Source organism: Mesorhizobium sp. WSM4816 (assembly GCF_055811535.1).
Window position 1 is genome coordinate 118,231 of record NZ_JBVVQR010000009.1, and the last position, 57,671, is coordinate 175,901.

40 protein-coding genes and 1 pseudogene (1 of these 41 running past the window's edge) are annotated in these 57,671 nt (G+C 63.9%); 13 read left to right on the top strand and 28 right to left on the bottom strand.

Annotated features, from left to right (window positions below):
- Positions 1-107 precede the first annotated feature (107 nt).
- From hydA to aptA, 3 genes are all read right to left on the bottom strand, one after another.
- The gene (gene hydA / locus AC0L3H_RS13255) at positions 108-1,559 is read right to left on the bottom strand and encodes a dihydropyrimidinase (RefSeq protein ID WP_473585748.1); all 1,452 of its coding nucleotides are present in this window, start codon (positions 1,557-1,559) and stop codon (positions 108-110) included.
- Between the two features lie 66 nt (positions 1,560-1,625).
- Positions 1,626-2,876, bottom strand: coding sequence for a Zn-dependent hydrolase (locus AC0L3H_RS13260; protein ID WP_473585749.1), 1,251 nt, complete (start codon positions 2,874-2,876; stop codon positions 1,626-1,628).
- A 56-nt stretch (positions 2,877-2,932) separates the two neighbouring features.
- Complete coding sequence (gene aptA / locus AC0L3H_RS13265) at positions 2,933-4,261, bottom strand: omega-aminotransferase AptA (protein ID WP_473585750.1); 1,329 nt, start codon at positions 4,259-4,261, stop codon at positions 2,933-2,935.
- A gap of 254 nt (positions 4,262-4,515) precedes the next feature.
- On the opposite strand from aptA, the gene AC0L3H_RS13270 reads away from it, so the two are divergent.
- Positions 4,516-5,145, top strand: coding sequence for a TetR family transcriptional regulator C-terminal domain-containing protein (locus AC0L3H_RS13270; RefSeq protein ID WP_473585778.1), 630 nt, complete (start codon positions 4,516-4,518; stop codon positions 5,143-5,145).
- 82 nt (positions 5,146-5,227) lie between these two features.
- On the opposite strand, the gene AC0L3H_RS13275 is transcribed toward AC0L3H_RS13270, so the two are convergent.
- From AC0L3H_RS13275 to AC0L3H_RS13300, 6 genes are all read right to left on the bottom strand, one after another.
- On the bottom strand, positions 5,228-5,605 hold the full coding sequence (locus AC0L3H_RS13275; RefSeq protein ID WP_473585751.1) for a DoxX family protein: 378 nt from the start codon (positions 5,603-5,605) through the stop codon (positions 5,228-5,230).
- A gap of 64 nt (positions 5,606-5,669) precedes the next feature.
- Positions 5,670-6,128: a carboxymuconolactone decarboxylase family protein gene (locus tag AC0L3H_RS13280; RefSeq protein ID WP_473585752.1), complete on the bottom strand. Its 459-nt coding sequence runs from the start codon at positions 6,126-6,128 to the stop codon at positions 5,670-5,672.
- A gap of 11 nt (positions 6,129-6,139) precedes the next feature.
- A complete protein-coding gene (locus tag AC0L3H_RS13285) occupies positions 6,140-6,658 on the bottom strand; it encodes an RrF2 family transcriptional regulator (protein ID WP_473585753.1) in 519 nt (172 codons plus the stop codon).
- 311 nt (positions 6,659-6,969) lie between these two features.
- On the bottom strand, positions 6,970-8,283 hold the full coding sequence (gene preA / locus AC0L3H_RS13290; RefSeq protein ID WP_473585754.1) for an NAD-dependent dihydropyrimidine dehydrogenase subunit PreA: 1,314 nt from the start codon (positions 8,281-8,283) through the stop codon (positions 6,970-6,972).
- A gap of 2 nt (positions 8,284-8,285) precedes the next feature.
- Positions 8,286-9,650 (bottom strand): NAD(P)-dependent oxidoreductase, encoded by a 1,365-nt coding sequence (locus AC0L3H_RS13295; RefSeq protein ID WP_473585755.1) that lies wholly within the window; start codon positions 9,648-9,650, stop codon positions 8,286-8,288.
- 55 nt (positions 9,651-9,705) lie between these two features.
- Entirely contained in the window at positions 9,706-10,050 is a 345-nt protein-coding gene (locus tag AC0L3H_RS13300) for a hypothetical protein (RefSeq protein WP_473585756.1), read from the bottom strand.
- A 130-nt stretch (positions 10,051-10,180) separates the two neighbouring features.
- Here AC0L3H_RS13300 and AC0L3H_RS13305 point away from each other — a divergent pair, with 130 nt between their 5' ends.
- The 3 genes from AC0L3H_RS13305 (at position 10,181) to AC0L3H_RS13315 (ending at position 12,688) form a co-directional block, all read left to right on the top strand.
- A complete protein-coding gene (locus AC0L3H_RS13305) occupies positions 10,181-10,642 on the top strand; it encodes a hypothetical protein (RefSeq protein WP_473585757.1) in 462 nt (153 codons plus the stop codon).
- A gap of 346 nt (positions 10,643-10,988) precedes the next feature.
- Positions 10,989-11,564: a helix-turn-helix domain-containing protein gene (locus AC0L3H_RS13310; RefSeq protein WP_473585758.1), complete on the top strand. Its 576-nt coding sequence runs from the start codon at positions 10,989-10,991 to the stop codon at positions 11,562-11,564.
- A 347-nt stretch (positions 11,565-11,911) separates the two neighbouring features.
- The gene (locus AC0L3H_RS13315; RefSeq protein ID WP_473585759.1) at positions 11,912-12,688 is read left to right on the top strand and encodes a VOC family protein; all 777 of its coding nucleotides are present in this window, start codon (positions 11,912-11,914) and stop codon (positions 12,686-12,688) included.
- 280 nt (positions 12,689-12,968) lie between these two features.
- On the opposite strand, the gene AC0L3H_RS13320 is transcribed toward AC0L3H_RS13315, so the two are convergent.
- Together AC0L3H_RS13320 and AC0L3H_RS13325 are read right to left on the bottom strand one after the other, a co-directional pair.
- A complete protein-coding gene (locus AC0L3H_RS13320; protein ID WP_473585760.1) occupies positions 12,969-15,410 on the bottom strand; it encodes a GcvT family protein in 2,442 nt (813 codons plus the stop codon).
- 88 nt (positions 15,411-15,498) lie between these two features.
- Complete coding sequence (locus tag AC0L3H_RS13325; protein ID WP_473585761.1) at positions 15,499-17,037, bottom strand: trimethylamine methyltransferase family protein; 1,539 nt, start codon at positions 17,035-17,037, stop codon at positions 15,499-15,501.
- A gap of 218 nt (positions 17,038-17,255) precedes the next feature.
- Between AC0L3H_RS13325 and AC0L3H_RS13330 the strand changes: the two genes are divergently transcribed.
- Positions 17,256-17,846 carry a transglycosylase SLT domain-containing protein gene (locus AC0L3H_RS13330; RefSeq protein ID WP_473585762.1) on the top strand — a complete coding sequence of 197 codons (591 nt, stop codon included), beginning with the start codon at positions 17,256-17,258 and terminating at the stop codon, positions 17,844-17,846.
- 13 nt (positions 17,847-17,859) lie between these two features.
- On the opposite strand, the gene AC0L3H_RS13335 is transcribed toward AC0L3H_RS13330, so the two are convergent.
- The 6 genes from AC0L3H_RS13335 to AC0L3H_RS13360 form a co-directional block, all read right to left on the bottom strand.
- The gene (locus tag AC0L3H_RS13335) at positions 17,860-20,088 is read right to left on the bottom strand and encodes a dipeptide ABC transporter ATP-binding protein (protein WP_419693815.1); all 2,229 of its coding nucleotides are present in this window, start codon (positions 20,086-20,088) and stop codon (positions 17,860-17,862) included.
- Between the two features lie 50 nt (positions 20,089-20,138).
- A complete protein-coding gene (locus AC0L3H_RS13340; protein WP_091600286.1) occupies positions 20,139-21,296 on the bottom strand; it encodes an ABC transporter permease in 1,158 nt (385 codons plus the stop codon).
- A gap of 12 nt (positions 21,297-21,308) precedes the next feature.
- On the bottom strand, positions 21,309-22,343 hold the full coding sequence (locus AC0L3H_RS13345) for an ABC transporter permease (RefSeq protein ID WP_027153847.1): 1,035 nt from the start codon (positions 22,341-22,343) through the stop codon (positions 21,309-21,311).
- Between the two features lie 224 nt (positions 22,344-22,567).
- Positions 22,568-24,223 carry an ABC transporter substrate-binding protein gene (locus AC0L3H_RS13350; RefSeq protein ID WP_091600287.1) on the bottom strand — a complete coding sequence of 552 codons (1,656 nt, stop codon included), beginning with the start codon at positions 24,221-24,223 and terminating at the stop codon, positions 22,568-22,570.
- A 389-nt stretch (positions 24,224-24,612) separates the two neighbouring features.
- Complete coding sequence (locus AC0L3H_RS13355) at positions 24,613-32,529, bottom strand: translocation/assembly module TamB domain-containing protein (RefSeq protein WP_473585763.1); 7,917 nt, start codon at positions 32,527-32,529, stop codon at positions 24,613-24,615.
- Positions 32,529-34,457 (bottom strand): autotransporter assembly complex protein TamA, encoded by a 1,929-nt coding sequence (locus AC0L3H_RS13360; protein WP_473585764.1) that lies wholly within the window; start codon positions 34,455-34,457, stop codon positions 32,529-32,531. The genes AC0L3H_RS13355 and AC0L3H_RS13360 overlap by 1 nt, the downstream gene beginning before the upstream one ends.
- Positions 34,458-34,761: 304 nt before the next feature.
- Here AC0L3H_RS13360 and AC0L3H_RS13365 point away from each other — a divergent pair, with 304 nt between their 5' ends.
- From AC0L3H_RS13365 to AC0L3H_RS13390, 6 genes are all read left to right on the top strand, one after another.
- Positions 34,762-40,242 (top strand): alpha-2-macroglobulin family protein, encoded by a 5,481-nt coding sequence (locus AC0L3H_RS13365; RefSeq protein ID WP_473585765.1) that lies wholly within the window; start codon positions 34,762-34,764, stop codon positions 40,240-40,242.
- Between the two features lie 192 nt (positions 40,243-40,434).
- The gene (gene pbpC, locus AC0L3H_RS13370; RefSeq protein WP_473585766.1) at positions 40,435-42,540 is read left to right on the top strand and encodes a penicillin-binding protein 1C; all 2,106 of its coding nucleotides are present in this window, start codon (positions 40,435-40,437) and stop codon (positions 42,538-42,540) included.
- Positions 42,541-42,812: 272 nt separating this feature from the next.
- On the top strand, positions 42,813-43,841 hold the full coding sequence (locus tag AC0L3H_RS13375; protein WP_473585767.1) for a sulfate ABC transporter substrate-binding protein: 1,029 nt from the start codon (positions 42,813-42,815) through the stop codon (positions 43,839-43,841).
- 32 nt (positions 43,842-43,873) lie between these two features.
- On the top strand, positions 43,874-44,725 hold the full coding sequence (gene cysT / locus AC0L3H_RS13380) for a sulfate ABC transporter permease subunit CysT (protein ID WP_027154317.1): 852 nt from the start codon (positions 43,874-43,876) through the stop codon (positions 44,723-44,725).
- Entirely contained in the window at positions 44,718-45,602 is an 885-nt protein-coding gene (gene cysW, locus AC0L3H_RS13385; RefSeq protein WP_023798668.1) for a sulfate ABC transporter permease subunit CysW, read from the top strand. Before cysT ends, cysW begins: the two co-directional genes overlap by 8 nt.
- A 70-nt stretch (positions 45,603-45,672) precedes the next feature.
- Positions 45,673-46,713, top strand: coding sequence for a sulfate/molybdate ABC transporter ATP-binding protein (locus AC0L3H_RS13390; protein ID WP_128175126.1), 1,041 nt, complete (start codon positions 45,673-45,675; stop codon positions 46,711-46,713).
- A gap of 17 nt (positions 46,714-46,730) precedes the next feature.
- Here AC0L3H_RS13390 and AC0L3H_RS13395 read toward each other — a convergent pair.
- Positions 46,731-46,850 (bottom strand): annotated as a pseudogene (locus AC0L3H_RS13395) (type II toxin-antitoxin system VapC family toxin); the annotation flags it as partial.
- A 290-nt stretch (positions 46,851-47,140) separates the two neighbouring features.
- On the opposite strand from AC0L3H_RS13395, the gene AC0L3H_RS13400 reads away from it, so the two are divergent.
- Together AC0L3H_RS13400 and AC0L3H_RS13405 are read left to right on the top strand one after the other, a co-directional pair.
- Positions 47,141-48,127: a sulfate ABC transporter substrate-binding protein gene (locus tag AC0L3H_RS13400; protein WP_473585768.1), complete on the top strand. Its 987-nt coding sequence runs from the start codon at positions 47,141-47,143 to the stop codon at positions 48,125-48,127.
- A 252-nt stretch (positions 48,128-48,379) separates the two neighbouring features.
- Positions 48,380-48,829 carry an RrF2 family transcriptional regulator gene (locus AC0L3H_RS13405; protein ID WP_027154320.1) on the top strand — a complete coding sequence of 150 codons (450 nt, stop codon included), beginning with the start codon at positions 48,380-48,382 and terminating at the stop codon, positions 48,827-48,829.
- Between the two features lie 37 nt (positions 48,830-48,866).
- Here AC0L3H_RS13405 and AC0L3H_RS13410 read toward each other — a convergent pair whose 3' ends face one another.
- From AC0L3H_RS13410 to AC0L3H_RS13455, 10 genes are all read right to left on the bottom strand, one after another.
- Complete coding sequence (locus tag AC0L3H_RS13410; protein ID WP_473585769.1) at positions 48,867-49,394, bottom strand: gluconokinase; 528 nt, start codon at positions 49,392-49,394, stop codon at positions 48,867-48,869.
- Positions 49,395-49,423: 29 nt separating this feature from the next.
- Positions 49,424-50,410 carry an ABC transporter permease gene (locus AC0L3H_RS13415; RefSeq protein ID WP_023798663.1) on the bottom strand — a complete coding sequence of 329 codons (987 nt, stop codon included), beginning with the start codon at positions 50,408-50,410 and terminating at the stop codon, positions 49,424-49,426.
- The gene (locus tag AC0L3H_RS13420; RefSeq protein WP_023798662.1) at positions 50,407-51,387 is read right to left on the bottom strand and encodes an ABC transporter permease; all 981 of its coding nucleotides are present in this window, start codon (positions 51,385-51,387) and stop codon (positions 50,407-50,409) included. The genes AC0L3H_RS13415 and AC0L3H_RS13420 overlap by 4 nt, the downstream gene beginning before the upstream one ends.
- Positions 51,384-52,952: a sugar ABC transporter ATP-binding protein gene (locus tag AC0L3H_RS13425; RefSeq protein ID WP_473585770.1), complete on the bottom strand. Its 1,569-nt coding sequence runs from the start codon at positions 52,950-52,952 to the stop codon at positions 51,384-51,386. Before AC0L3H_RS13425 ends, AC0L3H_RS13420 begins: the two co-directional genes overlap by 4 nt.
- Positions 52,953-53,021: 69 nt before the next feature.
- A complete protein-coding gene (locus AC0L3H_RS13430) occupies positions 53,022-54,146 on the bottom strand; it encodes a sugar ABC transporter substrate-binding protein (protein ID WP_473585771.1) in 1,125 nt (374 codons plus the stop codon).
- Between the two features lie 326 nt (positions 54,147-54,472).
- The gene (gene gntR, locus AC0L3H_RS13435; protein WP_473585772.1) at positions 54,473-55,501 is read right to left on the bottom strand and encodes an HTH-type transcriptional regulator GntR; all 1,029 of its coding nucleotides are present in this window, start codon (positions 55,499-55,501) and stop codon (positions 54,473-54,475) included.
- 239 nt (positions 55,502-55,740) lie between these two features.
- Positions 55,741-55,962 (bottom strand): hypothetical protein, encoded by a 222-nt coding sequence (locus tag AC0L3H_RS13440; protein WP_023798658.1) that lies wholly within the window; start codon positions 55,960-55,962, stop codon positions 55,741-55,743.
- 124 nt (positions 55,963-56,086) lie between these two features.
- Entirely contained in the window at positions 56,087-56,497 is a 411-nt protein-coding gene (locus AC0L3H_RS13445; RefSeq protein WP_473585773.1) for an SRPBCC family protein, read from the bottom strand.
- A complete protein-coding gene (locus AC0L3H_RS13450; protein WP_128247742.1) occupies positions 56,494-56,817 on the bottom strand; it encodes an ArsR/SmtB family transcription factor in 324 nt (107 codons plus the stop codon). Before AC0L3H_RS13450 ends, AC0L3H_RS13445 begins: the two co-directional genes overlap by 4 nt.
- Positions 56,818-56,956: 139 nt before the next feature.
- Positions 56,957-57,671, bottom strand: the 3' portion of a protein-coding gene (locus tag AC0L3H_RS13455) for an MFS transporter (RefSeq protein WP_473585779.1). Its footprint extends 440 nt past the window's final position; only the last 715 of its 1,155 coding nucleotides appear in the window; the start codon falls outside the window, past its right edge — the gene reads right to left on this strand; it ends in the stop codon at positions 56,957-56,959.

Sequence of the window (57,671 nt, forward strand, 5' to 3'; positions counted from 1 at the left end):
GGCCCCCCCCCCCCCCCCCCGGGGCGGGCCCGCCCGGGGGGGGTTTTGGGGGGCGGCGCCGACTTCGACAAACACTAGCACCGGGACAGTACCGTCCTTGCGCAAGCTCACACCCCGGTCGCCGGAATACCTGACCGTTCCACCTTGCGCGGCGCTGAAATTTCCTTCCAGGTCGACAGCGCCCGATTGACCGCGGCATTCGGCTCGCGAGCGACGAACTCGCCATGGCCGGGCTTCGCCTTGACCTCGTTCTCCTGGATCGACAGTTCGCCGCGCGAAAAGACGAAGCGCGGCAGGCCGGTCACCTCAAAACCTTCGAAGACGTTGTAGTCGATCACCGACTGCTGCTTCTTGGAAGTGATCGTCTTCTTGCGCTTCGGGTCCCAGACGACGATGTCGGCGTCGGCGCCTTCGACGATGGCGCCCTTCCTCGGATACATGTTGAGGATCTTGGCGATGTTGGTCGAGGTCACCGCGACGAACTCGTTCATCGTCAGCCGGCCGGTGTTGACGCCCGTCGTCCACAGCACCGGCAAGCGATCCTCGAGCCCGCCTGTGCCGTTCGGGATCTTGGTGAAATCGCCGACGCCGTTGCGCTTCTGGCTGGTGGTGAAGGCGCAATGGTCGGTCGCCACCACTTGCAGCGATCCGGCCTGCAGGCCGGCCCACAGCGAATCCTGGTGCAGTTTGTTGCGGAACGGCGGGCTCATGACGCGGCGCGCCGCATGGTCCCAGTCCTTGTTGAAATATTCGCTCTCGTCGAGCGTCAGATGCTGGATCAGCGGCTCGCCGAACACCCGCATGCCCTTCTGCCGCGCCCGGCGAATGGCTTCGTGGGCCTGCTCGCAGGAGACATGCACGACATAGAGCGGCACGCCGGCCATGTCGGCGATCATGATGGCGCGGTTGGTCGCCTCGCCTTCCACTTCCGGCGGCCGCGAGTAAGCGTGCCCTTCGGGGCCGTTGTTGCCGGCGGCCAGCAGCTTCTGCGACAGCGCCGCCACCACGTCGCCATTCTCGGCATGGACCAGCGGCAGCGCGCCAAGATCGGCGCAGCGCTGGAACGACGAATACATCTCGTCGTCATCGACCATCAGCGCGCCCTTGTAGGCCATGAAGTGCTTGAACGAGGTGATGCCCTTGTCGACCACGGTGGCCATCTCGTCGAACACCTGCTTGCCCCACCAGGTGATCGCCATGTGGAAGGAATAGTCGCAGGACGCCTTCGAGGTCTTGTTGTCCCACATCTGCAAGGCCTCGAGCAGCGACTGCTGCGGCGCCGGCAGGCAGAAATCGACGACCATCGTGGTGCCGCCGGCAAGCGCGGCGCGGGTGCCGCTCTCGAAATCGTCGGCCGAATAAGTGCCCATGAACGGCATTTCGAGATGGGTGTGCGGATCGATGCCGCCCGGCATCACATAGCAGCCGGTGGCGTCGAACTCGTGGTCCCCATGCAGGTTCGAACCGATGGCGACGATCTTGCCGTGCTGCATCAGCACATCGGCTTTCCACGTACGATCGGCGGTGACGATGGTGCCGTTCCTGATGACTTTGGTCATTTTCTTGTTCCCTTTTGTTCTCTTCGCGGTTCTTGGGGAGCGGCGTTCGGAATCCTGGTTTCTAGCTCACCCCACGATCTCCGCCGTCTCCACCACTGCGTGGAACAGCACGTCGGCGCCGGCCGCCGCCCATTCCTTGGTGATCTCCTCGGCCTCGTTGTGGCTGAGTCCGTCGACGCAGGGGCACATCACCATTGCCGTCGGCGCGACGCGGTTGATCCAGCAGGCGTCGTGGCCGGCGCCGGAGACGATGTTGCGATGCGTATAACCCAGGCGCTCGGCCGCATCCCGCACAGCCTTGACGCAGCCCGGATCGAAAGTCACCGGATCGAAATGGCCGACCTGGTCGATTTGATATTTGATGTCGAGCGCTTCGCAGATCGTGTCGATGCCTTCGCGGATGCGCCCGTCCATGGCGTCGAGCACTTCCTTTTCCGGCGAGCGGATGTCGATGGTGAACATGGTGCGGCCGGCGATGATGTTGCGCGAGTTCGGATAGACCTCCATGTGGCCGACCGCACCGACGGCGTCGGGCTGGTAGTCCATGGCGATCTCGTGCACCAGTTCGATCACCCGCGCCATGCCGAGCCCGGCATTGCGGCGCTTCGGCATCGGCGTCGAGCCGGTATGCGCCTCCTTGCCGGTCAGCGTCACCTGCAGCCATTTCAATCCCTGGCCATGGGTGACGACGCCGATGTCGATGCCCTCGTCTTCGAGGATCGGGCCCTGCTCGATATGCAGCTCGAAGAAGGCGTGGATCTTGCGCTCACCGACTTTCTCGCTGCCTTTCCAGCCGATGCGTTCGAGCTCCTCGCCGAATTTTTTGCCGTCCTTGTCGACATGTTCGTAGACGTCGGCCTGGTCGAGGACGCCGGCGAACACGCCGGATGCCATCATCGCCGGCGCAAAGCGCGCGCCTTCCTCGTTCGTCCAGTTGGTGACGACGATCGGGTGTTTTGTCTTGATGCCGAGTTCGTTGAGCGAGCGCACGATCTCCAGGCCGCCGAGCACGCCAAGCACGCCGTCATACTTGCCGCCGGTCGGCTGGGTGTCGAGATGGCTGCCGACATAGACCGGCGGCAGATCGGGCTCGGTGCCCTCGCGGCGGGCAAACATCGTGCCCATCTCGTCGAGGCCCATTTCAAGTCCCGCCGCCTCGCACCAGCGCTTGAACAGCTGCCGCCCCTCGCCGTCCGCGTCGGTCAACGTCTGGCGATTGTTGCCGCCGGCAACGCCGGGGCCGATCTTCGCCATCTCCATTATCGAATCCCACAAACGGTCTGAATTGATTCGCAGATTCTCGCCTGGAGCGGCCATTTTCTAAAACCTCATCGATTGCGCAGCGTTCCCCAGGGAAAGCTGCGCCGCGTTTCTCAATCCACCGCCCTCAGCACTTCACGCACATGGTCGATCAATTCGTTGATCTGGCCCTTGGTGATGATCAGCGGCGGCGACAGCGCGATGATGTCGCCGGTGGTGCGGATCAGCGCGCCGCGCTCGAACGCTTTCACAAAAGCCGAGAAGGCACGCTTGGTCGGACTACCGGGGATGGGCGCCAGCTCGATCGCGCCGATCAGGCCGATGTTCCTGATGTCGATGACGTTCGGCTCGCCCTTCAGCGAATGCAGCGCGTCTTCCCAATACGGCGCCAGTTCCTGGCCGCGGGTCAGCAGGCCCTCTTCCTTATAGGTGTCGAGCGTGCCCAGCGCCGCCGCACAGGCGATCGGATTGCCCGAATAGGTGTAGCCGTGGAAGAACTCGATCATATGTTCGGGGCCGGTCATGAAGGCGTCGTGGATTTCCTTCTTGACGAACACCGCGCCCATCGGAATGACGCCGTTGGAGACGCCCTTGGCGGTGGTCATGATGTCGGGCGTGACGCCGAAATAGTCGGCGGCAAACGGCGTGCCGAGACGGCCGAAACCGGTGATGACCTCGTCGAAGATCAAAAGGATGCCGTGCCTGGTGCAGATCTCGCGCAGCCTCTCGAGATAGCCCTTCGGCGGCAGGATGACGCCGGTGGAACCGGCCACGGGCTCGACGATGACCGCCGCGATGGTCGAGGCGTCGTGCAGCGCGACGATGCGCTCCAACTCGTTGGCCAATTCCGCGCCATGCTCGGGCACGCCCTTGGTGAACGAATTCTTCTCGGGCAGGTGGGTGTGCGGCATGTGGTCGACGCCGCCGAGCAGCGTGCCGAACATCTTGCGGTTGGTGACGATGCCGCCGACCGAGATGCCGCCGAAATTGACGCCGTGATAGCCGCGCTCGCGGCCGATCAGGCGGGTGCGCGAGCCCTCGCCTCTGGCGCGGTGATAGGCGATCGCCATCTTCAACGCGGTCTCGACCGATTCCGATCCGGAATTGGTGAAGAACACGTGGTCCATGCCCTGCGGCGCCAGGTCGACCAAACGGTTCGCCAGTTCAAAGACGATCGGGTGACCCATCTGGAACGCCGGTGCATAGTCGAGCTCGGCGGCCTGGCTCTGGATCGCCTCGGTGATCTTCGGCCGGCAGTGGCCGGCATTGACGCACCACAGACCGGCGGTGCCGTCTAAAACCGTGCGGCCGTCGCTCGTCGTGTAATGCATGTCCTTGGCGGACACCATCATGCGCGGCGCCTGCTTGAACTGCCGGTTTGCCGTGAACGGCATCCAGAATGCGCTGAGATCGTTCGGCGTGACTTTCAGCCGGTTGGACATGACCAAGACTTCCCCTTGTAACCTGTTTCGGTGCGGCTAACGCTTGGTCTTCCCGACACTTGGTCTCTGCTGCGTTTTCGTGCTACGCAAATTTTGACCGATTGGACAAACGTTAGCACCGCCCTGTCGGCGGTCAAGGGATTACTAGCGGAAATGCGGCAGCTGAGGCGCGCTCCACAGGCCGGAGAAAAACTGGTCCAGAGTATTGGTCCAGATCGCTCTCCAACCCAGGATATGCCGCAGTGACGGCCGACATGGAAATTCCGGCCCCTCGCCGCACCCGCATCCAGCAGGAAAAGCGCGAGCTGATCCTGGAGGCGGCGCTCGAGGTGTTCTCGACCAACGGCTTTCGCGGCTCGACCATCGACCAGATCGCCGAAGCCGCCGGCATGTCGAAGCCGAACCTGCTCTACTATTTCCGCCGCAAGGAGGACATCCACGAGACGCTGATGCAGCGGCTTCTCGACACCTGGCTGGCGCCGCTGCGCGAACTCGACGACATCGGCGATCCCTTGACCGAATTGCGCAGCTATATCAGGCGCAAACTCGAAATGGCGCGCGACTTCCCCAGGGAAAGCCGACTGTTCGCCAACGAGATCCTGCAGGGCGCGCCGCGCATCATGCCGATGCTGGAAGGCGAACTGAAGACGCTGGTCGACGAGAAGGCCGCCGTCATCAAGGGCTGGATGCGCGCCGGCAGGATCGCCCCCACCGACCCCTGGCACCTGATCTTCTCGATCTGGGCGACGACGCAGCACTATGCCGATTTCGACGTTCAGGTCCGCGCCGTGCTCGGCCCCGACCGCGGCGGCGACGGCCGCTTCGAGGACGCTGCAAGGTTTTTAGAGCAATTGTTCATCGACGGGCTGAAGCCGAAGGGCTGACGCCTCAGCAATATGGTTTGACAGATTGAGACCGTTTGCCAGAGGCTGCGGCGGCTGCCTCCGCGAGGCGGCCACCGAACCTTCAAAGCGGCTGCGCCGCCAGCGCCAGGAAACCTCCAGTCAGCGCCACGTTGCCGACAAAGCCGTTGATGCGCGACGCGCGCTCGGGCCCCTGATGATCCCAGAAATTGTGGAACATCGGCGTGGCCACCATCAGGAACATCACCAGGCACAGAGCCGCGGCAGCGGTCCAGACACCTGATATCACCAGCGCTCCGGATACGATTTGCAGGACGATCCCCAGCCACAGCATCAGCCGCGCCTGCGGCACGCCTCGCGTCGTCATCAACTGGGTCAGGAAGCCTGCATTCTGGATGTTGCGCAGGCCGGCAAAGACGAAGGCACCGCCAAGCAGCAGGCGTGCGGCAACCAGAATCTCATTCTCAAAATTCAACAACATGGTCTTGATCCCAAAGCAAAAAGGGACGCACGGCGTTAAGGCCGCGCATTCCAGTTTCGTCCGCTCAGGCGGCCTTGGCCGCCGCTGCCGGATGAATGGCGTGGAAGGAAACGCAGAGCCGGTTCCAGGTGTTGATCATGCCGATCGCGACGGACAGCTTGACCAGTTCCTCTTCCGAGAAGTGTTCGAGCGTGCGAGCGTAGAGATCGTCCGGCACGCCGCTGTCGGCGATCTTCGTCACCATTTCGGTCCAGGCGAAGGCAGCGCGTTCGCGCTCGGAAAACAGCGGCGATTCCTTCCAGGCGGACACGAGATAGAGCCGCTGTTCGGTCTCGCCATCACGGCGCGCCTCGCGGCTATGCATCTCGACGCAATAGGAACAGCCATTGATCTGCGACGCCCGCAGCTTGATCAGATGCAGCAGGCTTGCCTCGAGCCCGCACTCGTCGACCGCCTTGTTGAGCGCCGATACCGCTTTCATGATCTCCGGCGCCGCGCCGAAGAATTGCAGCCTCTGCTTCATTCTCTTTCCCTTCACGGTTGCTTGGTTGAACTGGATTTCTGCGGTCGTTGATTACGCTCGACAAAGGCGCAGTTGGCGGCGACTGAACGGGGATCGGCATCGCTCACGTATTCCGCAACGATGTCGGACAGCCGGGCCTCGGCAAGAGCGGTGCGATAGGCGCGCTCGGCCTTCAGCATCGCGACGCTGATGCCGCAAGGTTTGACATAGGCCGATGCATCGAGCCTGGCCGGCCCGCGCTGACGAATTTCGCCGCAGCGGAAGGCCGGTTCGCGTCCTTCGACGGCGAGCACGATGTCGAGCAGCGTTATGCGCTCCGCCGGCCGCGCCAGCCGGTAACCGCCCGATGGCCCCGGCACCGATTCCAGGATGCCCGACGCCGTCAGCGCGTTGAGATGCTTGAGCAGATAGCTTTGCGACAGGCCGAACGCTTCCGCCATGGCAGCACCCGGCATGGTCGCCGCGCCTTCCACGCCGGCAAGCATGGCGGCGCAGTGGATGGCCGCTTCGACGCCCTCGCCCAGCTTCATTTTTTTGAGTCCAAATTCATGGATATACCTTATCGTGGATAAACTTTATCCGCAATAGGAAATTGAGAGTCTCGACGCCGGATGGCTGCGCTGACGGCGATTTTATCCGATCGACGGCGCCGCCCCTCATTGCCCTACCGGGCATTTCTCCCCGTAAACGGGGAGAAAGACGCCGGCATCGACGTTTTGCAGAATAGAGAGCCAAGGCCGCGGCCAGCGGGCTTCTCCCCGTTTACGGGGAGAAGGTGCCGGCAGGCGGATGAGGGGCAGCGCCAACCTCGAGGATTCAACCGCTTCGACCGGGAAGAAACTTACTCCGCGGCCACCTTGGCCATCGGGTTGTTCGGATGCGTCGTCCAGTTGGCGTAGACCGGCGACACCGGTCTGCCGGTGCGCTGGTCGATGACGCCGGCCGCCAGCGGCTCCATGGTGATGCAGTTCTCGACAGGGCAGACATTGACGCAGAGGTTGCAGCCGACGCATTCGGCTTCGATCACCTCGAAACGTCTGACGCCGTCCACCATGCTGGTGATCGCCTGGTGCGAAGTGTCCTCGCAGGCGATGTGGCAGCGGCCGCACTTGATGCAGGCCTCCTGGTCGATATGCGCCTTGGCGACGTAATTGAGGTTGAGGTATTGCCAGTCGGTGACGTTGGGCGTGGCGCGGCCGACGATATCGTCGAGCGAGGCATGGCCCTTCTCGTCCATCCAGTTTTCGAGGCCGGCGATCATCTCCTGCACGATCTTGAAGCCATAAGTCATCGCCGCCGTGCACACCTGCACATTGCCGGCGCCGAGCGCCATGAATTCGGCAGCGTCGCGCCACGTGGTGATGCCGCCGATGCCGGAGATCGGCAAGCCCTGCGTTTCCGGATCGCGGGCGATCTCGGCGACCATGTTCATGGCGATCGGCTTCACCGCCGGGCCGCAATAGCCGCCATGCGAGCCCTTGCCGTCGATCGTCGGCTCCGGTGCGAAACTATCGAGATTGACGCCGGTGATCGAATTGATGGTGTTGATCAGCGACACCGCGTCGGTGCCGCCGGCATGGGCGGCGCGCGCCGGCTTTCGTATGTCGGTGATGTTCGGCGTCAGCTTGGTGATCACAGGCATGCGGGTGTTGGCCTTGCACCAGCGCACCACCATTTCGATGTATTCCGGCACCTGGCCGACGGCGGCACCCATGCCGCGTTCCGACATGCCGTGCGGGCAGCCGAAATTGAGCTCGATGCCATCGGCCCCGGTCTCCTCGACCACCGGCAGGATCGCCTTCCACGCATGCTCCTCGCAAGGCACCATCAGCGAGACGACGATGGCGCGGTCGGGCCAGTCCATCTTGACCTGCTTGATCTCGCGCAGATTGGTCTGCAAGTCGCGGTCGGTGATCAGTTCGATGTTGTTCAAGCCGAGCAGGCGGCGATCGGCGCCCCAGATCGCGCCATAGCGCGGGCCGTTGACATTGACCACCGGCGGCCCCTCTTCGCCGAGCGTCTTCCAGACAACGCCGCCCCAGCCCGCCCTGAAGGCGCGGATGACATTGTAGGCCTTGTCGGTCGGCGGCGCCGAGGCCAGCCAGAACGGATTCGGCGATTTGATGCCGACGAAATTGTTTCTGATATCTGCCATGCTCATGCCCTCCCGTTCGAGGTCAGTGCCCGGTGGATCGATTCGGCCGCGTCGCGCCCCTGCGCGACTGCCGAGACGGTGAGGTCGTCGCCGCCATAGATGCAGTCGCCGCCGGCCCAGACGTTTGGCAGCGAGGTGCGGCCTTCGGCGTCGACCTTGATGCGGCCGGCTTCCAGCGCCAGCAAGGCGCCGCTGCCGTTGAGCGCAGCCGGGACAAAGCTCTGGCCGATCGCCTTGAACACCTGGTCGGCGGTGAGCGTCAGCCGCTCGCCGGTGCCGACGAGCCTGTCGCCTTCCATCGCCGTATATTCGAGTTCGATGCCCGACACCTTGCCGCCTTCGGCAATGACCCGCTTCGGCTGCAGCCAGTGACGGATGATGACGCCGTTGGCGGCGGCCAGGTCCTGCTCGAATTCCGAGGCGTTCATGTGCTCCTGACCGCGCCGGTAGCAGATCGTCACCTCTTCGGCGCCGAGCAGTTTTGATTGCACCGCCGCGTCGATCGCCGTCATGCCGCCACCGATGACGACGACACGCCGGCCGACCGGCAGGCTGGCAAGATCGCTGGCCTGGCGAAGCTCGGCAATGAACTCCACCGCATTGGTGACGCCTTGCGCGTCCTCGCCGTCGGCGCGCAGCGCGTTGACGCCGCCAAGCCCCATGCCGAGGAACACTGCATCGTAATTCCTGGTCAGGTCCGACAGCTGGTAATCGCGGCCAAGCGCCTTGCCGTTCTGGATGTCGATGCCGCCGATCGAAATGACATAGTCGACCTCGGCCTGGGCAAAATTGTCGATGCTCTTGTAAGCGGCGATGCCGTATTCATTGAGACCGCCGGCTTTCGGGCGCGCCTCGAGGATGGTCACGTCGTGACCGTGGCGGGCGAGCCGATGGGCGGCGGCAAGCCCGGCCGGTCCGGCGCCGACCACGGCGACCGTCTTGCCGGTCGGAGCGGCGCGCGGGTAAAACTGCTTGTTCTCAGCCATCGCGACATCGGTGGCATAACGCTGCAGGCGGCCGATCTGCACCGGCTTGCCTTCAGCCACTTCGCGCACGCAGACCTCTTCGCACAGCGTCTCGGTCGGGCAGACGCGGGCGCACATGCCGCCCAAAATGTTCTGGTCGAAAATCGTCCTGGCCGAGCCGATCGGATTGCCGGTCGAGATCTGGCGGATGAACAGCGGGATGTCGATCGAGGTCGGGCATGCGTTCATGCACGGCGCATCGTAGCAGAAATAGCAGCGATCGGACTCGACCAGCGCCTCGTGATGATCGAGCGGCGGATGCAGGTCGGAAAAATTATCGGCATATTGCTCGGGCGAAAGGCGCCCGCCGGCAATGCCCTGCTTGAAATGACCAGTCGCCATTCCGCTTCCCCATTCCTTGTTGTTTTGCGGAAGGCTAGCACGTTTTGTTTTTTTATCAATTGGTCAATTTTCGACGCAAGCCGCTGAAAAGGCTGGATAAAAACTTGATATATATACTCATGTTTTCGAGCTCATCCGTTGGATGAACAGGATCACCGGTAGCTGGGAAGGCGGTATCCTGGGCCGACCAGCCAGCAGGCCGGCTATCGTTCTGCCGGATGTCGTCGATCGCCTCGACCCATGCGGCGCGCAGAAGCGACTCGAAGGTCGCGACGGGCTGTTCGAACCGCTCGCGAGGTGATAGGCGTTTGAGCATGTAGTTCGCCGGATTAGAGGGAATTGTGCCGCGCGACAATTTCAGCAGCCAAGTCGTTGATCGCCTCGCAAAACGCGCGGGCATGAAGTGCTCCTTCCCTGACTGCCGAGCGCCAACATCAGGACCCGGATCAGAGCCGACCAGCATCACAAATACCGGTGTGGCCGCCCATATGTGCGCTGCCTCACCAGGAGGCCCTCGCTTTGATGAAAGCATGTCGGCTGAGGATCGTGCCAGCATCCTGAACGGCATTTGGCTTTGTCAGACCCACGCCAAGCTTATCGACGACGACGAAGTCACCTATTCCGCACCGCGGCTTCGGGAGTGGAAAGAAACAGCCGAACAGATGGCCGCCTTGGAAGCCAAAGGCTACGAAGTACGCCGATCTGCGCCTTTTCCCGACTTGGAGAAAAAGGCGCCCAAGCTACTCGGTGAGATGCGTACGGACCTCGCCGGTCAACCGCTCGTGAGAGAGTTTATTCTCTTATCCAAAAAAGTGATGTACACACCGGGCGATACTCCGTTCTTCGTTTACTATCTCGAAGATCACGAGTTTCTCCCATCCATCATGACGATCATGCAGCACGCTGGAGCGATCTACGATGTCGCGTTCAATGATGTGCCTCGTTACAACCTTCGAGAGGAGTTTGTGCGGTACCTCATCGGCGACAACTGATCGTACTTGATCAGCCGTATCATTGCTCGCCCTAAACTCGCGCACCACGCCTTCCACGCCACTGCGGGATCAGATCGGAGGCCAAGGTCGATCCGTAGACCGTCGCTCAAGTCGGTGGCCACGCCGTTCCTGCGCGGCCGCCCGTCGGATGGCCTGGGAAGCGTACTGTCGATGTAGCGGCCGCGCTGACGTGCCGCCGCAATCGTTCCTGTGGGCACGGTACAGCCGGCCGCGACCGCATAGGCAGTGAAACCTCTCGCCGGTTCCGTAGCCAGCCATGCACCATCCTCTTGACTTCACATTGAGTAGTATTGTACACTCATCAAAGATCGAGAAAGGACCCTCAATGACAGGCAATGAACTTAAGCAGGTGATTGGCGAGCTGCGTCTCAGCCAAGCTGAGTTTGCTCGATTGGTAGGTGTAACGGTCGGGGCTGTTTCCCAATGGCTTTCGGAAGTCAGAAGCATTCCCGGCCCGGTTGATTCGTTCGTTGGCCTCTTCATGAGGCTACCGAGTTCTATTCGCGAGTTCGAACTTTCCCAGCTTCAGAAAGGAGCAAACATTATGCGGAATGGCATGTATTTGATTCACTTCACAGGATCGAACGGCAACGGCGATGCCACGCTGACTTTTCACGACGGTATCGTCTACGGCTTTGATACGGGTTTCGCCCGTTATGACGGCACCTGCAACGTCAATGCCAGCGGCGTCGCAGATATCGAGGTCAAGGTAACAATGCCACCGAACGTACAAAGTGTGGTCGGTGGTGTTGTCCATCCCTTCGAATGGACTTTGCCAGTCAAGGCTCAGATGAACGTCAACCAAGAGCAGGGCTATATCGTTGTGAACACTGGGCTCGGCCCCAAGGTCACTGCCCAGTTCACCCGCATGCGTGATCTGCCGGCTGCGATTGCTGCATGAAATAGAAGGCCCGACTGACAAATCGGGCCTTCTTGGGCGCCCCTTCGGGGCTGAACCAGCCAGTCGCTTTCGCAACCTTCAGCTCGGCGTTACTCACCTCTATCGGGACCGGGATCGGTCTCCTCCCGATGGCATAGCGCGACAAGCTCTGAAGTGAGCGACATATGGCCCATGGATCACCCCCCCGTTGACGGAAAGCAAAGTCAAAAACCGAAACATGCGCAAGATTGCGAACGAGGGGTGCCTTGCCGCCATCGATTACTGGCCCAGATGTCGGAATTCCGTCGCGAAAATCGTCCTAGATGGATCACGCATGATCGATGACTGGAAACCCAAGGAGCACGACAATGCCAAACTCCCCGACGTCCTTCTTCTGGTACGAGCTGATGACCACCGATCTCGACGCCGCCGAAGCGTTCTACACCGACGTGGTGGGCTGGAAGGCGCAGCCCTTCGACGGCGCGCCCGGCATGCCGCGCTATGTCGTGATGAATGTCGGCGAGCGCGGCGTTGCCGGGCTGATGACGCAGCCGGACGAAGTGCGCAAGACGGGCATGCCGCCAGCCTGGATCGGTTACATCCATACCGGGGATGTCGATGCTTCGACGAAATCGCTGAAGGGGGCCGGCGGTGCGGTTCACCGCGAACCCGATGACATTTCGGGCGTCGGCCGCTTTGCCGTCGTCGCCGATCCGCAAGGCGCGGTGTTCAACTTCCTGCAGCCGATCGGCCCTGACCAGCCGCCGTTGCCTGCTACTACTCCCGGCAATATTGGCTGGCATGAACTCTACACGACCGACTGGCACGCCGCGTTCGATTTCTATGCCGGGCAATTCGGCTGGACCAAGGGCGACGCCATGGATATGGGGCCGATGGGCACCTACCAGCTGTTTGCCGCCGGCGGCGAACCTGTTGGCGGCATGATGAACAAGCCCGAGCAGGTTCCGGTGCCGGTCTGGCAGTTCTATTTCAATGTCCCCGCAATCGACGCGGCGGCCAAGCGTGTCACCGATAATGGCGGCACGATCCTGATGGGACCGATGGAGGTTCCCGGCGGCGGCTGGATCGTGATGTGCACGGATCCACAGGGTGCTCATTTCGCGCTGACGGCGCCGGTGCGGTAGCTGGGCCGGACATCACGCTATTTGGCGTTTTGCTTGTCGAAGTGGGCAATCCTTCGCGCCCCCCTCTGTCCTGCCGGACATCTCCCCCACTTGGGGGGAGATTGGCAGCTCCGGCGACGGCACTCTTCTTGCGACCTTTGTGATTGGCGAATTCAGTGATGACGGCCGATCTCCCCCCTTGTGGGGAGATGCCAGATTCTTGCCAAAGAGGGGCAGGACAGAGGGGGGCGCTGTCCCGCCGACCCCGCGCATTTTGGATAGACTCCACCTAGCGGCGCCATCACCCTCGCATCCGCTCGAGATTCGCGTCGAACAGCGGCGTCGGCTGCACCCGTGCGGTGTAGCGCTTGCCCAAGAGCTCGACCTCGAAACCATCGGCCTCGTCGGCGATCTCCTTCGGCACATAGCCCATCGCCACCGACGTCTTCGAATGATGTGCGTAGCCGCCTGACGTGACCCAGCCGCGCACCGCGCCGTCGAACCAGATCGGCTCGTCACCGATGACGTCGGCGTCTGCCGCATCGACGACAAAGGCGCGCAGCCGCAGCTTGCCGCCTTGCTGGCGCTCGGCCAGTGCCGCCTGCTTGCCGATGAAATCGGTTTCTTTCCCGTAGGCGACGAAACGGTCGAGCCCGGCCTCCAGCGGTCCGTAGATCGGCCGGTATTCGCGCGCCCACGAGCCGTAATTCTTCTCCAGCCGCAGCGCGTTGAGCGCGCGCGCGCCGAACAGGCCGATGCCGAAGTCTTCGCCGGCCGCCATCAGGGTCTGGTACGCGGCACGCTGATATTCCGGCGCCACCCAGATCTCGTAGCCGAGGTCGCCGGTGTAGCTGACGCGGCCGACCAGGCACGGCACCATGCCGATATCCATCCTGGCCGTCGCCATGAACGGGAACGCCGCATTCGACACATCCGCCCGCGTGACTTTTGCCAGCACGTCCCGCGCCCTCGGACCGGCAATCGACAGGCCCGTCAGTCTCGCCCCCAGCGCCTCGATATGGACCGAGCTGTCTTGCGGCAGATGCGCCTCGAACCAGCGCATGTGATACTGCTCGGCAATGCCGGAACCGGCGAGGAACCAGCCCTCCCCGCTGGAATTGCCGCTGCCGAGATTGGCCAGCGAAAAGTCGCCGATCAGCCTGCCGTCTTGCTTCAGCATCGGCGCCAGCGTCATGCGGCCGGGCTTTGGCAGCTTGCAGGCAAGCAGGCGGTCGAGCCAGGCCGCCGCGCCCGCGCCCGTCACCCTGTATTTGGCGAAGGACGAGATTTCCGACAGGCCGACACTTGTCCGCACCGTCCTCACCTCTTTTGCGACATGCTCGAAATCGCTCGAGCGCCGCCACGAGAACTCGTCCCTGACGCCTTCGGGCGCATACCACAGCGGCACTTCCAGCCCATAGGCCACGCCCCACTGCGCGCCCTTCGCCGACAACAGGTCGTAGACCGGCGTGGTCTTGAGCGGCCGCCCGGCAGGCAGTTCCTCATTGGGGAAGCGGATGGAAAAACGCCGCGAATAATTCTCGCGCACCTTGGCGTTGGTGTAGGCCATCGTTGCCCAGTCGCCGTAGCGCGAGACGTCCATCGCCCAGATGTCGGCGCCAGGATCGCCCTCGATCATCCAGTTCGACAGCGCCAGGCCAACACCGCCGCCCTGCGAAAAGCCGGCCATGACGCCGCAGGCGACCCAGAAGCCAGGCAGGCCGCGCACCGGCCCGACCAACGGGTTGCCATCGGGCGCAAAGGTGAAGGGGCCGTTGATGATCTGCTTGATTCCGGTGTTCTGGAAGGCCGGGAAATGCCGAAACCCGACTTCCAATGACGGCGCGATGCGGTCGATGTCGGGCTCGAGAAGCTCGTGGCCGAAATTCCACGGTGTCTGGAGCTCGGACCATGGCTTGTTGGCCTTCTCATAGGTGCCCATCAGCATGCCGCCGCGCTCCTGGCGCAAATAGAGCTCGCCGTCGAAATCGACCGCGTGGATGATCTCCGTGCCGGTCTTCTGGTTCCAGGCGGCGACCTCCGGCATGTCCTCGGTGATCAGGTACATGTGCTCCATGGCCAGCACCGGCAGTTCGAGGCCCACCATGCGGCCGACCTCGCGCGCCCACAGGCCGCCGGCGTTGACGACATGCTCGGCCACCACCTCGCCCTTGTTGGTGATGATCCGCCACAGCCCGTCGGCGCGGCGCACGATATCCTCGACCTTGGTGAAGCGCTCAACCTCGGCGCCAAGTTTTCTGGCCGCCTTGGCATAGGCGTGGGTGACGCCGGACGGGTCGAGATGACCGTCCTCCTTGTTGCGCACCGCGCCGACGAACTGTTTCGGGTCGAGCAGCGGCATCAACTCGGCCGCCTCATCAGGCGAGATCTCCTCGAGGTCGATGCCGAGATAGCGGCCCTTGGCGACAACGCCGCGCAGCCAGTCGAGCCGCGCCTCGGTCGCCGCCAGAAGCACGCCACCGGTCAGATGCACGCCGGTCGCCTGGCCGGACAGCTCCTCGATCTCCTTGTAGAGCGAGATCGTGTATTTCTGCAGCTTGGCGACGTTGGGATCGCCATTGATCGTGTGCATGCCGCCGGCCGCGTGCCAGGTCGAGCCGGAAGTCAGCTCGTCGCGCTCCAGAAGCACAATGTCGGTCCAGCCGTGACGGGCGAGATGGAACAGCACCGAACAGCCGACAACGCCTCCGCCAATGACCACGACCTTCGCATGCGATTTCATGGGTTTTTCTCGTTATTTCAGGGAGTTGGAGGGGTGAGATGAATCGGTGCGGGAGGAGCCAAGCCACACGAGCGCAAGCCTTCGACCATCACGGCTCGCCCTGCCCGATCGCTTCCTTGCGCCTGGCCACATACGCCTCCAGCGCCTCGCGCACGGCAATATCAATCGTCGGTTCGACATAATCCTCCAGCGCTTTCTTCCACAGCCGCGTCGCCCGCGCCGTGGCGTCTAGCCCGCCGGCCTCCTGCCAGGCCTCGTAGTTCTGCCAATTCGAGAGGATCGGCTGGTAGAAGGCGGTTGCATAGCGCTCCAGCGTGTGCGGCTCGCCGAAGAAATGGCCGCCGGTCGGCACCGCACCCAGCGCCTCGACGGCGAGTTCCGCCTCGTTGACTTCGATCGGGCGCAAAAACTCCATCATGTGCTGGATCATCTCGACGTCGATGATGAACTTTTCGAACGATGCGGTCAGCCCGCCCTCCTGCCAGCCGGCTGCGTGGTAGACGAGATTGCCGTGGCCGAGCACCGCGCCCCACAGCGCCATCAGCGTCTCATAGGCGCCTTGCGCGTCGGCGGCGTTGGAGGCCGAGCCCGGCGTCGTCCGGTAGGGCAGTCCATAGCGCCGCGCCAATTGCCCGGAGGCGATGTTGGCCTTGGTGTTCTCCGGCGTGCCAAAGGCCGGCGCACCGGACTTCATATCGACATTGGAGGTGAAGGCGCCATACATGACCGGGGCGCCAGGGCGGACAAGCTGCGTCAAGACCACGCCGAACAGAGCCTCGGCGTTCTGTTGCGCCAGCGCGCCGGCAAGCGTCACCGGGCTCATCGCCCCCATCAGCGTGAACGGCGTCACCGCAACCGACTGGCCGAACTTGGCCATGGTCATCAGCCCTTCGGCCATCATCTCGTCGAAGCGGCGCGGCGAGTTGACCGAGATGATGGTGGTGACGCCGGGATCGTCGCGCATCTGGTCGAGGCTCAAGCCCCGCGAAATCGCCATCATTTCGATGCCATCCAGCGCCCTGCCGCGGCCGATCGCCGAGACGTGAAAACTCTTGTCGGTCAGCGTCAGATTGGCGAAATAGGTGTCGAGGTGGCGTGAATTGGCCGGCAGTTCCACAGGTGCGCAGACCTGATTGCCGAGCATGTGGATGCAGTTGAAATGCTGCGCCAGCCGGGTGAGATCGCAATAGTCGCGCAAATTGCCGGCGCGCCGGCCGCGTTCCATGTCATGCACGTTCGGCGGTCCGGCGACGAGCGTAAAATTGATGGTGTTGCCGCCGAGATGGACTGTGTGGGCCGGGTTGCGCGGCGTCAGCGTATAGCTGGACCGCGTCGTCTTCAGTGCCTCGTCGACCATGCCGCGCTCGATGCGGACAGTCATCGACGCATGATCGACCTTGGCGCCAGCCTTCTCGAACAGCGAAAGCGCCCGCGGGCTCATCACCTCGATGCCGAAATTCTCCAGAATGTGCATCGACGCCTGGTGGATCGCCTCGATCTGGTCGGCCGAGAGCATCGCCATCGGCGGATAGGGATTTGTCACGCGGCGCAACGGCAGTTGCGGGATGGCGGCCGGTCCCCTGTTGCTGGTTCGCTCGGCGCCGCGCTTGCGTCTCGGTTCGGTCATGCGGCGCATCAAAGCGCCGGCACGACGATCGGGCTGTCAGAAATCCGCCACCTGCGGGCGCGATTTTAGCCAAGGCGGCATTTTAGGATTTTCATGCCGACAAAAGCGACGGAAAACGTCGGAATATCTATCCTCGCTGTGTCGCGGCCAAAGCGTCCGATCAGCCGTTAAGGAACGCTGCAAGATTCCCTTTATGATTCCGGCCTAATCCTCTTCCAATGGGTAGGTCGAGTTTTCGCAAAATTGTAGCCGTTACCGTGCTGCTGGCGCTGTCGGCCTGCGCGACGCCGCCGAGCCATATCAACAATGTCTGCGCTGTCTTCGACCAGAATGACGGCTGGTTCGACAACTGGCAGGCGGCGGCCGAACGCGCCGAACAGAAGCACGGCGTGCCGGTTCCCGTGCTGATGGCGACGGTGCGCAAGGAATCCGGCTTCAAGAGCAACGCCAGGCCGCCGCGCAAGAAGCTGCTCGGCTTCATTCCCTGGAAACGCGTCTCCAGCGCCACCGGCTTCTCGCAGGCGCTCGACGGCACCTGGGCGCAATATCAGAGCGAGACCGGCAGTTGGGCGGCGCGCCGCACCAGCTTCGCCGATGCCGTCGATTTCGTCGGCTGGTATCATTCCAAGACATCAGACACGCTCGGCGTCGCCCGCAACGACACCTACAATCTCTATCTGGCCTATTATCTCGGCTGGACGGCCTATGGCCGCGGCAACCGCGGCGATGCCGGCGTGCAGCGCTATGCGCGGGCCACCGAGCAGATGGCTCGGGACTACGCCGCGCAGCTACGCCAATGCGCGCGTTGATGGCGCCACGGACCTAATCGTCCGTCAGCTTCGGCCTCTTGCCGTGCGGACGCTGCGGCGGAGCGCCGGCAAAGCCCGGACCGACGCCCTGCGGCGCGTCGTCGGGCACGCCTTCATTGGCGGCATGCTCCTTGTCGAACTTGATCACCGGCTCCATTTTCGCCAGCACGTCGTCGGCAAGCCAGCACAGGCTCATATGACCGTCGCCGAGATGCTTGACCGGCGGCACCTGCGTCTCGCAAAGATTGTCCGGCACCAGCTTCTTGTAGCCGCAGCGGGTCTGGAACGGGCAGCCGGTTGGCGGGTTCATCGCCGACGGGATGTCGCCCTCCAGCACGATGTGCTTCTTGATCACGCTGGTGTCGGCGATCGGGATCGCCGACAGCAGCGCCTCGGTATAGGGATGATAGGGCGGCGAAAATATCTGGTCGGTCGTGCCCTGCTCGACGATATAGCCGAGATACATGACGACGACGCGGTCGGCGATGTAGCGCACCACCGACAGGTCGTGGCTGATGAACAGCATCGTCGTCTTGTTCTTGCGCTGGATGTCCATCAACAGTTCGGTCACCGCCGCCTGCACCGACACGTCGAGCGCCGAGACCGGCTCGTCGGCCACCACCACCTTGGCGTCGCCGGCAAAAGCCCGCGCCACGCCGATGCGTTGCTTCTGGCCGCCTGAAAGCTGGCGCGGCTTGCGGGTTTCGAACGCCCGCGGCAGCTTCACCAGGTCGAGCAGTTCCAGCATGCGCTTGCGGCGGTCGGCAACGGTGTTGCCGACATTGAACTTTTCCAGCGTGCGGATGATCTGCGAGCCGACCGTATGGCTGGGGTTGAGCGTGTCGAACGGATTCTGGAACACCATCTGGATCGACGACACCGTCTCGACGCTGCGGTTTTCGACCCCGATCGACTGGATCTGCTGGTTGCCGAGCGTCACGCTGCCGGAGCTTGCCGTCTCCAGCCCGAGCAGCACCTTGGCCAGCGTCGACTTTCCGCAGCCGGACTCGCCGACGATGGCGACGGTCTCGGATTCGCGCGCCATGAAGGAGATCGTCTCATTGGCCTTGACGACGCGGCCCTCGCTCGAGCCGAACACCTCGCTGCCGCCAACCTTGTAGTATTTTCTGAGATCCTCGATCTTGAGCACCGGCGCGCCGGGCTCGACGCGCTCGTTGACCTTCTTGGCGCCGGGCGGCAGTGCTTCCCAGTCGATCTCGTTGAAGCGCACGCAGCGCGAAAAATGGCCTTCATGGCCGTCGACCGCGATCATCGGGATTTCGGCGGCGTTGCAGACGCCCTCGACGAAATGGTGGCAGCGGGGGCCGAAATTGCAGCCCTTCGGCCGCTCGTGCGGCAGCGGCAATTGCCCCGGGATTGAGATCAGAGGCCGCGAATTCTTGTCGGCGCCAGGCAGCGGGATCGAGCGGAACAGGCCTTGCGTGTAGGGATGGCGCATCCGGTCGAAGACGTCCTTGATCTTGCCGGTCTCCACCGCTTCGCCCGAATACATCACCGTGATGCGGTCGCAGGTTTCCAGGATCAGGCCGAGATTGTGCGACACGAAGATCATCGAGGTGCCGAACTTCTCGCCGAGCCCCTTGACCAGGTCGACGATGCCGGCTTCGACCGTCACGTCGAGCGCCGTCGTCGGCTCGTCGAGCAAGAGCAGCGCCGGCTTCGACAGCAGCGCCATGGCGATGACGATGCGCTGTTGCTGGCCGCCGGAAAGCTGGTGCGGAAAGGAGCGCATCATGCGCTCGGGATCGGGCAGCCTGACCGAGCGCACCATTTCCAGCGCGCGTTGATAAGCCTCTTCCTTCGACACCTTGTCGTGGATCAGCGGCACTTCCATCAGTTGCTGGCCGACCTTCATCGCCGGGTTCAGGCTGGCCATCGGCTCCTGGTAGATCATCGCGATCTTGTTGCCGCGGATGGCGCGCAGTTCCTCGTCGGACAGCTCGCCCATGTCCTTGCCCTGGAACTTTATCCGGCCGCCGACGATCTTTCCGATGTTGGAGAGGTCGCGCATGATGCCGAGCGACACGGTCGACTTGCCGCAACCGGATTCGCCGACGATGCCCATCGCTTCGCCAGGCATGACCGTGCAGGAAAAATCCATGACGGCCGGTATCTCGCCCTTGCGGGTGAAGAAGGAGATCGACAGGTTCTCGATCTCGATGATCGGCCCATTGGTCGGCCCGTTGGTCGGCTTGGGGGGATTTCGAACTGCCTCATTCATGGGTCGCTCCAATCCTGTTCTTTCAGCATATCGGGTCGAGAACCCGTCCATCAATCTTTCATCGATTGCTCACGCAGCGAGTCGGCCAGCAGATTAAGGCCCAGCACGAACGACATCAGCGCGATCGTCGGCGGCAGCGCCGGATGGATGAAGGAGCGCAGCAGCCGGCTGGCATCCTTGATCGCGGTGCCCCAGTCCGGGCTCTCGGGCGCCAGCCCCAGGCCGAAATAGCCGAGCGTGCCGAGCAGGATCGTGGTGTAACCGATACGCAGGCAAGCATCGACGATCAGCGGCCCGCGCGCATTGGGAAGTATCTCCCACAGCATGATGTACCAGGGCGATTCACCGCGCGTCTGCGCCGCTGCCACATAGTCGCGCGTTTTGATGTCCATGACCAGGCCGCGCACGATGCGGAACACGCCGGGGCTGGAGGCGAACACCACCGCCACGAAGATGTTGAGCTGGTTGGGATCGATATGGATGATCCTGAACGGATCGGCATCGAAGACCAGGCCGGCATAGACCCAGCCGCCAATGATCAGCGTCAGCCCCAGGAGGATGTAAAGGCGGTCGGGCCGTTTCTTGTAGCGCGTCCAGAACAGCACGCTGAAGAAAATGATCGGGAACATGAAGAACAGGCCGGCCATCGCATAGGGGATAGGTGTCTCCATGATGCCCGGCGTCACCAGGAGGTAGAACAGCAGGATCACCGGGAAGGCGAGCACCAGATTGGCGAGGAATGACAGCACCGTATCGATCCTGCCGCCATAATAGCCGGCCGGCAGGCCGAGCGTGATGCCGACCATCAGCGCAAACCCGGTCGCCGCCGGCGCGATGATCAGCACGATCTGGCTGCCGTAGACCATGCGGCTGAACACGTCGCGGGCAAGCTTGTCGCCGCCGAACAGGTAGACTAGTCCCGATTGCGGCTCGACCGCGCCCGGCAGCGCGTCCTTCATGATCGGGATCTGGACAAGCGGATTGAAGGGCGAGACGGTCGACGCGAAGATCGCCGTGAACAGCCAGAACAGGCAGATGCCGACGCCGACGATGCCGACGCTGCTGTCGAAGAGCTGACCGTAGAGGCCAAGCCTCTTCTTGTAGGCGAAGCTCGCCCCCATCACCAGGACGAGAGCGATCCAGACCGGCCAGAAACGCGCAAGCACGCCAAGCACCACATTGAAGGCGCCGATATATTCAAGCTGCATCCGCTCGATCCCCTATTGAACTCTGATACGCGGATTGAGAAACGCGTAGCCGACATCGGAAATGAGCTGCGTGATCAGGACGATGAACACCGAGACCAGGGAGCAGCCGAGCAAAAGATCGATATCGTTGTTGCCGGCCGCCTCGACCAGCGTGTAGCCAAACCCCTGGTAGCGGAACATCACCTCGACAATGACGACGCCGGTGAGCAGCCAGGGAAATTGCAGCATGATGACGGTGAATGGCGCGATCAGCGCGTTGCGCAGCGCGTGCTTGACCACGACGCTGCCGAAGGAGAGGCCCTTCAACCGGGCGGTGCGGATATATTGCTGCGTCATCACCTCGACCATCGAGGCGCGGGTCATGCGGGCGATATAGCCGATGCCATAGATCGCCAGCGTCATCACAGGCAGCGTGAAATTGTAGAAGGTGATGCCGCGGCTGGCCGAAGCCGCCGAACCGTTCAGCAGGCCGAGCCATGAGGCGAAGATGACGGTGAAAATGACGCCCGACACATATTCGGGCGTCGCCGTTGAGGCAATCGAGGCGACCGACAAGGTCCGGTCGGTTCGCGAGCCTTCGCGCATGCCGGCGAGGATGCCGATCAGCAGCGAGATCGGCACCATCACCACAAGCACCCAGAACATCAGGATTCCGGTAGCACCAAGCGCCGGGAATAGCTTCGACGCGACCGTCGTCTTGAACTTGGTCGAGCAGCCGAAGTCACCCTGCAGCACGCCGGAAAATGTCGGCTCGACAGGATCGTTGCAGAAGGAAAAACGTCGCGCCGGTTTGCCGGTTGCCGGGTCTGTGACCGGCTGTTTGGGCACGATACCCAGCCATTGGCCGTAGCGGGAGAAGAAATTCTGGCGATAGCCATGGTTGACCAGCCAGCTTTCGAGCTGCTCGGCCGAGGTGTGCATTTCGGTCTGGCTGATTGCCAGCTTTTTCAGATTGGGATCGAGATTGATCAGGAAGAACACGACCATCGTCAGGCACAGCATCGTCAATGCCATGGTGCCGAGGCGTCGAAGGATGAAAGAAAGCATGGCGGTCCCCTGCCGGTCTGGTTGGGGTTGAGGCCGGCTTGGAGCCAGTTCAGCTGCGATCGGCAGAGCTGGCTGTCAAACGGACCCTCAGAATGCGATCAACCCTGTCTTATTGCACGCCCTCTCCGAAGAGTCCGCGCTTTCTTGCTGGGCCGACCTTCGGTTGTGGGATCATGCAAGGCGTGGGTGGAAGGGGCGAACCGCCCCTTCCACGATCGATCCGATCAGGCCTCCTCGTCGAGCCAGACCTTGCCGTAGTCGCGCTCGAAGGTCGGATGCATGCCGTAGTTCTTAACGGCAGCGACCGAATGGCTGTAGAGCTTGCGCCAGTAAGGCTGGATGATGATGCCGGAATCCTGCAGAATCTGCTCGATGTCCTTCATCATTTCCTTGCGCTTGGCGGGGTCGGCAACGGCGAGCGCCGCGTTGAGCTTGGCATCCCACTCGGGATTCGACCAGCCCGTCTCGTTCCAGGCTTCACCGGTGCGATAGCCGATCGCCAGAACCTGGACGCCGAGCGGCCGCATGTTCCAGTTGGTCATCGACAGCGGGTATTTGGTCCAGTCGTTCCAGAAGGTCGAACCCGGCAGCACCGTACGCTTGACCTTGATGCCGGCGTCGCGCATCTGCGCGGCGATCGTATCGCCGGTATTCTTGTGCCAGTCTTCGTCGACCGTGATCAGCTCGTGCTCGAAATCGGCCTGACCGGCTTCCGCCATCAGCGCCTTCGCCTTGGCCGGATCGCGGGCAATCTTCGCCAGCTCGAAATATTCCGGATGGATCGGCGAGACATGGTGGTTTTCGGCGACAGTGCCGGCATTGCCACCGCCCAGCTGGAGCACGACAGCGTTGTCGACCGCGAGCTGCAGGGCGTTGCGGACCTTCTGATCGTCGTAAGGCTTGTTGGTCACATTGGTGCGGCAGACGATCGTCGAAGCGGTGACGACCTCGGACTTGACCAGGTCGACACCGTCGAGGATCGACACATAGTCGGCCGACGTCTCGAAGTTGGTGTGGACCTCTCCGGATTCGAAGGCGCTGACCGTAGCCGCCGGATCGGTGCCGTAGTCGATGAACTCGATGCCGTCGAGAAAGACCTCGCCGTCCCACCACTTGTTGTCTTCGCGGCGCTTGTAGACGACTTTCTGGCCGACATCGTAGGAGACCAGTTCAAATGGGCCGGTGCCGATCGGGCAGGCTTTGAAATCGCCGCCCTTTTCGTCGAAGGTCTTGTGGACGACGAGACCGGGATAGTCGCACACGTTGGGGATGAGCGCGATATCCGGCGTGCTGAGCGTCAGCTTGATCGTGTGATCGTCGACCTTGGTGACGGCGCTCTCATCCAGCTTGTCGTCCTTGACCAGCGAGCCGAGGCGACCGGGCATGGAATTGCCTTCGGCTTTCTTGTCGCCCCAACGCTTGAAGTTGAAGATGACATCGTCGGCGGTGAACGGATCGCCGTTGTTCCAGGTGACGCCCTTGCGCACATGCAGCGTGTATTCGGTGGCGTCGTCGTTGACGTCCCAGCTCTCGAGCAGGTAGGGGCGGAACGTGTATTCGTTTGTGTACTTGACCAACGGCTCGATCGCCTGGCGCTCGGCATTGGCGATTTCCGACCAGTCTGCCTTGCGCGGATCCTTCGGATCCTTGATCCACATAGCGACCTTCAGTATGCCGCCCTTCTTGCCCTGCACGTCCTGCGCTCTCGCCGGCGTCGGGTCGGCGAGGCCGAGCATGCCATAGGCCATCGCCGTGGACGCGCCGAAGACACTGGCCAAAGCGAGAAACTCGCGGCGATCGACACGTCCCGCCCTGGCTTCCTCGGCCATCGCATGGATGTGATCCGGAACGCGGTCGCCATTACTCTTGTAGATTGTCATCGAGAACTCCCATTGTTGGCTTTCTGCCTTTTACCATTCCGCATCCGGGCCGTGATGTCAAAAACGGCACGGATTGGGAACATGCCAAGGAATGTGCAACTTTGGAAGGGAAGCAGTTCGCGTGATAACGACAGTCTTGGCGCAAAATTGCTATTGCCCGGCAGATTTCGTTCGAATCTCCGACATCGATCAAACCGAGACATTTACTGCCGCGCCGCACGTCCCCTCGGGCGCGCAACGGACGCTGTAGCAGTTTGATTTTGCGCCGAAATCGATATCGATTCTCGCGGTCATGCGCGAAGCTTTGCACCGCGCCACCCGATCCCGGATGAGTGCCGATACGGCGACGAGGGCTGTCGGACTGCCGGACCCTATCTCGCCGGCCGGCTTCAGTACTCGCGTTCGTAGAAAATGCCACCCTTGGCTTCGCCGGCATCGGTGGCTTCGCCGCGCAATTTGACGCCGCGGCCGACGTCGAGATCGATCGCCGCCTTGCCCGAACCCGGCTTGTCGCCCTTCTGGATCGTCACATAGGTGCGGTCGTTGAGATATTTGCCGGCCGAGACCGCGGTGCCGCCCTCCTCGTCGGTGACGACGTCGAGGTCGTCGACGCCGATCGCGCTGCGCAGGTTCTGGAGCAGCGAGGTCGAGCCGCCGATACCGGCCAGTTGCGCGGCGGCTTCGGCAAGCTGGGCGATCTGCAGCGGCGACAGGTTCGACATCGAGCGGCCGAAAATCAGTTGCGCCAGAACCTCGTCTTCCGGCAGCGCCGGCACCGACGAGAAGTTGAATTTCGGATTGGTCGCCTCGCCCGACACCACGATGGTGACGGTGGTGCTGCTCGTCGTCGATGTCGCCGTGAGATTGAGATAAGGCACCAGCGACCCCGAAAAGCCGACCGTGCCTTCGGTGAAGGTCAGCCGCTTGGCCAGGATCGACAGCCGACCGCGCTGCAAGTCAAAGGTGCCGACCGCTTGCGGCGACGATGCCGGGCCGGTCAGCCGCAGCGAACCGCCAAGCTCGGCATCGACGCCCCTGCCCTGGATGAAGATCTGGCTGGGCGCGTTGACCGTGACATCGAGGTTGAGGCCGCCGCCACCGCTGCTGCTGCTCGCCGTCGCCGGGCGCAACGCCTTGTCCTGCGCCCGCACGGCGGCCGGTGCGTTCTTGTGCCTGATGTTGAGCGCCGCCAGCGAGCCCGGCAGCTTTTCGGGAACGGTGATGACGGTCTTGGCCAGGTTGATCGTGCCCGAGATCACCGGCGCCGATGCGAGTGGCCCCTTGATGGTCAGGTCGCCACCGAGATTGGCGGTGACCACCCTGCCGTCGGTGTAGCGGCCGTCGACGAGCTTGACCGACAGGTCGGCCGGAAAGCCTTGCGCCGGATTGATGCCGACCGTGCCGCTGGCCGACAGGCTGCCGCGCGTCGACAAATTGCCGGTCAGGCGGTTGATCCTGGCGACGCCATCGCCGATCGCCACATCGGCGGTGATGTCGTTGATTGCAAGTCCCGAGCGGGCATCGATCAGGCGGGCACCTGACGTGCGGACCGTGCCTGTGATCACCGGCGCCGTCGCCGGGCCGCGCACCTTCAGATTGACGTCGGCCGTGCCGCTCAACGACAGGCCTTGTGCGGCCAGTGTCCGGGTCAGGAAGGCGAACGGCACCTTGCCGGAAAAGTCGAGATCAAGCGTCGGCGTGCCTGATGTCGTCATCGTGCCGCCGCCCTTGAGGCCGAGACCGGCGGCATCGCTCATGTTGGCCTCGAACGTCAGTCGGTTGCCGGAAAACGTGCCGGAGGACGAAACGCCCATGCCGCCGAAACCGGCGCCGCGGGTCTGCGACGTCTGGACGCCTGCGGCGTCGACCTTGAAGGCGACGGCCGGATTGGCCGGCGCGCCCGTCACCTTCACCGTGCCCGAGATCGAGCCGGCGGCATCGAGGCCGGGCGAGAAACTGTTGGCGAGCGACATCGGCACCCGCGCCAGCGTCGCGTTGAGATTGAGCGCCTCCCCGACCTTGCCCGAAACCGTCGCCGTGCCGCCGCCGAGGTTGAGTGCGAGCCTGTCCAGGCTGGTGGTGCCGTTGGCGACGGTGATGGTCGAGGTCTGGGCGATCGCCGCCTTGATGCCGCGCATGGTCGCCTGGCCGGAGGCGAGCTCAACCGTCGTCGTGCCATTGGCGACCCTGACGCGGCCGGCCGCCTTGGCCGGAATGTCCTTGACGGTGGCGCCGCCGGAAAAGCCGGTCCAGTCGCCGTCACGGGTGAGATCGACATCGATGCCGCGAATGACGGTGTCGCCGGAGGTGACGCTGTCGGCACGGATTTTTCCGGAGATCACCGGTGCCGCGAGATAATTGGCGATCGATGCATCGATGGTCACCGTCTTCGCCGAAACATCGCCGCGTGTAATCGAAGCGGTCGAAGCCTTGACGGTGACGCCAGGCGCATTGCCGGCCTTCGAGAAGACGATCGTGCCGCGGATGTCGCCTTCCGCCTTTTCCAGCGCAAGCGCTGCCAGCGGTCCGATGTCAGGCAGGTCGAGCGCCACGGTGCCTTCGGGCACGAACGCCTCGTCAAGCGCCAGGTCGCCTGATATCCGGTTCTTGCCGAGCGACAGCAAAAGCCCGTCGATGGCGCGCTTGCCGTCTGACGTCGCCAGCACGGCGCTGCCTTGCAGGGGCTGGCCCGCGACGTTTCCGGTCAGTTGGACATTGGCCGCCGGGTTGGCGGCATCGGCCTTCCCGGTGGCGGTGAGGCTCAACCCGGTGATCTCGCGTTCGGCAACCGAAAGCCGGTCGCTGTTGACCGTCAGCGACAGGTCGGGCGCGGTGCTGGCGCCTTGCGCGTTCAGCGCGAAGGTGATGGCGCCGTTGGCGTCCCCTGACAGAAGCGAGATGTCGGCCAGCGCGCCCTTGATGTCGACGGTGAGCTTGTTGTCGGCAAGGCTGGCCTGCCCGTCGGCGGTCAGCGCGCCGGACACCAGCCTGATCGCGTTGGCGGTGACATCGCCATTGGCGTCGCGCTTCAGCGCGGCACTGAGTTCCGTCCGCTGCGCGAGCACGCCGCGCGCTGCCGCCGGCAGCGCCGCGGAAACGGCGTCGGTCTTGAGGTTGAGGTCGATGGCGCCGTCGGCCAGCGAGATCCTTCCATTGAAGCCGGTGTTCAGCGCGTCGCTCGTCACCGACCCGCTGTCGATGACAATGCCGTCGGTCGCCAGGCTGCCGGCGACTTGTGCCGTGATCTTGCCGGCGATCAGCGGCGCTATGGTCGGATTGTCCAGGCCGATCTTGTTTGCCGTCACCGTGCCGGAGACCGGCCCCGTCCGGCTCTTCACGTCGAAAGCGTCCGAGTGCAATGCCAGCGTGAGCCCCTCGACATCGCTGAATTTCGTCGCGACCGACGGCAGAACAGCGGAAATGTCGAGCTGCGGCTGCATGCCCTGCCCTGCAGCCTTTACCGAAAGCGCCTGCAGCTCGAGCTTGATCGGGCTCTCGGTGCTGCCGAGCGTCAGCGGCAGGCTCGGGCCGGTCGAGGCCAGGTCGAGCGAAAAATCGCTGGCGCCGTTCGGATTGATGGTGCCGGCAGCCTTGCCGGAAATTTTGTCTCCTGAAAGCGTCGCGCGGTCGATGGCGACGCCGCCGGCGGAGGAGAAGCTGCCTCCCGCATCGAGCTTGAGGGGCCCGAGCCCCGCCTGGCGGGTCTGGCTGGTCTCGGCACCGCTGAGCTGCGCATCGAAACGAATGTCAGGGGCTGCCGACGGTCCCGTCACTTGCGCCGTTCCACCGAGTGTGCCCGCGGCGTCGAGGCCGGGTGAAAAATCATTGGCCAGGGCGGCCGGCAGCCCGGAAAACTCTGCGGCGAGATCGAGCGTCTGGCCGGCGGTGCCGGACACTGTCACCGATCCGCCGCCGACATCGAGCATCAGCTTCTCGATGCTGGCCGCGCCATTGGCGATGCTCAGGGTCGACGGCTGCGCGATCGCCGCCTTGATGCCGCGAATGGTCGCTTCGCCGGAGGCGATCTCGACGCTTGTCGTGCCGTCCGCGATCTTCACCCTGCCTTCTGCCGTGGCCGGAATGCCGGCGACGGTGGCGCCGCCGGAAAACCCGGTCCAGTCGCCGTCGCGCTTCAAATCGACACCGATGCCGCTGATCACGGTGCCGCCGGAGGTGACGCTGTCGGCACGGATTTTACCGGAGATCGACGGTGCGGCGACATAGTTGGCAATCAGCGCATCGATGGTGACCGTCTTTGCCGAAAGATCGCCGCGCGAAATTGAATCTGTGGTCGCCTTGACGGTGACGCCAGGCGCATTGCCGGTCTTCGAGAAGACGATCGTGCCACGCACGTCGCCGTCAGCTTTTTCCAGCGCCAGGGCTGCGAGCGGACTGATATCGGGTAGATCCAGCGCAACCGTGCCGAGCGGCAGGAATCGATCGTCGAGAGCAAGGTCGCCCGAAACTTTGTTGTCGCCCAGTGACAGGCTTAGTCCGTTTATGGACCGCTTTCCCTGGCGCGTTACCAGCGACGCCTTGAAATCGAGTGGCTCGTCATTGACGGATCCGGTGAGCGAGATATCGGCCGCCGGGCTGGCGATGTCGCCCTTCCCCGTCGCGGTGAGCTTTAGCCCGGTGATTTCTCGCGCCGCCACCGAAAGCCGGTCGCTGTTGACCGTCAGCGACAGGTCGGGCGCGGTGCTGGCGCCTTGCGCGTTCAGCGCGAAGGTGATGGCGCCCTTGGCATCCCCGGACAGAAGCGAGATGTCGGCGAGCGCGCCCTTGACGTCGGCGCTGACCTTGTTGTCGGCGAGGCTGGCCTGCCCGTCGGCGCTGAATGCACCTGATACCAGCCTGATGGCGTTGGCGATAACATTGCCGTTGGCGTCGCGCTTCAGTGCCGCGCTGAGCTGCGTCCGCTCGGCGAGCACGCCGCGCACTGCCGCCGGCAGTGCCGCGGAAGCCGCAACCGCCCTGAGGTTGAGATCGATGGCGCCATCGGCCAGGGAGACCCTTCCATTAAAGCCGCTGTCCAGTACCTCGCTCGTTACCGAGCCGCTGTCGATGACGATGGTATCGGTAGCGAGATCGCCGGCGACCTTGGCAGTAATCTTTCCGGCGAGCAGCGGCGCGATGGTCGGATTGTCCAGGCCGATTTTGTCCGCCGTCACCGTGCCGGAGATCGGCCCTGTTCGGCCCTTCAGATCGAAGGCGTCGGAATGCAATGCCAGCGTGAGCCCCTCGACATCGCTGAATTTCGTCGCGACCGAAGGCAGAACAGCGGAAATGTCGAGCTGCGGCTGCGTGCCCTGCCCCGCGACCTCCACCGACAGCGCCTGCAACTCGAGCTTGATCGGGCTCTCGGTGCTGCCAAGCGCCAGCGGCAAGCTCGGGCCGGTCGAGGCCACGTCGAGCGAAAAATCGCTGGCGCCGTTCGGATTGATGGTGCCGGCAGCCTTGCCGGAAATTTTGTCCCCGGCAAGCGTCGCGTTGTCGATGGCGACGCCGCCGGCGGAGGAGAAGCTGCCTGCCGCATCGAGGTTGAGCTGCCCAAGCCCCGCCTGGCGGGTCTGGCTGGTTTCGGCGTCGTTGAGCTGCGCATCGAAACGAATGTCAGGGGCTGCCGACGGTCCCGTCACTTGCGCCGTTCCACCGAGCGTGCCCACGGCGTCGAGGCCGGGTGAAAAATCATTGGCCAGGGCGGCCGGCAGCCGGGAAAACTCTGCCGCAAGGTCGAGCGTCTGGCCGGCGGTGCCGGATACGGTCACCGATCCGCCGCCGACATCGAGCATCAGCTTCTCGATGCTGGCCGCGCCATTGGCGATGCTCAGGGTCGACGGCTGCGCGATCGCCGCCTTGATGCCGCGAATGGTCGCTTCGCCGGAAGCGATCTCGACGCTTGTCGTGCCGTCGGCGATCTTCACCCTGCCTTCGGCCCTGGCCGGAATGCCGGCGACTGTGGCGCCGCCGGAAAACCCGGTCCAGTCGCCGTCGCGCTTCAAATCGACACCGATGCCGCTGATCACGGTGGCGCCTGATGTGACCGTATCGGCCTTGATCGTGCCGGAGATCGCCGGCGCCTTGAGAAAGTTGGCGACCAGCGCGTTGACGGCGATGGTCTTCGCCGCCAGATCGCCGCGGGAAATAGACCCGCTCGTCATATCGATGACTACCGTCGGCGCGCCACCATCATTCGAGAGGCGGATGCTGCCCTGCACGTCGCCGGCCGCCGTCTGCCCAGCAAGCGCGGCCAGCGGGCCGATATCGGGCGCTTCGAGGGTCAGCGTGCCGAGCGGCAGCAAGCTGTCGTCGAGCACGAGATCGCCCGAGACCTTGTTGTCGGCCAGCGACAGGCTAAGCCCGTTGAGGGAACGCGTTCCGTCACGCGTCACCAAAGATGCCCTGAGATCGAGCGGCTGGTCGTCGACGGACCCGGTCAGTGCGACATCGGCGGCGGGATTGACGATGTCGGCCTTGCCCGTCGCTGTCAGCTTGATCGCCGTGACCGTCCGGCCCGACGCGGTCAGGCTGTCGCTGTCGGCCGAGACCGAGAAATCCGGCGCCGAGCGCGCGCCGCTCGCCGTCAGCGCGAAATCGACGGCCCCGCCGACTGGTATGCCAACCATCGGCGACAGCACCGAAATGTCGCCGAGCGTACCCCTGATGTCGGCCTGGATGTCGGTGCCCGTCGCGCTGGCGGTGCCGCTGGCGCTGAGCGAGCCCGAATTGAGTTGCAGCGCATTGGCGGCAAACAAGCCTTGCGGGTCGCGGGTCGCGGTCGCCGAGAATGTCACGCGCTCGCCGAGAATCGGGCGGATCTGCGGCGGCAGCGCAGTCGAGACGGCATCGGCATTCATCTTGAGCGTCATCGCCAGATCGGCCAACGTCACCCTGGATGTCACCGAGGCATTGAGCGCATCGCTGCGCAGCGTGCCTTGTTCGACGACGATCTCGTCCTTGCTGACCGACCCGGCGAGGTCCGCAGTGACCCTGCCGGTCACCAGCGGTGCCAGCGTCGCCACGTCGGTGTTCAGGCCGCCGGCGATAAGCTTGATGGTGACCGGTCCGCTGCGGTCCTGGATGTCGAAGCCGTCGGAATGGATTTCGGCCACCAGATCGTCCACCCGGGTGCCGCCCGCCACCACCGAGACCAGGGACACGCCGATGTCGATTATCGGTGCCTTGCCGCCGCCGAACGCGCGGGCCGTGGCGCCGGTGATCGCCACCGTCACCGGCTGCGCCGCGGCGCCGAGGCTGAGCACGATTGGTGGACCCTTGGCGACGATTTCCGCCGAAAGGTCGCTGGCGCCGTTGGGGTCGATGCTGCCCGCGGCGGTGCCATGCACGGCATCGCTGTCGATGCTGGCGCGCTCGACCTCGACGCCGCCCGTCACGATCGCGGTCCCGGCGAGATCGAAGCTGGTCTTGCCGGCGAACAAGGATTTCAGATTGTCGGGCAAGAAGCGCTGGAAGTCGCCGTCGCCCTTGGCCTCGACATAGTTGCCCTTGTCGGTGACCTGGTGGCGACCGGTGAGCTGGGTGACGATCTGGCCGTCGACGACGAAGGTACCGATGCCGCTCCAGTTGGCGACCGGCCCGGTGCCGGTGACGACCATGCTGACCGGCGGCGCATCCGGCAATTTGAGCAGATTGGCGATGATGCCGCCGGCCGGCTCCGACGCCTTCAGATCGAGGTCCAGCTTGTTGTCGGCGGGCGCGAAATGGATGTTGGCGTCGACCTTGCCTTGCTTGCCGTCGCGGCGGGTGATGTTGAGGCTGGTTTCGAGCGCCAATGGCGCCGCGTCGGCCTTGAACGATCCCTTGGCGGCGAGCTCGGCGATACCGCTGCCGGCCAGCGCCTGCCCGAGCGCGATTTCCGGCAGGTCGATCTGCTTGACGTCGAGCGACACCGGCAGCGTGGTGGCGCCACCTTGGCTCGGCTGCGTGCCGGCCACCGGCAGCCGCGCCAGTTCGATGCGATCGGCGGCGACGCGGCCGGCGCTGAAGTTCTTCGACAGAAGCGCCAGCGGCGACCAGTCGACCGCCACCTTGCGCGCCACCAGCCAGGCGCCCTGGCGATCCTCCAGCACCACATGGTCGACCGTCAGGGCGCCGGACCAGATGCCGTCGATGCCGCTGACCGTGACCTTCTGGTCATCGCTCGACGCCACGGTCGAGATGATGCCGGCGAGATTGGCGCGGCCGCGCTCGGTCTTGGTGAGCACGACGAGCGCACCGACCACCGCCGCCACAAGGACGAGCAGCGTGTAAAGGGCAATGCGAAGGATGCGCTTGAACATTGTCATCAAAACGCCTGGCCGATGCCGGCATAGATGCCGAAATCCGGGTCCTCGGGATCCGGGTTGAGCGGCACCGCCGCATCGATGCGCAGCGGTCCGAACGGCGTAATATAGCGCAAGCCGACGCCGGCGCCGACCTTCATGCTGGAAAAATCCGGGAATTGATCGGTCGAGACGGTGCCGGCATCGACGAACGGCACGACGCCGATCGTGTCGGTGATGGCGATGCGCATCTCGATCGAGGTCTCGAAGATGGACAGCCCGCCGATCGGCTCTCCGTCGGCGCCCTTCGGACCGATGCCCTGATAGGCATAACCGCGCACCGAGCCGCCGCCGCCGGAATAGAAACGGCGGTCGGCCGGAACATCCTGAAGGCCGGCGCCGATGATCGAACCGATGGCGACGCGTTCGGCCAGGACGAACTTCGAGGCCGCGTCGAGCGCCTGATAGGCCGATCCTTCGCCCCTAAGCTTGACGAAGGCGGCACCGTTCAAAATGTCGTAGCTCGGCTCGGCATAGGCCAGCGCCCTGAATCCGGTCGTCGGGTTGAGCCGGTTGTCGCGGTTGTCAAAGACATATCGCAGCGGAATGCTGGCGATCAGAAAAGTGTGCTTGCCGAAAGAATCGGTGATCTTCGAATAGTCGAGCGCGACCTCCGCCGAAACCGTCTGCCGCCTGTCGAGGTCATAAGACAGGCCGGTGCTGCCCTTGACCGAGAAACGGTCGTAGGCGTCGGGATGCTCCAGCACGGTGTTGACGTTGGCGAAGAATTTGGACGCCGGCCCGACCACGCCCGGCTTTTCGAACATGATGCCGGCATTGTAGTTGAGCTCGGTCAGTTCGTTGCTGCCGATGCCGCTGATTTCGCCCTCGATGCGCAGTTTTTCGGCACGACCGAACAGATTGCGGTGACCCCAATAGCCTTCGAGGCCGAGCCCCTCGGTGTTGGAGAAGGTGCCGCCAAGGCCGAAATAGCGCGGCTTGCGCTCGCTCACTTCGACGCCGATCGGGATGTTGCCGTCGGCGTCGAGACCGTCGGCCTCCTTCAGCGTAACGCTGTTGAAGACTTCCAGCCCGAGCAGCCGGTCGCGCGCCTCGTCGACCTCTTCCGGCGAATATTGGCGGCCGCGCTTCAGGCCGGTCATGTATTCGGTGAAATCGCGGTCGACCTTCTCGGTGCCTTCGACCGTGGTGTCGCCATAGCCGGCAACCGGCCCGGCGGCCACGGTCAGCGCCACGTCGAGCGTCGAGGTGGCGTGATCGGCAACGATCTCGCGGGCGGTCACCTTGGCCAGCGGCCTGCCGTCCTCCTTGAGCGCCCGCACGATCGACGCCTCGGCCTTGAGCACGGCACCGGACCCGGCATCGCCGCCGGCGATCAGGCCGAAATCGGCGCCCGCCAGCCCCGCCGCATCGCCCTCCAGCCTGATGTCGCCAAGCGTGAACTTCGGCCCGGCCGCAATGTTGATCACCACCGGAATCGGCTGCGGACCCGAGAATTCGGCGTCCGGCGGCAAATCGTCGAGCGGCTTGCCTTCGATGGTAATGGTGACGACGCCCTCGTAGCGGGCGTCCGCATAAAGGGCGGCGACAAGCTGATCGCGGTCGGCACGCGCCTTGGCCAGCAGGCCGAGCGAACCGGAGACCGGACGTTCTTCGTCGTCCTTCAGCGCCGAGGCGTTTTCGAGTTTCTCGGCGAGATCCTCGTCGGCGTCGGGCGCCTCTATGGTCACCGCATAGCGCAGCGGATCGACGATGTCGGCATCTTCATCCTCCGACGATCCCCACAGCTTGATGCCGAAGATCTCGAAAGCGGCCGCATTTCCGCTCGCGCCAACCAGTGCAGTCGAGCATAGCAAGGCGGAAAGCAAGGCGAGCGAAAACACGCGCCGTGGCGCGGTTCCTCCCGACATCTGCCTTTCATACGCCGACATTACAACTCTACACTAGCGGCCAAAGCTAAAATTGGAATGAAGTTCTGAATTGCTCGTAAACGGGCCACAATCCAATTGCCACAATCCAACTGTCTTAAATGGACAGGGCTTGGAATTCACACCTTCTGCGTCGCCGCAAGAAAGCGTGATCCCTGTCCTGTGGAGGTACTACCGGTCATCGGCCGGAAAGGAAACCGTTGGCAGGCGGGAACCTGCCGCGTCCTTGTGTTGACAAGCTGGACCGAAGCTTGAACATGTCTGGGCGTAACGTGGACGTAACGTAAGCAGTGTCCGGAGGGGTGTCATGGCAATGCGCGCGGCTCGTGGTCTGTCGATTCTTTTTCTTCTCTTTTTCGCCTGGGGCAGTGTCGCGCAAGCGGCCGAAGCGCGCCGAGTGGTGACATCGGACAATTCCGATTATTTCGGCTTCGATCTCAGATCCGACCAGAACGTCAGCCTCGATCAGTGCACGACGACATGTCTCGGCGATCCCGCCTGCCGCGCCTTCACCTACAACCCCAAGGCCAAATGGTGTTTTCTCAAATCCGATTATAACACGCTGAAGCCCTTCAAGGGCGCCGTCGCCGGCAAGGTCGTCAACGTCGAAGGCGACCCCGACATCGGCGCGCCGCCGGCGCTCGCCTTCTTCCCCGCCTGGATGGCCGACCAGGCCCAGCAATACCGCAACAGGCTCACCGGCCCGGCCTACACCAAGCCCACCGAAGGGCTGACGGCGCTGCGGGAGGCGGCAAGGCAAGCGTCGCAGACCGGCGACCACCGCTTGGCCGTTCAAAAATACGAGGCTTCGGTTTCGGTATTGCCCGACGATGGCCAACTCTGGCTTGAACTGGCGCGGGAAACACTTGCCGTGCAGCCGACCGCCAACAGCGCCGAGGCGTCGACCCTGCCGGCGAACGCCACCTCCGCCGGCTTCAACGCCTACATATTGCTGCGCACCACAAAAACCCGTGCCGAAGCGCTGGCACTGCTTGGCGACGGGCTCGATCGCCGCGACCTCGCTCGGCCGGCGCTGCAGGCCTACGAAGCGAGCCTCGCGCTGGTCAGTTCGTCCTGGGTCACGGCCGCCTATCAGGACCTCAAGGCGCGCAAGGGCTTCCGCGTCGTCGATCATACGGTCGACGCCGACACCAGCGCGCCACGCATCTGCGCGCAGTTTTCCGAAGACCTGGTCAAGACCGGCGTCGACTACGCGCAATTCGTCACCGTCGACAACGCCGCTCCCAAGGGCGTCGAGGCCAAGGACAAGCAGATCTGCGTCGAGGGGCTCGAGCACGGCCAGCATTACGACGTGACCTTCCGTCCCGGCCTGCCGGCCGCCATCGGCGAGGTGATCTCCACCCCGGTGGTGCTGTCGATCTATGTGCAGGACCGCGCCCCGTCCGCCCGTTTCACCGGCGACAGCTTCGTTCTGCCGGCCGGCGCGCGCCGCGGCATCCCGGTCGTCACCGTCAACATGAGCGCCGCCGAAATGAAGCTTTTTCGCATCGGCGATCGCTCGCTGACCCAGCTTCTGTCCGGCTACCAGTTCCTGCGCCAGCTTGACGGCTACGACATCTCCAACATTTCCGATCAGATGGGCGAGCCGGTTTGGCAGGGCCAGCTCGACATCGCCAACGACCTGAACAAGGAAGTCACCACCTCCTTCCCGGTCGACGAGGCGCTGCCGCAGCGCAAGCCCGGCGTCTATGTGCTGACCGCGCAACCGGTCGAGGAGAACGAGGACGACTATGATTCGCGCGCCACGCAATGGTTCGTCGTCTCCGATATCGGCCTGTCGACCTATACCGGGCAGGACGGGCTGAACGTCTTTGCCCGTTCGCTCGCAACCGCCAAGCCGATATCAGGTGCTGAACTGACGCTGCTGGCCAGGAACAACGAGATCCTCGGCACCGCGACCACGGACGCGGAAGGCCGCGCCGTCTTCAACCCCGGACTGACGCGCGGCGACGGCGGCATGGTGCCGGCCGTGCTGACAGCCAGGCAGGGTGACAGCGACTTCGTCTTCCTCGACATGGGCCGCGCCGGCTTCGATCTTTCCGATCGCGGCGTCACCGGGCGTCCGGCGCCGGGCGCGCTCGACGTCTATGCCTGGACCGAGCGCGGCATCTACCGCGCCGGCGAGGACGTCCATGTCGCAGCACTTGCCCGCGACAGCGCCGCCAAGGCGGTCGAGAACCTGCCGCTGACCTTCATCTTCACCCGTCCCGACGGCGTCGAGAACCGCCGCATCGTCAGCGACGGCGCATCGGCCGGCGGCCATGCCGTCGACCTGCCGCTCGAACCCAACGCCATGCGCGGCACCTGGACGGTGGCGATCCACACCGACCCCAAGCAGGCGGCGGTCGCCAGCCAGATGTTTTTGGTCGAGGATTTCGTGCCGGACCGCATCGAGTTCGACCTGTCCTCCGACAGCCGCGAGATCGCGCAGGGCGAAACCGCCAACGTTACCGTCGACGGCCGCTTCCTTTATGGCGCGCCGGCCGCCGGGCTGGCGCTCGAAGGCGAACTGACGCTGTCGACCACCCGCGACTGGGATCGCTTCAAGGGCTATTCCTTCGGCCTCGCCGACGAGCAGTCGGTGGAACCGTCGGTCACCCCGTTCACCGGCCTGCCGGTGGTCGGCGACGACGGCAAGGCGACCTTCCCGGTTTCCGTCGAGCAGTTGCCCTCGACCACCAGGCTGGTCGACGCCAAGGTTACGGTCAGGATGCGCGAGACCGGCGGCCGCGCCGTCGAACGCTCGCTCAACATCGCCATCCGGCCGCAGGGCCAGATGATCGGCATCCGCCCGGATTTCGACGGCGACGAGGTGCCGCAAGGCGGCACGGCGAAGTTCGGCCTGCTTGCCGTCGACCCCGACGGCAAGCGCGTGGCGCTGCAGGGCGCGCAATGGTCGTTGGTCAAGGTCGAACGCAACTACCAATGGTACCGCTCCAGCAATTCCTGGAACTATGAGCCGGTCACCTTCACCAAGTCGGTGGCCAGCGGCCGGGTCGACCTAACCGCCGACGGCGAAGCCACCATCTCGCTGCCGGTCGACTGGGGCCGCTACCGGCTCGAGATCGAGACGTCTGACCCGGAGGGCCCGGCGACCAGCTACGAGTTCGACGCCGGCTGGTATGTCAGCTCCACCACCACCGAAACGCCCGACGGCCTCGAAATCGCCCTCGACAAGGACAGCTATGCGGCCGGCGAAGTGGCCAAGCTCAAAGTGTCGCCGCATTTTGCCGGCGAACTGCTCGTCACCATCGGCGCCGACAAACTCTTGAAGACCGTCACCGCCAGCGTGCCGGCCGGCGGCAGCACCATCGACATCCCGGTCGACGACGACTGGGGCGCCGGCGCCTATGTCACGGCAACGCTGTTCAGGCCGGGCGAGGCGCAGGAAACCCGCATGCCGGCGCGCGCCATCGGCGTCAAATGGCTGAAGGTCGATCCGGGCTCGAAAAAACTCGCCGTCAGCCTGACGCCGCCGGACAAGACCGTGCCGCGCCAGCAGCTGTCGATCCCGGTTTCGGTGGCCGGCGTGCAGCCGGGCGCCAACGCCTATGTCATGGTCGCGGCCGTCGACGTCGGCATCCTCAACCTGACCAACTACAAGGTGCCGGATCCGGAGACCTGGTTCTTCGGCCAGCGCATGCTCGGCCTTGAAGTACGCGACCTCTACGGCCGCCTGATCGACGGCTCGCTGGGCACGACCGGCAAGCTGCGCAGCGGCGGCGACGGCGCCAACATCCAGTCGCAAGGCAGCCCGCCGACCGAAAAGCTGGTCGCCTTCTTCTCCGGTCCGGTCCAGCTCGACGCCGACGGCAAGGCGCGGGTCGACTTCGACATCCCGCAGTTCAACGGCACCGTGCGCGTCATGGCCGTCGCCTGGACCGAGGACGGGGTCGGCCATGCCCAGTCCGACGTGATCGTGCGCGATCCGGTGGTGATCACCGCCGGCCTGCCACGCTTCCTGGCGCCCGGCGATTCGGCCGTCATGCGGCTCGACGTCACCGACGCCGACGGTCCGGAGGGCGACTATGCGCTGTCGATCGACACGTCAGGCGATCTTTCGACCGGCAGTGCCGCCCTGCCCGAAAAGCTGACACTGGCCAAGGGCAAGCGGCAGACGCTGACCGTGCCGCTGATCGCTGAGGCTCCGGGGAACGCTTCGATCACCATCAAGCTCGCCCATGCCGACGGCACCGCTGTCGAGCAGACGCTCTATGTCCCGGTGCGCCCGGCGCAATTGCCGGTGACCACCCGCATGGTGGTCGACCTCAAGGGCAATGGCGGCTCGCTGCGCGTCGACAAGGAGCTCTTGGCGGCAAGCCTGCTCGACGGCGCTTCGGTCAGCGTCGGCGTTTCACAGGCGGCGGCCTTCGACGTGCCATCGCTGCTGATGACGCTCGACCGCTACCCCTATGGCTGCGCCGAGCAGACCACCAGCCGCGCCATGCCGCTGCTGTATGTCAACGAGATGGCGTCGGGCGCCGGCGTGGCCAGCGACGTCGATCTGCACGGCCGCATCCAGGACGCCATCTACAAGGTGCTGAGCTACCAGGCCTCGGCCGGCAGCTTCGGCCTGTGGGGCCCGGGCTCCGGCGATTTGTGGCTCGACGCCTATGTCACCGACTTCCTGACCAGGGCGCGCGAGCAGAAATACGACGTGCCGGCGCTGGCGATGAACCAGGCGCTGAGCAATCTGCAAAACGCGATCGGCTACGACCAGGACGTCAAGGATCGCGGCAGCGAGATCGCCTATGCGCTCTACGTGCTGGCCCGCAACAAGAAGGCCTCGATCGGCGATCTGCGCTACTATGCCGACACCCAGCTCGAAGCCTTTACCAGCCCGATGGCCGTCGCCCAATTGGCGGCGGGCCTGGCGCTCTATGGCGATACGCAACGCTCGGAAGCCACCTTCCAGGCCGCCCTGCAACTGGCCAATTCGACCTCGGCATACGACTACTACAGGTCCGATTATGGCTCGCCGCTGCGTGACGGCGCGGCGATGCTGGCGCTTGCCGCCGAATCCAAGCCAGTGCCGACGATCGTGCCGGCGCTGATCAAGCGGGTGACGCAGGAACGCGCCGCCGTCAGATGGACCAGCACGCAGGACGAGTCCTGGATGCTGCTGGCGGCGCGTGCCCTGAAGGCCGGCAATGATGCTATCGCGCTGACCATCAATGGCGCGCCGCATGCCGGCGCCTATTCGGACCAGATCACCGGCAGCGACATTGCCGACAGCCCGCTGACCGTCGCCAACACCGGCAGCAACCCGTTGCAGGCGGTCGTCACCACGGTGGCCTCGCCGATCCAGCCGCTGCCGGCCAGCGGCGACGGCTTCACCATCGGCCGCACCTACTACAAGCTCGACGGCACCGAAGCCAATGTCACGCAGGCGACCCAGAACGAACGCTATGTCGTCGTGCTCAATATCTATGAGCAGAACAAATGGCCGTCGCGGCTGGTGATCACCGATCTGCTGCCGGCCGGCTTCGAGATCGACAATCCGGGCCTGGTTTCCAGCGCCCAATTGTCGAATTTCTCCTGGCTGGCCCAGACCGACGCCGCCCATCTCGAATTCCGCGACGACCGTTTCGTCGCCGCTTTCAATCCGAACGACGGCGACGGCGACCGCAACATCACGCTCGCCTATGTCGTGCGTGCGGTGACGCCGGGCACCTATGCCCATCCGGCGGCAACCGTCGAGGACATGTACCGGCCGCAATATTCGGGCCGCACCGCGACCGGCATGATGGAGGTCAAGGCGCCGTAAGGCAAAGATGGCGAACCATGGCGATGGCGATGCCCCTCATTGCCCTGCCGGGCATTTCTCCCCGTATAGTGACGGGGAGAAAGAGGCCTGCGCCGAAATTTTCGCCAAACTCGAACGCTGCAGAAAAGCCGCTGTGGGCCGTGACAGCCCCTTCTCCCCGTCGCTAGACGGAGAGAAGGTGCCGGCAGGCGGATGAGGGGCTGCGCCGTGCTCTCCAAGAAATTCCTGCGCCGTTCAGCCATCGCCGCCGCCTCCCTCTCCGGCTTCGCAGCAATCGCCGCCGCCACCCTTTGGCAGCTCGACCGCGCCTTTCCGCCGCCGCTGCCGGCGGCGCTGACGGTATCGACCGAAGTCCAGGACCGCGACGGCCAGCTGTTGCGGGCCTTTGCCACGCCGGACGGCTATTGGCGGCTCGCCACCCGCCTCGATCAGGTCGACAGACAGTTCGTCGACATGCTGGTGACTTACGAGGACAAGCGCTTCTGGGACCATCGAGGCGTCGACGTGCTGGCGCTGGCCCGCGCCGCCGGCCAGTTCGTGACCAATGGCCGTATCGTCTCCGGCGGCTCGACGCTGTCGATGCAGCTCGCCCGGCTGACGGAACCGCGCGACAGCCGCAGCCTCGGCTCCAAGCTCAAGCAGCTGCTGCGCGCCCTGCAGATCGAGCGGCGGCTCAGCAAGCGCGAGATCCTCGAACGCTATCTGACGCTGGCGCCCTATGGCGGCAATCTCGAAGGCGTGCGCGCCGCCTCGCTGGCCTATTTCGGCAAGGAGCCGAAGCGGCTGGACGTCTCGGAGGCGGCGCTGCTCGTCGCGCTGCCGCAACTGCCGGAAAAGCGCCGGCCCGACCGCAACCTGGCAATCGCCCAAGCCGCCCGCGACCGGGTGCTGACGCGCATGGTCGCATCAGGCCTGCTCGGCGAGCGCGAGGCCGCACGTGCCGCGCTCGACGATGTTCCCGCCAGCCGCCGCCCGTTGCCGGCACTCGCCGCCCATGCCGCTTATGCAGTGCTGCCCCGGGCCGTCCCCGGCCAGAAGCTGCGGCTGACGATCCGCAAGAGTGTCCAGGAAGGGCTGGAACAGGTGGCCAGGGATGCCGCCGCCAGGCTCGGCCCTCGCCTGTCCGTCGCCATGGTGCTAGCCGACGCCCGCACCGGCGACATCCTCGGCGAAGTCGGCTCCGCCGACTATTTCGACGCCAGCCGCTCCGGCTGGATCGACATGACCAGGATCGTCCGCTCGCCCGGTTCGACGCTAAAACCGTTCATCTATGGGCTCGCCTTCGAGCAGGGATTGGTGGCGCAGGAAACGCTGATCGACGACAGGCCGACGGATTTCTCCGGCTATCGGCCGAAGAATTTCGACATGGGCTATCAGGGCGACGTCAGCATCAGGCAGGCGCTGCAGCTGTCGCTCAACGTGCCGGCGATCAGTGTTCTCGACGCGGTCGGGCCGGCGCGGCTGCTCGCGCGCTTCCGGAAGGCCGGCGTCACGCCGATCCTGCCCGTCAACAAGGCGCCGGGTCTCGCCATCGGCCTTGGCGGCGTCGGCGTGACGCTGCGCGACCTCGTCCAGCTCTATGCCGGGCTCGCCAATGGCGGCAAGGCACACACGCTGCATGACGGCACCGAGCCGGCGAATGCCGAGCGCTCGACCGCTACCATCCTCAACGATCAGGCGAACTGGCAGATCACCGACATATTGTCTGGCGTCAAGCCGCCCGAGGGCGCCGCCCGGCGCGGCATCGCCTACAAGACCGGCACCTCCTACGGCTACCGCGATGCCTGGTCGGTCGGCTTCGACGGGCGCTATGTGCTGGGCGTCTGGGTCGGCCGCCCCGACGCCGGCGCGGTGCCCGGCCTGTCCGGCTATGTCTCGGCCGCACCGATCCTGTTCGAGGGCTTTGTCCGCTCCGGCCTGGCTGCCGTGCCGCTGCCAGGCCAGCCGGCCGGCGTCACCAGACCCAGGCGCGACGATCTGCCGGTGACATTGGCGCGCTTCGGTTCTGGCGCCGACGGCCTGGTCCAGGCGACGCCGACCGAGCCCGCGCCGACGATCATCTTTCCGCCCGACGGCGCCCACGTCGATCTCGCCGCCACCACCGCCGACGCCACGCCACTGGTGCTGAAGCTGCAAGGCGGCCGCGCCCCGTTCCGCTGGCTGGCCAACGGCAAGCCGCTGGTCGGCATCGACCGGCGGCGCACCGCGACCTGGCAGCCGGACGGCGCCGGCTATTCGACCCTGACCGTGATCGACGCGGCCGGGCGTGCGGCCAGCGTGAAAGTGTTCGTTGAATAGAATGCGCCAAGCGATTCAGGGAATTGGCTTTCCATTAGGTCGGCGAGTAAGCAGGACACGCTCGACTCCTCAGGCCACTGCCGAGGCGCGACCTGTTTCCAGATAGATTGCTTCATGTGCCCGGATTCGGCACTGCAGTGTTGCGTGGAAAGAATTTCTTCGTGATGCCGAAAGCCGGCGAAAAATTGCTTCATAAGGCCGAAAAAAGCAACATTGATTGCATCTAATTTCTACCAATTCAGTAGATTGAGGTAATCTCAACGGAGGCGGAAATGACCAATCCTCATTTCAGGAAACTGCTCGGCGCACTGGTCGCCACATCTGTCCAGTTCGGCACGCTCGGTTTCGCGTTTGCCGATACCACCATCCTCAACGTGTCGTATGACCCGACGCGTGAGCTTTACAAGCAATTCGACGAGGCCTTCGTCGCCCACTGGCAGGCCGAGACCGGCGAGACGGTAACCGTCCAGCAATCGCATGGCGGCTCGGGCGCACAGGCCCGCGCCGTGATCGACGGCCTCGACGCCGACGTGGTGACGCTGGCGCTCGAAGGCGACATCAACGCCATCGTCGAGAAATCGAAGAAAATCAATCCCGACTGGCGGAACAAATTCGAGAACAATTCGGCGCCCTACACCTCGACCATCATCTTCCTCGTCCGCAAGGGCAATCCGAAAGGCATCAAGGACTGGGGCGATCTGGTCAAGGACGACGTCCAGGTGATCACGCCGAACCCCAAGACTTCGGGCGGCGCACGCTGGAACTATCTCGCCGCCTGGGCCTATGCCAACGCCAAGGATGGCGGTGACGAGGCCAAGACCAAGGAATTCGTCGGCAATCTCTACGCCCATGTTCCGGTGCTCGACACCGGTGCGCGCGGCGCAACCGTGACCTTCGCGCAAAAGGGGCTGGGCGATGTGCTGCTGGCCTGGGAAAACGAGGCCTATCTGGCGCTCGACGAATTCGGCGCCGACAATTTCGATATCGTCTACCCGCCGACCTCGATCCTGGCCGAGCCGCCGGTCGCGGTGGTCGACGCCAATGTCGATGCCAAGGGCACGCGAAAAGTCGCCGAAGCCTATCTGAGCTACCTCTACTCCAAGGAAGGCCAGACGCTGATCGCCAAGCACCACTATCGTCCGTCGAAGCCGGATTTGGTACCGCCAGAGGACCTCGCCAAACTGCCTGAGATCAAGCTGATCACCATCGACGATCCGCTTTTTGGCGGTTGGAAGAAAGCACAGCCTTACCATTTCGGCGACGGTGGTATATTCGACCAGATCTACAAGCCGGCCCAGTAGACCCAGTTAGCTAGACTCTAGATCAGGACGACATGACCACAGCACCCGCCAAGGCGGGGTGGCGGTTCAGACAGCCGAGCGTCATTCCGGGTTTCGGATTGACGCTCGGCTTCTCGCTTGCCTACCTCACGCTCATCATCCTCATTCCCCTGTCAGGGCTGATCTGGCGATCGGCCGCGCTTGGCTGGGCCGATTTCTGGGCGATCGCCACCGACCGCCGCACCATCAACGCGCTTGAAATCAGCTTTGGCACCGCCTTCATTGCCGCCATGGTCAATGTCGTCTTCGGCACGATCGTCGCCTGGGTGCTGGTGCGCTACAGCTTTCCTGGCCGCCGCATCGTCGATGCCATGGTCGACCTGCCCTTCGCATTGCCGACGGCGGTGGCCGGCATCGCGCTGACCACGCTCTACGCGCCGAACGGCTGGCTCGGCAGCCTGCTGGCACCGCTCGGCGTCAAGGTCGCCTATACGCCGCTCGGCATCGTCATCGCGCTGATCTTCATCGGCCTGCCTTTTGTCGTGCGCACCGTCCAACCGATCATGGAGGAGATCGACAAGGAGGTCGAGGAAGTGGCCGCCACGCTCGGCGCCAATCGCTTCCAGACCATCGCCCGGGTTCTGCTTCCGGGCCTGGCGCCGGCCATCGTCACCGGTTTCGCGCTGGCTTTCGCGCGCGGCGTCGGCGAGTACGGCTCCGTCATCTTCATCGCCGGCAATCTGCCCTACAAATCCGAGATCGCGCCGCTCCTGATCGTCATCCGGCTCGAGGAATACAATTATGCGGCGGCGACCGCGATCGCGGCGATCATGCTCGCTTTGTCGTTCGTGATGCTGCTGGTCATCAATCTGGTGCAGACGTGGAGCCGCAAGCGCTATGGCTGATCCGGAGATCAAATCCTACGCACCGCACCACGAAAGCCAGTCGGCGGCAGTGACCGAAAGCCGCCCGGCGAAAGCCGTGCTGATGATCGTGACCTTTGCCTTCCTCGGCATTTTCCTGCTGTTGCCGCTGATCGTCGTCTTCAATGAAGCCTTCGCAAAGGGCATCGGTGCCTATACCGAGGCGCTGACCAATCCCGACACGCGTTCGGCGATCCACCTGACGCTGCTGGTGGCGGCGATCTCGGTGCCGCTCAACATCGTCTTCGGCGTCTCCGCCGCCTGGGCGATCGCCAAGTTCGAGTTCAAGGGCAAGGCCTTCCTGACCACGCTGATCGACCTGCCGTTTTCGGTATCGCCGGTCATTTCCGGCCTGGTCTATGTGCTGTTGTTCGGCGCGCAAGGCCTGTTCGGCGCCTGGCTGAAGGCGCATGGCATCGTCATCCTGTTTGCCGTGCCGGGCATCGTGCTGGCCACCATCTTCGTCACCTTCCCGTTCGTCGCCCGCGAACTGATCCCCTTGATGCAGGAACAGGGCAATGGCGACGAGGAGGCGGCGCTGTCGCTCGGCGCCAATGGCTGGCAGGCGTTCTGGTACGTGACGCTGCCCAACGTCAAATGGGGGCTGCTCTACGGCGTCTTGTTGTGCAATGCGCGTGCCATGGGCGAGTTCGGCGCGGTCTCCGTCGTGTCGGGCCACATACGCGGACTGACCAACACCATGCCGCTGCATGTCGAAATCCTCTATAACGAATACAATGCCGCAGCCGCCTTCGCCGTTGCTTCACTGCTTGCGGGCCTGGCGCTGGTCACGCTGGTCTTGAAAACACTTCTCGAGATGCGCTACGGCGCCGAGCTCGCCGCGACGCGCGGACACTAATGCATGTCGCCCAAAAGTGTGCAGCGGTTTTGGGAATACGACATGCATCGACAAAAAAAAGGGACGGTTGATGGAAGTTCGCGTTGCCAACGTGCGCAAGGAGTTTGAGCGGTTTCCGGCGCTCCACGACGTTTCGCTCGACATCAAGTCCGGCGAACTGATCGCGCTGCTCGGGCCATCCGGCTCCGGCAAGACGACGCTGCTCAGGCTGATCGCCGGGCTGGAGCGGCCGACGAAAGGCAAGATCTTCTTTGGCGAGGAGGATGCGTCGCAAAAGTCGATCCAGCAGCGCAATGTCGGCTTCGTTTTCCAGCATTATGCGCTGTTTCGCCATATGACGGTCGCCGACAATATCGGCTTTGGCCTAAAAGTTCGGCACGGGCCGTCACGGCCGTCGGCGCAGGAAATCCGCCGCCGTGCCTCAGAGCTTCTCGACCTCGTCCAGCTTTCCGGCCTGGAAAAGCGCTATCCGGCTCAGCTTTCGGGCGGCCAGCGCCAGCGCGTGGCGCTGGCCCGCGCGATGGCGATCGAACCGGCCGTGCTTTTGCTGGACGAGCCGTTCGGCGCGCTCGACGCCCAGGTCCGCCGCGAATTGCGCCGCTGGCTGCGCGACATCCACGACGCCACCGGCCACACCACGGTCTTTGTCACCCATGACCAGGAAGAAGCGCTCGAGCTTGCCGACCGCGTCGTGGTGATGAGCCAGGGCAGCATCGAGCAGGTCGGCACCGCCGACGAAATCTACGACACGCCGAATTCGCCCTTCGTCTACGGCTTCATCGGTGAATCGAGCGCGCTTCCGGTCAAGGTCGAGGACGGCCAGGTCTGGATCGCCGATCGCCCGATCGGGCTGTCGGCGCCGCAGGCGCCGCGGGGCGAAGCAACGCTGTTCTTCCGCCCGCACGATGTCGACCTGGTCGACGAATGCAATGGCTGCATCGCCGGCACGGTCGCCGCCAGCCGCCGCGTCGCCGGCACCAGACGGGTGGAGCTCGAAATCGGCGGCGAGCGCCAGCGGGTCGAGATCGAGCTGCCGGTCGACCATCCGGCGGCGCAGAAGAGCCGGGTAGCGTTCAGGCCGCGGCGCTGGAAGCTTTTTCCGGCCGCTTGACCCCTTCCGGCGCTACTTAGCCAGTTCTCGACCTTCAGGCCTTTGATCCGGTTGAACTCTCCCATGTTGGCGGTTACCACGGTGGTGTCCAGCGCGTAGGCGTGGGCAGCAATAAAAAGGTCGTTTTGGCCAATAGTGGCTCTGCCCGCCGGGTTTCGGATCATGTCGCTGACAAGTTGGTGTCCAGCATGAGCCGCATTAAAAAATTCTTTCGGATTTGACAGGCATATCGTCGGTTCCGGGGAAGTCGTCCTCGGGACCGAGCGGCGGCTCTTGCGCCTGCATTGAAAGAAAAACCTAAAGACACCGCCGAAAAGGAATAATTTTCTGGCGACAACGTAACAGAGCCCTCCTACGTGTCTCGTCGCCCACCATGCCTTGCCGCTATGGTTCGGCAATAAGCGCACTGCATCGGAGTCCTGTTTTCATGAAGCGATTTTTGCTTGGCGTCGCCACATTGGCCGGCCTGTTCCTCGCATCCTCCCAAGCCTGGTCGGCCGACAAATTGCTGAACGCGTCCTATGATGTCGGCCGCGAACTGTTTGCGCAGATCAACAAGGCCTTCGTCGCGGAGCACCCCGGCGTGACCGTCGACCAGTCGCACGCCGGGACGTCGGCGCAGGCGCGTGCCATCGCCGAAGGCCTCGGCGCCGATGTCGTCACCTTCAACCAGGTCCTCGACATCGACTTCCTGGTCTCGAAGGGGCTTATCTCCGCCGACTGGCAGAAGGACTTCCCCGACAACGCCTCGCCTTTCTATTCGCTGCCGTCCTTTTTGGTGCGCGCCGACAACCCGAAGAACATCAAGGATTGGAACGATCTCGTGCGCGACGACGTCCAGGTGATCTTCCCCAACCCGAAAACGTCGGGCAATGCGCGCTACACCTATCTCGCGGCCACCGCCTACGCCAAGGAGGCCTTCAAGGGCGACGACGCCAAGGTCAAGGAGTTCGTCACCAAGCTGTTCAACAACGTGCCGATCTTCGACTCTGGCGGGCGCGCCGCCACCACCACCTTCGTGCAGCGTGAGATCGGCGACGTGCTGATCACATTCGAGTCGGAAACGCGCGGCGTCCGCAGGGAGTATGGCGATGACAAGTTCGAGCAGGTGACGCCCTCGGTCAGCCTGCTGGCGGAGTTTCCGGTGGCGATCGTCGACACGGTCGCCGACGAGCATGGCACGCGTGACCTCGCCAAGACCTATCTCGACTTCCTCTACACGCCGCAGGGCCAGGACATCGCCGCCCGCAACGGCCTGCGGGCTCGCGACGCAGCGGTCGCCACAAAATACAAGGCCGAGTTTCCCGACGTCCGGCTGCTGACGGTCGAAGATGTCTTCGGCGGCTGGGCCAAGATCCAGGCCGAGCATTTCGCCGCCGGCGGACTGCTCGACCAGACCTATGGCAGCCGCTGAAGCAAGCGATCTTCGAAATCGATAGAAAACCGGCTTTTGCCGGCCTTCTTCGTTTTTCGCGCTCCGGACAGGTGATTTCCCGCACGTTCCTAGCGCGCCGTCCAAAACGTCACGAACAATCAACGTGTTTGTGCCTACTGTGCCCGCGGACGGCTTGTTTCGCGAAACTGCATTGCGCGACAAAACGTCATGATTTGCACACAAACAACCGCCAGATGCGGGCGGTTGGGGTTTTCATGAACTGAATCGGGCATGCTTACCAAAAAAGGCAAATACGGCCTCAAGGCCCTCGTGCATCTGTCAGGCTTGCCGGTCGGCCAGCTGGCGTTCGTCAACGACATCGCCGTCGCCAACAACATCCCGAAGAAATTCCTCGATGCCATTTTGGGCGAATTGCGCAATGCCGGGTTCGTCCAGAGCCGCAAGGGCAAGGAAGGCGGCTATCGCCTCGCCCGGCCGGCCTCCGAGATCAAGATCGGCCATGTCGTGCGTGTCCTCGACGGCCCGCTGGCGCCGATCCCTTGCGCCAGCCGCACCCAATATCAGCGCTGCGATGATTGCGACGAGGCGACATGCCAGGTCCGGAACATGATGCTGGAGGTGCGCCATGCGATCGCCGAGGTGCTGGACAATCGCAGCCTCGCCGCCATGCGCGACGCCGACAATGACGATTTTCCAGTCGAACTGACGTCACAGATCTGATCTGGCGTCTTGAAGCGGAATCGGCGCCAGCGACCCCTCATGAATCCGACTCGAACAGGCTTGTGACGTCGGCGACGATATCGGCGATCGGACGCGTCGCATCGAGCGTCAATGCATTCTCGCCGGCTGCCGGCGCTTCGAGCGTGGCGAACTGGCTGTCGACCAGGCTTGCCGGCATGAAATGGCCTCGGCGGGAGCCGACACGCTGCTTTGCGGTCGCCGGATCGATTTCCAGGTAGAGGAACAAAATGTCCTGGCAAAAACCGCGCAGACGCTCGCGGTAGCTGCGCTTGAGCGCCGAACAGGCGGCAACCACGGCTTGCCCGTCGCCGACCGATCCGGCAATGCGCCGGCCGATCGCGTCGAGCCAGCCTTCGCGCAATGCGTCGGTCAGCGGCTCGCCGCTTGCCATGCGCGCGACGTTTTCCGGTGGATGCAGCCGGTCGCCCTCGACGAAGACAGCGCCCAATGCCGCCGCCAGCGCTTCGCCGACGGCCGACTTGCCACAGCCGGCGACGCCCATCACCACGACGGCCGGTGCGAGCCGAATGCGATCGCTCTGCATTTGTGCTGTCTTTTCGTCCACGATGCGGGTCAGCGGCTGGCCGGCGCGCGGCCGTAAAGCAGGAGCATGGCGACGATGACGACGCCATAGATGATCTGCCGCCCCGCCTCCGGCATCTGCATGACGGAAAGAATGGATTGCAAAAGCGTGATCAGGATGACGCCCGCGACCGTGCCGAGATACGAGCCGCGGCCGCCGAGGATCGAGGTGCCGCCAAGCACCACCGCAGCGATCGACGGCAGGAGATAGGCGTCGCCCATCGACTGCGCCGCCTTGGAGGCATAGCCGGCCAGAAGCACGCCGCCGAAGGCGGAGAGCCCGCCGGATACGGCGAAGGCGATCAGCACCACGCGCCGCGTGTCGATGCCGGAGAGGTAGGCGGCGCGCTCGCGGTTGCCGATGCCGTAGACCGTGCGGCCGAAGCCGGTGCGGGTCAGCACGAAAACCATCGCAGCACCGATCAGCGCCCAGATGACGACGGCATTGGGCACGCCCGGAATGGCAAAGCCGGTCGCCAGATAGCGCATCGCCCGGGTCGCCGAATCCTGTGGCGAGAAGCCGCCTGTATAGACCACCATAAGCCCTTGGGCGACGGCATTGGTGGCGAGCGTGATGATCATCGAGGGAATGCGCAGATAAGCGACGCCGATGCCGTTGACGATGCCGATCGCGACGCCGCAGAAAATGCCGAACGGGATCGCCAGCGCCACGCCGAGCGGGCCGTAGGCGGCGGCCGCACAGGCCATCATCGCGCCCGTCGCCACCGACCACGGCACCGACAGGTCGATCTGGCCAAGCAGGATGACCAGCATCATGCCGGTGGCGATGACGCCGAGAAACGACGCCACCTTGAGCTGCTGCAGCAGATATTCCGGCGACAGAAAGCTGCGCGAATAAAGGCTGCCGACAAACAGCAGCAGCACGATGCAGGCAAAGGCGGTCAGCACCGCAGGGTCGGCGCGGCGGATGAATTTCGGCATGCGGCCGGCGATGCCGGCGATGGTCGTTTCGCTCACAGGAACCACTCCAGCCGGTTGCGGACCCTGAACAGGGCGAAGGCGCCGAGGCTGACGGCGATCAGCAGGATGACGCCCTGGAACAGCGGCTGCCAGAGCGGATCGAAATCGAAGACGAAGAGCAGGTCGCCGATGGTGCGGAAGGCGAGCGCGCCGAAAATCGCGCCGATGGCGCTGCCCTTGCCGCCGAACAATGAGACGCCGCCGAGCACCACGGCGGCGATCGAGAACAGCGTATAGGCATTGCCGCTGGCATAGGCCGCCTCGCCTGTATAGGTGAAGAAGGTCAGGAACAGCCCGCCGATCGCGGCCAGCAGGCCGGCCAGCGCATAGGCGGCGAATTTTCCCCGGCGGATCGGCACGCCGGACATGTAGGCTGCCATCTCCGAAGATCCTGCGGCATAGGCCGCGCGCCCAAGCACCGAGCGGCTGAACGGCACCCAGACGACGAGCACGATGGCCAGCAGCGCCACCAGGCTCGCCGGCACCACGCCGAACAGCCGCCCGGTCAGCGCGTCGGCAAGATCCTCGTTGACCGAACCGCCCGGGAACGGTCGCAGCAGCAGCGCGATGCCGAAATAGACCGCGCCGGTGGCAATGGTGGTGACGATCGGCTGCAGCCGTCCGTAGATGACGATGGCGCCGTTGATCGCCCCGCACAGCAGTCCGGTGCCGAGCACCGCGACGACACCGAACGCGGTCTCGATGCCGGTGCCGATGACCAGCCATGAGGCCAGGCAGTTGGTCAGCAGAAAGATCATGCCGACGGAAAGGTCGATGCCGGCGGTGATCACCACCAGCGTCTGCGCCATGGCGACGAAGGCAAGCAGCACGCCTTTGTTGGAAGCCGTCTGCACGACATTGGCGGTAAAGCCGGCCGGATGGTTCGAGGTGTAGATCGTGAACATCACGATGAAGATGCCGAACGCCAGCAGCGTTCCGCGTTGTTCGGCAAGCCAGTAGCGCCAATCCTTCACGCGTCCGCTCCTCGGGCTGGCGTCTTCGCCATGCCTTTGACTTTCATCTCTTCGCCATGGATGTTGAGCGCGCTGGCGATCAGCGCCCGCTCGGTGATCTCGGCGCCGACCAGCTCGCGCTTGACCGCTCCGTCATAGAGCACCAGCACCCGGTCACAGCAGCCGATCAGCTCGTCATAGTCGGTCGAGTAAAACAGGATCGCCGCGCCCTGGTCGGCGAGCTTGCGCATCAGCTGATACAGTTCCTGCTTGGTGCCGACGTCGATGCCGCGCGTCGGGTCGTTGAGCAGGATGATGCGCGGCTGCCGCATTAGCCATTTGGCGATGACCACCTTCTGCTGGTTGCCGCCGGACAGCGCGCCAACCGGGATGTCGAGGCCGGCCGTCTTGATCGCCAGCAGGGCGACCATTTCGTCGATCAGCCGCTGTTCGGCGGCACGGTCGATGATGCCGGCCCTGGACAACCGGTCGAGTGCGGCGAAGGAGAGGTTTTCGCGCACCGTCATCGGCAGCATCAGGCCTTCGGTCTTGCGGTCCTCCGGGATCAGCGCCATGCCAATCCGGTCACCGCGGGCCTTGGCAGGGCTGGCGATCGCCACCGGCTTGCCATCGATCAGTATCTGGCCGCTGAGGCCGCGCAGCACGCCGAAGAAGGCGAGCAGCAATTCGCGCTGGCCCTGGCCGTCGAGACCGCCGAGGCCGACGACCTCGCCTGCCCCGACCGTGAGCGAGATATTGTCCAGCCGGTCGGTCCACGACAGTTTTCGCGCCTCAAGCACCGGAGCGGTTATAGCCGGGGCGCGCACCGGCTTCGGTGGAAAAATATGGCTGTATTCGCGGCCGATCATCAGCTCGACGACTTCATTGTCGCTCTTCGAGCCCGCAGCATAGCTGGCGACGTTGCGGCCGTTGCGGTACACCGTGCACTGGTCGGCCAGTTCGGCGATCTCGTTCATCCGATGCGAGATGTAGAGCAGCGCCAACCCTTCCGAGCGCAGCCGCTTCAAGACGCCAAAAATCTTGGCGACGTCGGCCGCGGTCAGCGCCGAGGTCGCCTCGTCGAGGATCAGGATGCGCGGCTTCCTTGCAAGTGCTTTGGCGATCTCGACCATCTGCCGTCTTGAAAGCGGAAGATCCTTGACCAGCGCCAGTGGGTGGATGTCGGCGGCGCCTGCACGCCCCAGGGCTTCCTCCGCGATGCGCCGCTGCGCCTTGCGGTCGATCATGCCGAACCGTTTCGGCGGATCGGAAATGACGATGTTGTCGGCGACGCTGAGTTCGGGGACGAGCGACAATTCCTGGAAGATGCAGACGATGCCGGCCTGGTTGGCCGCGGCCGGCGACGCGAAGCTCACCTCGCTTCCGTCCAGCATCATGCGGCCTTCGTCAGGCGCGACGACGCCGGCCATGACCTTGATCAGCGTCGATTTGCCGGCGCCGTTTTCGCCGAGGATAGCGTGGATGCTGCCTGGCGTGACCGAAAGCTCGGCCTTTTCCAGCGCCCGCACACCGCCATAGCGCTTGGATATGCCCTCCATGCGGAAGAGCGGAACCGCACCGTCCATCGGCCCCTCCCAAGGCGCTTGTTCTTCGGGACCGGCGCCACGGAATACCCGCGGCGCCGAGCGATCAGCCTACTGGTTCTCCTTGCTCTGGCCCATGATTTCCTGCGCGGTGAAATTGATGCCGCAGGTCGGGAAGGAATTGCCGACGAAGAAATTGTCGGACTGGTCGGGGAAATAGTCCTCGCCCTCCTTGAGGTTCGGATCCTCGACGATCGCCAGCGGCAGCTTCACCGCCTGCGGGACGACCTGGCCTTCGAGCGCGGCGATCGCCGTCTTGATGGCGACCGCCACCTGGGCGGGTCCGGTTCCGGCCGACGAGCATTTCAGCCCTTCTGGGGCAAACTTGGCGCAGAATTTGCGAAAGCCATTCTCCGTTTCGCCGCCGAACGGCACGAACGGATGCTTGGCGTCGATCATCGCCTGGACGATGCCGGTGTCGCCGCCCTGCCCGGTGACGCCGTCGAAGGGACCGTTGGTGGCGATCGCGTCGGCCGTAGCCTTTTGCGCGACGCCATCGTCCCATTTGCCGACGACTTCGGTGACCTCCCACTTCTTGCCCGAAGCGTCGAGGGCCTCATGGATGCCGTTGTGGCGGTCGGTGTCGACCGACGTGCCGGCAACGCCGCGCACCTCGAGGAGCTTGCCGCCATTGGGGATGTGCTTGATCAGCCAGTTGGCCCACAACTCGCCAAGGCCTTTCTGGTCGACATTGACGTTGATGGCGTCCTTGGTGTCGAGGATGTTGTCGAAGGCGACCAGCACGACGCCGGCTTGCTTGGCGCGCTTGATGACCGGACCGAACGCCGTCGGATTCTGCGCGTTGACGACGATCGCGTCATAGCCGGAATCGATGAAATTGTTGATCGCCGATATCTGCGCCGGCACGTCTTCGCCGGTCGAGACGACCTTGAATTCCTTGAGCTTGGCCGCGACCTCCGGCTGCGCCGCATAGGCTTTTGCCGTCTGCACCATCTGGATGCGCCAGGTGTTGGCGATATAGCCATTGGCGAGCGCGATGCGGTACGGGCCTTCCTTCTTGGGGAACTTGAAGAACTGCGTGTCGGCGGCCCATGGCGCGAAGCATTCCGGCTCGGCGGATGGGCCCGCGACGATTTCGGGTTCGGCGAGCGCCGACGAACTCAGCATGACGAATGCAGTGGCGGCGACGACGCCACCTACGAGTGACTTGATCATCGATATTCCTCCCAGTTGCAGTTTCTGATTGTTCTTACGCGTCTCGCGTGCCTGGCTCGGCACCTCCTGCCTTGCCGTCGCGCTTTCAGGGTGGCCGAATGCCAACCCGATCCTCCCTCGTGGCTCAGTAAACCGGAATAAAAACTATCATATTATACATAATAAACAAGCATCAGCTGTCGCTTATATATAATAAACAGACTTTCGCTGTTTCGCGAGCTTTCGCCTGGATAAAACTGGTAGCGCTACCATGACGTAGAGTAAAGCGGCATTTCGCGATGCCTGCAAGCGCTTTCAGCGGCCAGTGCTTTCAGCGGCCAGTGCTTTCAGCGGGAAGTGCTCTCACGGCGCTTGAGTTCGAAGCCGAGATCGACGACCGGCTGTTGCGGCCGCTTGCCTGCAATCGTCGCGAGCGCCATGGCGACCGACAGCCGGCCGATCTCGTAGCGAGGCGTCCGGATGCTGGTGACCGAGGGGAAAGCCACTTCCATCATGTCGAGATCGTTGAAGCCTGTGATGCCGATCGTCTTCGGCACGGCGATCGAGGCGCGGTGGCACTCGAACAGCGCGCCGAGCGCGATGTCGTCATTGTTGCAGAAAACCCCGTCCAGCGACGGCATCTTGGCCAGCGCGTCGCGAAACAATTCGCGCCCGAGCGTCACGCTGGACGGCACCGGCGTGGTGGTGACAAGCCGCGCGTCGAACAGGCCGGCCGCCTCCATCGCCGCGCGATAGCCGGCCAGACGCCGCTGCGAGCGCGGGTCCATGCGCGCGCCGATGAAGCCGATGCAGCGATAGCCCATTTCGATCATGTGCTCAGTCGCCGCCCTGCCGCCATCGAAATGCGAGAAGCCGACCATCATGTCGACCGGATCGGGGCCGGTCTCCATGACCTGCACCACCGGGCAGCCGGCCGTCTCGAGCAGTCTTCGCGAAACTGGCGTCTGGTCGATGCCGGCCACGATCAGCGCCGCCGGGCGCTGCGGGCCGAACACCTGCAGCAGCCGTTCCTCCTCGAGGCCGGAATAATGGGTGTTGCCGAACTGGATGCGGTAGGAGCTGTCCGACAGGCTGTCATAGATGCCGCGCAGCACTTCGGCAAAGACGCTGTTGGTGAGCGACGGCACCAGCACGCCAAAGACCTCGGCGCGCGCCGAGGCCAATGCTCGCGCATTCGGGTCGGGCAGATAGCCGAGTTCATCGACAGCCGCCCGGATCTGGCGGCGCAGATCCTCCGAAACGCGCCCCGGCTCGCGCAAGGCGCGGGAGACGGTGATGGCGCCGACGCCGGCCTTGCGCGCGACATCGGCGATCGTCGGACGGCCGCCGCCACGGCGCGAGCGCGGTTTGGTCATAGCCTGGTCCCGAACGCGGCGCCCTCGCCGAAGCGTGGCCGCGAAATGCTGTTCAGCGTCTTTGCCACTGTCGCCATGCCAACCCGACTTGCCGCACCCGACTTGCCACACCCCTCTGGCGTCGCGCAGCCTTACCCCATTGTCAAGCGAACCGCGCAGGACGCTACCCGAACTCGGGCATTTGAATTTCGGCTGTGGGTGGGTTCGCGTGCGTCTTGTCGTCCACCGTGCTCAGTCTTCTACGCCGTGCGTCGTCCGCTGCGCCAGTTCGTGGCATAGGGCAACGCGAACAGATAGAGACCGCTGAGCATGAGCAAGCCGAGCGGGATCAGCGGCATGAGATATACCCAATAGGCCGGCTCGACACCTACGCCCAAGGTGATGAAGATGGCAGCGACGACCGCCGTAAAAATGATCGACAGCCAGCGGTGGAATTGCCGGATCCACGTGTTCCAGTTCATTTGGGACCTCCTCTGAAGACGAGCCGCACGACCCGCTTGGCGGCTTTTTTGCTACCTTGTTTCGTTGACAGACGTCTTGTTGGGCATGGCGTTTCGCCCGCAGATGCGTATGGCGCCGGCACGCCTATTCTATTCGCGCCAGGACCTGCTCCAGCTTCGCAAAGAACCGCTGCCATCCGTGTTGGGCGCCCTGATAGTACTGCTGCTGATCCGGCCGGAAGCCCAACTGCTCCATGCGCAGATGGGTCCCCGTGCTCGTAGGGGTGAGCGTCCACGTGACGACACTTCTGAGATCCTTGGTATCCCACGTGTAAGACAGCGTCTTGTTGGGCTCGACTGCCTGGACCTGACAGTCGACCGTCCCCCAGTCCGCGCTCAGATTGAAACGGTGCCCCTCGTCTGGCTTGAAATCGTTCTTCATCAGCCACTCCTCGATCAAATCTGATTGGGTGAGCGCGCGCCATATCTTTTCCGGCGGAAAAGCGACCTCCCGTTCAACAATGACGGCGCGCGTTTCGATCTCGGTATTGGTCATTGGTCCATCCTTTTGAGCAGATCTTCGAGGTTGTCGAACCGGCTTTGCCAGAACCCAGCCATTTGGTTTGTCCAGTCGATCAGCGGCGCCAGGGCGCCGAGCTCCGCACTGTAGTGCGTGTTGCGGCCTTCGTGGCGATCGCGCACCAACCCGGCCTGCTTCAGCACCCCAAGATGCTTTGACACGGCCGGTTGCGAGACCCCGGCCCGAGCGGTCAGGGCCGCGACGGTTTGGTCTCCGTCGCGACACAGCCGCTCGAAGATGGCCCGTCGCGTCCGATCGGCAAGCGTTTTGAAGAGGATCTCGTGGGGCTGTGACATGGCAATCGATAACTCTCTGGCTATTGGAATCCAATAACCGCCGAGATATGTGTACGTCAAGCAGGAACCTGGACCGGGCTCCGCGTCACGGGGGCCTACCCCATGTCGCTGCCATCGCTCTGGCCAGCGGGGTCAGTGCTCAGGCCATCGCCGCGGCGCTGCGCCGCGCCTTCCACAACAGCAGCACCATGGCCGCTATGTTCAGCAGGTTCCAGGCGATGCCGTTGAGGAACGCGGCGGCGTAGGAGCCGGTCAGATCGTAGATCCAGCCCGACATCCAGCCGCCGATTGCCATGCCGAAGATAGTTGCCATGATTACGATGCCGACGCGCTGGCCGGCCTCTTTGGCGGGCATGTATTCGCGCACGATGATGGCATAGCAAGGCACGATGCCGCCCTGCGACAGTCCGAAGACCAGCGAGACGACGTAAAGCGACGCGAGCCCGTCGAAGGGGATGTAGAACAACAGCGACAAGGCTTGCAGCACCGAGCCGATCAGCAGGGTTTTCACGCCGCCGATGCGATCGGCAAGGAAGCCGGACGCCAGACGGCTGACGACGCCCGCCGCCATCATGATCGACAGCATGTCGGCGCCTCGCGCCACGCCGTAGCCGAGATCCATGCAATAGGCGACGATATGGACTTGCGGCATCGACATCGCCACGCAGCAGCCAAGGCCGGCGACGACGAGCAACACCTGCAGCGCTGCCGGTGACAGCGTGATCGGCTGGACCGGCCGGCTGCCGGGTGAACCGGGAGCGGCGGCACGTGGTGCGCCGCGCTTGAGCAGCATGATCAGCGGCAGCATGGTGGCGAGGCAGACGACGCCGATTGCGGCATAGGTGAAGCGCCAG

Bases quoted from the DNA above. Each gene is read 5' to 3' on its own strand.
- hydA (WP_473585748.1), bottom strand. From the start codon at position 1,559: ATGACCAAAGTCATCAGGAACGGCACCATCGTCACCGCCGATCGTACG.
- AC0L3H_RS13260 (WP_473585749.1), bottom strand. From the start codon at position 2,876: ATGGCCGCTCCAGGCGAGAATCTGCGAATCAATTCAGACCGTTTGTGG.
- aptA (WP_473585750.1), bottom strand. From the start codon at position 4,261: ATGTCCAACCGGCTGAAAGTCACGCCGAACGATCTCAGCGCATTCTGG.
- AC0L3H_RS13270 (WP_473585778.1), top strand. From the start codon at position 4,516: ATGGAAATTCCGGCCCCTCGCCGCACCCGCATCCAGCAGGAAAAGCGC.
- AC0L3H_RS13275 (WP_473585751.1), bottom strand. From the start codon at position 5,605: ATGTTGTTGAATTTTGAGAATGAGATTCTGGTTGCCGCACGCCTGCTG.
- AC0L3H_RS13280 (WP_473585752.1), bottom strand. From the start codon at position 6,128: ATGAAGCAGAGGCTGCAATTCTTCGGCGCGGCGCCGGAGATCATGAAA.
- AC0L3H_RS13285 (WP_473585753.1), bottom strand. From the start codon at position 6,658: ATGAAGCTGGGCGAGGGCGTCGAAGCGGCCATCCACTGCGCCGCCATG.
- preA (WP_473585754.1), bottom strand. From the start codon at position 8,283: ATGGCAGATATCAGAAACAATTTCGTCGGCATCAAATCGCCGAATCCG.
- AC0L3H_RS13295 (WP_473585755.1), bottom strand. From the start codon at position 9,650: ATGGCGACTGGTCATTTCAAGCAGGGCATTGCCGGCGGGCGCCTTTCG.
- AC0L3H_RS13300 (WP_473585756.1), bottom strand. From the start codon at position 10,050: ATGCCCGCGCGTTTTGCGAGGCGATCAACGACTTGGCTGCTGAAATTG.
- AC0L3H_RS13305 (WP_473585757.1), top strand. From the start codon at position 10,181: ATGTCGGCTGAGGATCGTGCCAGCATCCTGAACGGCATTTGGCTTTGT.
- AC0L3H_RS13310 (WP_473585758.1), top strand. From the start codon at position 10,989: ATGACAGGCAATGAACTTAAGCAGGTGATTGGCGAGCTGCGTCTCAGC.
- AC0L3H_RS13315 (WP_473585759.1), top strand. From the start codon at position 11,912: ATGCCAAACTCCCCGACGTCCTTCTTCTGGTACGAGCTGATGACCACC.
- AC0L3H_RS13320 (WP_473585760.1), bottom strand. From the start codon at position 15,410: ATGAAATCGCATGCGAAGGTCGTGGTCATTGGCGGAGGCGTTGTCGGC.
- AC0L3H_RS13325 (WP_473585761.1), bottom strand. From the start codon at position 17,037: ATGACCGAACCGAGACGCAAGCGCGGCGCCGAGCGAACCAGCAACAGG.
- AC0L3H_RS13330 (WP_473585762.1), top strand. From the start codon at position 17,256: ATGGGTAGGTCGAGTTTTCGCAAAATTGTAGCCGTTACCGTGCTGCTG.
- AC0L3H_RS13335 (WP_419693815.1), bottom strand. From the start codon at position 20,088: ATGAATGAGGCAGTTCGAAATCCCCCCAAGCCGACCAACGGGCCGACC.
- AC0L3H_RS13340 (WP_091600286.1), bottom strand. From the start codon at position 21,296: ATGCAGCTTGAATATATCGGCGCCTTCAATGTGGTGCTTGGCGTGCTT.
- AC0L3H_RS13345 (WP_027153847.1), bottom strand. From the start codon at position 22,343: ATGCTTTCTTTCATCCTTCGACGCCTCGGCACCATGGCATTGACGATG.
- AC0L3H_RS13350 (WP_091600287.1), bottom strand. From the start codon at position 24,223: ATGACAATCTACAAGAGTAATGGCGACCGCGTTCCGGATCACATCCAT.
- AC0L3H_RS13355 (WP_473585763.1), bottom strand. From the start codon at position 32,529: ATGACAATGTTCAAGCGCATCCTTCGCATTGCCCTTTACACGCTGCTC.
- AC0L3H_RS13360 (WP_473585764.1), bottom strand. From the start codon at position 34,457: ATGTCGGCGTATGAAAGGCAGATGTCGGGAGGAACCGCGCCACGGCGC.
- AC0L3H_RS13365 (WP_473585765.1), top strand. From the start codon at position 34,762: ATGGCAATGCGCGCGGCTCGTGGTCTGTCGATTCTTTTTCTTCTCTTT.
- pbpC (WP_473585766.1), top strand. From the start codon at position 40,435: ATGAGGGGCTGCGCCGTGCTCTCCAAGAAATTCCTGCGCCGTTCAGCC.
- AC0L3H_RS13375 (WP_473585767.1), top strand. From the start codon at position 42,813: ATGACCAATCCTCATTTCAGGAAACTGCTCGGCGCACTGGTCGCCACA.
- cysT (WP_027154317.1), top strand. From the start codon at position 43,874: ATGACCACAGCACCCGCCAAGGCGGGGTGGCGGTTCAGACAGCCGAGC.
- cysW (WP_023798668.1), top strand. From the start codon at position 44,718: ATGGCTGATCCGGAGATCAAATCCTACGCACCGCACCACGAAAGCCAG.
- AC0L3H_RS13390 (WP_128175126.1), top strand. From the start codon at position 45,673: ATGGAAGTTCGCGTTGCCAACGTGCGCAAGGAGTTTGAGCGGTTTCCG.
- AC0L3H_RS13400 (WP_473585768.1), top strand. From the start codon at position 47,141: ATGAAGCGATTTTTGCTTGGCGTCGCCACATTGGCCGGCCTGTTCCTC.
- AC0L3H_RS13405 (WP_027154320.1), top strand. From the start codon at position 48,380: ATGCTTACCAAAAAAGGCAAATACGGCCTCAAGGCCCTCGTGCATCTG.
- AC0L3H_RS13410 (WP_473585769.1), bottom strand. From the start codon at position 49,394: ATGCAGAGCGATCGCATTCGGCTCGCACCGGCCGTCGTGGTGATGGGC.
- AC0L3H_RS13425 (WP_473585770.1), bottom strand. From the start codon at position 52,952: ATGGACGGTGCGGTTCCGCTCTTCCGCATGGAGGGCATATCCAAGCGC.
- AC0L3H_RS13430 (WP_473585771.1), bottom strand. From the start codon at position 54,146: ATGATCAAGTCACTCGTAGGTGGCGTCGTCGCCGCCACTGCATTCGTC.
- gntR (WP_473585772.1), bottom strand. From the start codon at position 55,501: ATGACCAAACCGCGCTCGCGCCGTGGCGGCGGCCGTCCGACGATCGCC.
- AC0L3H_RS13440 (WP_023798658.1), bottom strand. From the start codon at position 55,962: ATGAACTGGAACACGTGGATCCGGCAATTCCACCGCTGGCTGTCGATC.
- AC0L3H_RS13445 (WP_473585773.1), bottom strand. From the start codon at position 56,497: ATGACCAATACCGAGATCGAAACGCGCGCCGTCATTGTTGAACGGGAG.
- AC0L3H_RS13450 (WP_128247742.1), bottom strand. From the start codon at position 56,817: ATGTCACAGCCCCACGAGATCCTCTTCAAAACGCTTGCCGATCGGACG.